This window comes from Ruegeria sp. CH11 (genome assembly GCF_056537105.1).
In genome coordinates, this window is record NZ_JBQFQX010000008.1 from 1 (window position 1) to 56,583 (window position 56,583).

Here is a 56,583-nt window from a genome sequence, read left to right on the forward strand (position 1 = left end):
ACACGAAAATGAAAAATCCAGCGAAACAACCGCAACAAAACTCACAAGCTCAGAAAAAGACTAGATCCGGTGCGTTTCCACACAGCCTCTCGGCTGAGCAGCCACTGATTTGATGACCGGATGCCAATTCCCGCGTGCCTATTGTTTTGTCTATGTTGATTTCCGAGCAACTTCGGTCCTTTCTCGTTGCTGTCTTTATCAACCGCGTACCGCCAGTTGGGTTTCCAGCCCCCGCCGTTTGAGCCGACGACGCTTCGGTAAGCCTTAGCTTTGTTACGGCGAATGCCCATTTTCGGCATCCCCAAAACGATGCCTGCGATGGGCCCACCACGAAACATTTGAACTTGAGTCGGGTTGGTGTCTGACGGCGACCAAGGCGGGTTGTCCGACGATCGGCCTTTTGCTTCATTGACAAACCGCACGGCTTTCGGGCCAATGGCATGATGTTGGTTTAAGTCTGTGCAGGTGGGTTATGACACCTAATATGCGCGGGGCATTCTTGATGATGGGGAGCATGGCGGCATTTACCGTCAATGATGCGCTTGTCAAAATTGTCGGTCAGAATATGCCCCTGTTTCAATTGGTAGCCATGCGTGGGGCGTTGGCCACTTGCCTGATTTACCTTCTGGCCCGGCATCTGGGTGCGCTTCATCTAAATTTTTCGCGTCATGACAAGTGGTTGATCGCGTGGCGATGTCTGGCTGAACTGTCTGCAACTTTCTTTTTCCTGACCGCGCTGATGCATATGCCTTTGGCGAATGTCACCGCTGTGCTGCAGGTGCTGCCCTTGACGGTGACGCTGGGCGCAGCCTTGTTTTTTGGTGAACACATCGGTTGGCGCCGAATACTGGCGATCGGAATGGGGTTCGCGGGTATGTTGCTGATCGTCAGGCCCGGTCCGGACGGGTTCAGCATATTTGCGATCTACGCCCTGGTTGCGGTTGTTTCAGTCACGGTCCGCGATCTGATCACCCGCCGCATGTCGCCCGAGGTGCCATCCATGGTCGTGACGCTGGCCACATCCTTTTCGATCACCGTGACCGCTGCTGTGGCATCTGTGTCCGAAGGTTGGGTGCCGGTCCCGGCGATGTCTGGCCTGATGTTGGGTTCCGCCGCCGTGTTCGTGCTGATGGGCTATGTGTTCAGTGTCATGGTTATGCGCGTAGGAGAGGTCGGCTTTGTCGCTCCGTTCCGATACTCCAGTCTGATCTGGGCGCTGGCGCTGGGGTGGCTTGTATTCGGCGACTGGCCGGATTCGGTTACGATGACAGGCGCGGCGCTGGTCGTTGGTGCCGGGCTATTCACGCTTTTCCGCGAGCGGGCGGTTCAAACGTCGGAATAGATCTGGCGGATCGCTTCGGCGTCAATCCCAAACTGTTCGGCAAATACGGCCCTCTGGTCGCGGGTCAGTGCCTTGAGCGTCTGCTTTCCTTTGCGGGCTTTGGGCGAGTCGTTGAAACCGTTCAGCGTACGTACCCACAAAGGTGCGTCCGGGTAGGTGACAACCGGCATGAACCGCCCCATCCGCTGGTGCGCGAAGTTCATGATCGTCAGGTCACATCCGGCATTCACATACATGCCCAACCCAGCGGTGATCAGAGGTCGGAATAGAGGTGCCGCGCTGACATCACCGGCCTTGATCTCGGCCAGATAGCCGTGGTTGAAGTCAATCGCGACCGTCTCGTTTGCGTTGGTCAGCCCTGCGCAATCGTCCACAGCCGTTCGCAGCCTTTCAACAAAATCCACCGCAACGCCGTCGTCATCGTCCAGTCGAAATTGCAGGCAGGGGCGGGCGTGATCGTGGCGGGCCTTGTTCAGAACGGACTTCATCACCGCGCGGTGTTCACCCGGCGCTTGGGTCGTGATCCGAACCTGAGGCATTCCTGCGATCAGATCGTTCAACCGGTCCTTCGCGTCTTTCGGCAGGCAATCCCCGATTACGATGACGAAATCGAAAGCACCGTCCGTTTGCGCGCGCAAACCGGGCAGCGTGATGGTTTCAAAAAGCCGGAAACGTTCCTCCAGCCGTTCGGTCTCATAGAGGTAGCGGCGGCGATCCTCGATCGTGTCGTGCTCGACCTGAAAGCCTCCGATGGCTGGGTAGGAAAAGCGGCACAGGCCGATGACTTGCATGGTGCATCCGTTGCGTTTCGTGTTCCGCAGACTATGCCCGCGTGAGGGATGGGCCGCAACGCGCGCAAACCCTGGAAATGACGTGCGAGGGCTGATAACACAGCGTAATTCGGCCGGCAGAGCACATATGGGGCTGTGCTGTTGACACTTGGGCCGACTCCCCCTATACGCGCGTCATCTCGGTGCCGGGGGCCGCCCCAAAACCGATTCCAGTAATGAACTGGTCAAGGCCCGGACAATTTTGCAGTTCGCGCCCTCTGATAACCAACCGCGACGTTCACCTCGGAATGGGAACGCTCGTGGGTTTTGCGCTTGTGGACGCATGAGCGCAGCGAAGTTTAACCGCACGCAACCGCGTGCATGTCATGTGTGTTGCAAAACGGGGAAGAAACCGGAATGCCAACTATTCAACAGCTGATCCGCAAGCCGCGGCAGCCCAAAGTAAAACGCTCGAAGTCCATGCACCTGGAGCAGTGCCCGCAGAAACGCGGCGTCTGCACTCGTGTGTATACCACCACACCGAAAAAGCCGAACTCGGCTATGCGTAAGGTTGCCAAAGTGCGCCTGACCAACGGGTTCGAGGTCATCTCGTACATCCCCGGTGAAAGCCACAACCTGCAGGAACACTCGGTTGTTCTGATCCGTGGCGGCCGTGTGAAAGACCTTCCCGGTGTGCGTTACCACATCCTGCGCGGTGTTCTGGATACTCAGGGCGTCAAAGACCGTAAGCAACGCCGTTCGAAATACGGCGCGAAGCGTCCCAAGTAAGAAGGAGAGGCTGATATGTCACGTCGTCACGCCGCCGAAAAACGCGAAGTCCTGCCTGACGCCAAATTTGGCGACAAGGTACTGACCAAATTCATGAACAACCTGATGATCGACGGCAAGAAGTCGGTCGCAGAGCGCATCGTTTACAACGCGTTTGACCGCGTTGAGACCAAGATCAAGCGCGCCCCTGTCGAAGTGTTCCACGAAGCGCTCGACAACATCAAACCGTCGGTCGAGGTTCGCTCGCGCCGGGTTGGTGGTGCAACCTATCAGGTTCCGGTCGAAGTCCGCCCCGAGCGCCGCGAAGCTTTGGCCATCCGCTGGCTGATCACCGCCGCCCGTGGCCGCAACGAAAACACCATGGAAGAGCGCCTTGCAGGCGAGCTGCTGGACGCCGTTCAGTCCCGCGGTACTGCCGTCAAGAAACGCGAAGACACCCACAAGATGGCCGAGGCGAACAAAGCCTTCAGCCATTATCGTTGGTAATCCCAGAGGCTTAGACACATGTCACGCGAATATCCTCTCGAACTATACCGTAACTTCGGTATCATGGCGCACATCGATGCAGGTAAGACCACCTGCTCGGAGCGTATCCTGTATTACACTGGTAAATCCCACAACATCGGTGAGGTGCACGATGGTGCAGCCACCATGGACTGGATGGAGCAGGAGCAGGAACGCGGCATCACCATCACTTCGGCTGCGACCACCACCTTCTGGGAACGCACCGAAGACGGTCAGACCGCCGATACACCCAAGCACCGCCTGAACATCATCGACACCCCAGGCCACGTTGACTTCACCATCGAAGTTGAACGCTCGCTGGCGGTTCTCGACGGTGCCGTCTGCGTTCTGGACGCAAACGCCGGTGTTGAGCCTCAGACCGAAACCGTGTGGCGTCAGGCTGACCGCTACAAGGTTCCGCGTATGGTTTTCGTCAACAAGATGGACAAGATCGGCGCTGACTTCTTCAACTGCGTCAACATGATCGAAGACCGCACCGGCGCACGCGCTGTTCCGGTTGGCATTCCGATCGGCGCCGAGTCCGAGCTGGAAGGTCTGATCGACCTGGTCACCATGGAAGAGTGGCTTTGGCAGGGCGAAGATCTGGGCGCAAGCTGGATCAAAGCTCCGATCCGCGACAGCCTGAAAGACATGGCTGACGAATGGCGCGGCAAGATGATCGAAGCGGCCGTCGAAATGGACGACGACGCGATGATGGAATACCTGGAAGGCAATGAGCCCGACGTTCCGACCCTGCGCGCCCTGCTGCGCAAAGGTACTCTGGAAATCGCGTTTGTTCCGGTTCTGGGTGGTTCGGCGTTCAAGAACAAAGGCGTTCAGCCGCTGCTCAACGCTGTGATCGACTATCTGCCCAGCCCGCTGGACGTTGTTGATTACATGGGCTTCAAACCCGGCGACGAGGAAGAAGTTCGTGATATCGCCCGTCGTGCAGACGACGACATGGCCTTCTCGGGTCTGGCGTTCAAAATCATGAACGACCCCTTTGTTGGCTCGCTGACCTTCACCCGGATCTACTCGGGCACCATGAACAAGGGTGACTCGATCCTGAACTCGACCAAAGGTAAGAAAGAGCGCATCGGTCGTATGATGATGATGCACTCGAACAACCGGGAAGAGATCGAAGAAGCGTTTGCAGGCGACATCATCGCGCTGGCGGGTCTGAAAGACACCACCACCGGTGACACCCTGTGTGACGCGAAGGATCCGGTGGTTCTGGAAACCATGACCTTCCCTGATCCGGTGATCGAGATCGCGGTTGAGCCCAAAACCAAGGGCGACCAAGAGAAAATGTCCCAGGGTCTGGCCCGTCTGGCCGCCGAAGACCCGTCCTTCCGCGTGGAAACCGACCTGGAATCGGGTCAGACCATCATGAAGGGCATGGGCGAACTTCACCTGGACATCCTGGTTGACCGTCTGAAGCGCGAGTTCAAGGTTGAAGCGAACATCGGTGCACCGCAGGTGGCTTATCGTGAAACCATCTCGATGCCGGTCGAGCACACCTACACCCACAAGAAACAGTCGGGTGGTTCGGGTCAGTTCGGTGAAGTTAAGCTGGAAATCCAGCCGACCGAGCCGGGCGAGGGTTATTCGTTCGAAAGCCGCATCGTTGGTGGTGCCGTTCCGAAGGAATACATCCCGGGTGTTGAAAAAGGCATCAACTCGGTCATGGATAGTGGCCCGCTGGCTGGCTTCCCTGTGATCGACTTCAAGGTTGCCCTGCTGGACGGTAAGTTCCACGACGTTGACTCGAGCGTTCTTGCGTTCGAAATCGCGGCCCGTATGTGTATGCGTGAAGGCATGCGCAAAGCTGGCGCGAAGCTGCTGGAACCGATCATGAAGGTCGAAGTGATCACCCCGGAAGAATACACCGGCGGTATCATCGGCGACCTGACCTCGCGTCGTGGCCAGGTGTCTGGTCAGGAACCGCGCGGCAACGCGATCGCAATCGACGCGTTCGTTCCGCTGGCGAACATGTTCGGCTACATCAACACCCTGCGTTCGATGTCGTCGGGCCGTGCCCAGTTCACCATGCAGTTCGACCACTACGATCCGGTTCCGCAGAACATCTCCGACGAGATCCAGGCGAAATACGCATAAGCGAAGATTTGAGGGAGCTCGATTAGCGGGCTCCCTTCATTACCGACAAAGGAGGCCATCATGGCAAAGGAAAAGTTTGAGCGTACAAAACCGCACGTCAACATCGGCACGATTGGCCACGTTGACCACGGCAAGACGACGCTGACCGCAGCAATCACCAAGTATTTTGGTGACTTCAAAGCGTATGACCAGATTGACGGTGCGCCGGAAGAGAAAGCGCGCGGCATCACCATCTCGACCGCCCACGTGGAATACGAGACCGATAACCGCCACTACGCGCACGTTGACTGCCCCGGCCACGCCGACTACGTCAAGAACATGATCACCGGTGCCGCTCAGATGGACGGCGCGATCCTGGTTGTGAACGCCGCTGACGGCCCGATGCCGCAGACGCGTGAGCACATCCTGCTGGGCCGCCAGGTTGGCATCCCGAAGATGGTCGTGTTCCTGAACAAAGTGGATCAGGTTGACGACGAAGAGCTGCTGGAACTGGTTGAGATGGAAGTTCGCGAACTGCTGTCCAGCTACGAATACCCCGGCGACGATATTCCGATCATCGCAGGATCGGCTCTGGCCGCGATGGAAGGCAACAACCCGGAAATCGGCGAAGAGAAGATCAAGGAACTGATGGCGGCTGTTGATGACTACATCGACACCCCTGAGCGCGCTGTTGACCAGCCGTTCCTGATGCCGATCGAAGACGTGTTCTCGATCTCGGGCCGTGGTACCGTTGTGACCGGCCGTGTCGAGCGTGGCGTGATCAACGTTGGCGACGAGATCGAAATCGTCGGCATCCGCGACACCAGCAAAACCACCTGTACCGGTGTTGAGATGTTCCGCAAGCTGCTGGACCGCGGTGAAGCAGGCGACAACATCGGCGCCCTGCTGCGTGGTGTGGATCGTGACGGCGTTGAGCGTGGCCAGGTTCTGTGTAAGCCGGGTTCGGTGACCCCGCACACCAAGTTCGAAGCCGAAGCCTATATCCTGACCAAGGAAGAAGGCGGTCGTCACACCCCGTTCTTCGCCAATTATCGCCCGCAGTTCTACTTCCGTACGACGGACGTGACCGGCACCGTGACCCTGGCCGAAGGTACCGAGATGGTCATGCCCGGCGACAACGTGTCGTTCGGCGTTGAGCTGATCGCACCGATCGCGATGGAAAACGGCCTGCGCTTCGCGATCCGCGAAGGCGGCCGCACCGTCGGCGCCGGCGTTGTGTCGAAAATCATCGAATAATTCGCACCCGCGAATGATCGAATGGAATGGGCACCCCAACGGGTGCCCTTTTTTGTTGCATGGCGTCTTGGCTGTTGCGGATCAGAGAAGATCGACACTGGCCGAACCAACAGGCCCCACGAAAGCTTCTATGCGATTGTACAGGGTGCCTTTGGCCAGACGGGCCACGCTTTTGGGCAGGCCCTGCAACTCACCCTCGCGCGCCACAACGGTCAGGGTTCTGGAAAGCCCGGCAATCGGCAATTGCGTCAATTCGAGGTGCATGTTCTCGACCAAGCCGTCGATCAGCAGGGTTGGCGTTAACAGGCTGAACCCTTGCCCCGCCGCCACGCAAGATGTCACCATGCTGGACCGATCAGCCTGAATGACCTTTTCCGGTTCGAACCTGAGGCGGCGCAGATGCTGGGCAATCTGGCGCCCTGCATTTGTCGTATCGCCAAATCGGACAAGCGGCAGCCGCTCCTGAATTGCGTCGAAGCTGGTGGTGGGGCCATCGAAACCCAGCGGCAGGACCAGCAGGTATTTTTCGGTCAGGATGTGGTGACGTTCTAGACCATCCATGTCGAGAAACGGGTTCGACGTGATGGCGAGATCCGCCTGTTTGGTGCGCAGCAGGTGTTCGTGATTTCCGCTTTGCCCGGCATGCAAGGTGATGTCTTCGACCCCAAATTTGGTCTGCGCCAGTTCGATCAAGGGTGGCGTCAGTGTCGTCGCGACCGAGGCCTGAATGCCGACCCGCAGCAGCGACAGGGATTTCTGTCCCACATGGCGAAGTTCGGTCTCCATATCCGACAGGGCATCAAGAATCTTTTGCGCTTTTCCATGCAATCGCGCGCCAGCATAGGTCAGCTTTGCCGGACGCGACCCGCGATCGAGAAGCACAGCGCCAAAGGCTTTTTCAAGTGACGCGATATGCTGGGACGCTGCGGGTTGCGAGATGTTTAGCATTTTTGCACCGGACCGCATTTGACCGGTCTCTGCGACCGCGACAAAGACCTCTAACGAGCGAATGAGACCGGGGGACAGGGTTCGGCTGTCGAGCACGGGATGATCCATAGTATAATTTTCAATTATACTAATCGAATTTTCTTGGTGTGCGTCAAGTCCCGTTGCAAGACTTTGCCCATGACACGGACCCGTACCCAGAGGCGACGCAAAGGCGTTGCGGATCGCATCGCCAGCGAGCCTCGGGCGCCGTTCATCCTGCGCAAACTGTCCACCTTCAACGTACTCAGCCAGGCCGGGCTCGAGCAGATCGAGGCAAATGCAGACACCATCCTAGCCGAGACGGGGATGGAGTTTCCTGACGACCCGGAGATACTCGACATCTTTGCGCGCGCGGGATGCAATGTGGACGGCACCCGTATCCGCTTTGCTCCCGGGTTCTGCCGAAAGACGATTACAGCGACCGCCCCGGCGCAGTTCACCCAGCACGCGCGTAATCCGGCGAATAACGTGCAGCTTGGCGGAGATGCTTCAGTCTTGTGTCCGGCCTGGGGACCGCCGTTTGTTCATGATCTGGATCGTGGGCGGCGGTACGCGTCCTACGCCGATTTCACGGATCTGGTAAAGCTGCACCATACGTTGCCGTGGTTGCACCATTCGGGCGGAGTGGTGTGCGAACCGGTCGACCTGCCCGCGAACAAACGGCATCTGGACATGTTGTATGCCCATATCCGCCATTCGGACCGCGCTTTTATGGGGGCCTTCATCGGTGCCGAACGCGCGGGGCATGCCATCGATATGGCGCGTATCCTATTTGGTGCCGAGTTCGTGGCCAGCAATCCGGTGCTGTATTGCGTGTCCAACACCAACGCGCCCTTAGTGATGGACAGCCACATGTCCGGCGCGCTCAAGACCTATGCGCGGGCAGGTCAACCGGTTGCCTGCACGCCCTGGGTTCTGACCGGAGCCATGTCACCGGCCACGGTCGCAGGCACCTTGGCGCAGGTTCTGGCCGAAACCATGGCGGCGATGACCTTGACGCAATTGGTCAACCCCGGGGCACCCTGTCTGATGGGCAGTTTCGCCTCGACCATGTCGATGAAATCCGGCGCGCCGACCTTCGGCACACCCGAGGCCGGTTTGATGGTTCTGGCGGCGGGACAACTGGCCCGCAGATTGGGGGTGCCGCTGCATACGGTCGGTACGCTCAGCGCGTCGAAACTGCCGGATGCGCAAAGCCAGCAAGAGGCGGCATGGGGTTTGCTGATGTCCATGTTCGCGGGGGCCAATCTGATCAACCACGCCACCGGATGGCTTGAGGGCGGTCTGGTGACCTCGTTCGAAAAAACCATCATCGACCACGATCTGTGCGGCAAGGTGGGCCGGTTCTTCGATGGCATCGACATGAGCGAGAATGCGCAGGCCATGGAGGCGATTGCAAGCACCGGTCCGGGGCAACACTTTCTTGGGTCAGAGCATACACAGGCCAACTTCATGTCTGCGCTGTTCCGGCCCTGGACCCCAGATGACAACTCGTTCGAGCAATGGCACGCGGGCGGAGCGCAGGACGCGGCCCAAAGGGCGCAGGCGATCTGGAAACAGCAACTGGCGGATTATCAGGACCCCGGCCTTGACCCCGACATTGATGCAGCCCTTCAGGACTACATCGCGCAACGCAAATCCGAAAAGCCGGATCAGGACTATTTCTGATGGCGCGAATTCTGATCATCGGCGGCGGTGCCATCGGGCTGAGCGTAGCCTACCACCTTGCCAAGCGCGGCGCAGACGATGTGACTTTGCTGGAGCGCAATCAGCTGACTTCGGGCACCTCGTGGCATGCGGCTGGCATCGTCGGGCCACTCAGGGCGACGCCGAATATGACCCGCCTTGCCTCAGCCGCGCTAGAGGTCTTTCCGCAGCTTGAGACGGAAACGGGCATGTCCACCGGGTACAGGCGCACCGGCGGATATTGGCTGGCACGAGAGGTCGCGCGCCTGGACGAGTTGCATCGCATTGCGGATCTGGGCGCAACGCAGGGCCTGACGCCCAAGGTCATCGCCGCCGGGGATGTTCCTGTATCCATGCTGGATCTAAGCTCGCATGTCGGTGCGTTGCATGTGCCCGAAGATGCCAACGTCAATCCTGTTGATCTGTGCATGGCTTACGCGCGCGCGGCGCGGGATCGTGGCGTGACCCTAAGGGAAGGCGTTCAGGTCGAGCGCATCCTGACCCGGGGCAACCATGTTAACGGCGTGTCGCTTGCCGATGGCACGGTGATCGAGGCCGATCAGGTTGTCATCGCAACCGGTGCGTGGTCGCGCGAACTGGCGGCGACCGCAGGTGTCGCGCTGCCCTTGCAGGCCGTCGGGCATATGTATGTGGTCACTGAACCAATTCCCGACTTGCCTGACCCGTTTCCCGTCATCCGTGACCTGGATCGGGGTATCTATATCAAGGGGGATGCAGGCAAGCTGGTCATTGGCGGGTTCGAGCCCAACGCAAAATGCTGGGACCCCTATGGCCCCGAAGGCAATCGCGCCTTTCTTGAGATGGCAGAGGATTGGGACCAGTTCGCCCCCTTTATGGAGGCGGCGCTGGCGCTTTGCCCCGCGCTCGAGACAGTTGGCATCCAGCATTTTATGAATGGCCCCGAAAGCTTTACTGCAGACACACGCCCGCTGGTCGGAGAGACGGTTGTCGACGGGCTTTTTGTAGCGGCAGGGATGAATTCCGTTGGCATTATGTCGTCGGCCGGGATCGGCCGTGCGCTGGCGGATTGGATGCTGGACGGCACGCCGCCGATGGACATGTGGGAGGTCGATGTGGCCCGTGTTGATCCTGCAACCGCCGCACCCCGCCACATGGCTGCGCGCATGAACGAGGCCGTAGCCGACCTCTTTGCATTGCATTGGCCGTATAAACAGCCCGGCGCAGGGCGGGGTTTGCGAACCTCGGCGCTGCATGGACAGTGGGCAAAGCTGGGCGCGCAATTCGGCCAGACCGCCGGGTGGGAGAGGGGCCTTTGGTACGGCGACGTACATGCCTATTCGGTGGCTGCTCAGGGGTGGTGGCCGAATGCGCAGGCCGAGGCAGCGGTTATGGCCGATGGCACGGCCCTGATTGACCTGAGCCCATTTACCAAGATCGATATTCGCGGGGAGGGGGCCTGCGCCGCGTTGAACCGGATTTGCACGGCACAGCTGGATATCCCTGTCGGGCGCGCCATCTACACGCAAGTACTGAACCCTGACGCCGGGATCGAGATGGACGTTACCATTTCCCGGCTTGGTCCGCAGCACTTTCACCTCACGTCCGGGGCGGCCACGCGGGCCCGTGATCTGGCGTATTTGCGCCGCCATTTGCCCGGAACCTTGCACCTTGAGGATGTGACCGGAGACTATTGTACCGTAGGCGTTATGGGGGCTGATGCAGCAAGCACGCTGTCCAGGGCGTTCCCGGCGACGTCTTGGTCCGCTGTTCCTTTAGGGCGTGTTCAAACTCTGACACAGGGCCAAAACGACATTCGCGCCACGCGCATCAGCTTTGTTGGCGAATATGGTTGGGAACTGACAATCCCCAACGCGGTCGCACCCGAGGTTTTCGCAAAGCTCTGTGCAACCGGAGCGCGCGCGCTGGGTCACTTTGCACTGGATGGGTGCCGCATCGAAAAGGGGTTCCGGCACTGGGGGCACGATATCGGCCCAATGACTACCCCGATCGAGGCCGGGCTTGGCTTTACCATCGACTGGAGCAAGGAATTTGTCGGCAAAGACGCCCTTGCCAGACAACGGGACCACGGCGTCAAACAACGCCTGATCCTGTTGCAAGTCGAAGGCGACCCGCTGCTGTTGCATGATGAGCCGGTTTTCGAGGGCGAGACGCACATCGGTTACACTACCTCGGGCGCGCGCGGCCCGCGCACCGGGCTGAACTTGTGTTTTGCACTTGTCTCGACCCGGTTGGGTGAGACCCTGGACGAAACCTGCGAACGAAAATTCACAATCCGCGTTGCCGGGCAGGATTTTGCGGCACATCCGCTGCGCCGTGCGCCCTATGACCCCAAGAACGAAAGGATGCGCGAATGACGCAAGTGCAGGTCGTCATCATCGGCGGCGGCGCCATGGGCGTGTCGCTGATGTATCACCTGATCAAGGCGGGATGGTCCGACGTTCTTTTGGTGGAAAAGAACGACCTGACCCATGGCTCGACCTGGCACGCCGCCGGATTGTGCACGCATTTCGCCCATAACCCGACCATTCAGGAACTCCGCGCAACGTCGGTGCGCCTCTATCGGGACATTCTGCCGGAAGAGACCGGTCGGGATTGTGGCTTTCATCGTTCAGGCGCCATGCGGATCACGCGCAACCCGGACCGGATGGACGAATTCCGTCATGTGGCCGGGCTGTCTGAATTCACCGGCTACCCGCTGGAGATCCTGACACCCCAACGCATTGCCGAGTTGCATCCGCTGGCCCGGCTCGACGGGTTGATTGGCGGCATCTACGAGCCTGACGACGGCCATGTGGATCCCACACTTGCAACTCAGGCGATGGCCGAAGTCGCCCGCCGGTACGGCGCGCAGGTCTGGCGCAACTGCCCGGTCGTGGGCCTCCGCCGCGATGGCGCGCACTGGGTGGTCCAGACGCCGAAAGGTGAAGTGACGACCACGCACATCGTGAACGCAGCCGGGACATGGGGATGGGAGATTGGGAAGATGATGGGGCTGAACATCCCTTCGGTCCCGGTGCTGCACCAATATCTGGTGACGGACACGGTTGGCGCGGTGAATGAGCGCATAGCCCAAGGTCTGCCGGAACTGCCCATCATCCGCGACCCGGAAGAGAGCTGGTACGTACGGCAGGAACGCGATGGGTTGATCCTGGGTCCCTACGAAAAGGAAGCACAGGTCTGGTCTGTCGATGGTGTGCCGCCCGAGTTTGGGGCCGATCTAATGCCGCCCGATCTGGACCGGGTCGAACATATCATCATGGCCGCCATGGAGCGTATCCCAGCGCTGGAAACCGGTGGAGTAAAATCCGTGATCAACGGTCCGATCACCTTCACTCCTGATGCGAACCCGCTGATTGGTCCGGCGCATGGGTTGGAAAACGCCTGGCTTTTGACCGGGTCCTCGATGGGCGTGATGGAAGGCGGGGGCGCGGGCTGGTTTCTGGCCCATTGGATGACCCATGGCGCGCCACCGATGGACGCGCTGGCAGTCGATAGCCGACGCTTTGGTGCTTGGGCGGATCGTGACTATCGCGTCGAAAAAGCTATCGAATGTTTCGGTCTGCAATTCGGTGTGCATTACCCGCACGAAGAACGCCCCGCCGGGCGCGGCCTGCGCTTGTCCCCGCTGCATGATCTGATGATCGAACGGGGCGCGGTCATGGGTGCCGCGCACGGCTGGGAACGGCCCAACTGGTTTGCGGACGGCCCGGACACAACGGCGGATGAAACCTTTCGCCGTGCCAACTGGTTCGACCGTGTCGCAGCCGAAGTCGATGCGGCGACAAACCGTGTCGCTCTGGCCGATCTGTCGGTGTTTTCAAAATTCGAGGTGACCGGCCCGGATGTCACCGCGTTTCTCGAAAACCTTGGCGCGAACCGCGCACCGGGGCCGGGCCGGGTTGGTTTGACCCACGCTTTGACGCCAGCGGGTGGGGTTTTGTCGGAATTCACTGTTACCCGTCTGTCGCCCGAGCGGGCCTACATGAATTCCGCCGCTGCGGCCGAGGAGATTGACCTCGACCTGCTACGTCGATGTGCGGCGGGTTTTGACGTTGAGATTGCGAATGTCACCGAGGACTATGCGGTCATTGGTGTGATGGGCCCGAAAGCACCCGAGGTATTGCCCAGCCTGTCTGACATGGGTTGGCTAACGACCCGCGACGCGGAAATTGCCGGTACTGCCGTCCGTGCGCTGCGCGTCTCATATATCGGTGAGGCTGGGTGGGAGTTGCATGTACCGGCACGCGACGCTGCCCAACTGTTCAGGTTTTTGGAAGATTGCGCGCGCCCGTTTGGGCTCGGCTACTATGGGGCCTATGCTGCCAATTCGATGCGGCTGGAAAAAGCCTATCGTGGATGGGGCAGCGACCTGACCACCGAACGCAGCCCGTTAGAGGCTGGGTTGACCGCCTTTGTCCGTCCCGAACTGCGATCAGGCCTTGCCCGTGAAAATGCGTGGGACATGGTTCTTCTCGAGATCGATGCCGGCGAGGTCGACCCGTTCTATGCCCATACGGTGTGGAAATCGCACAAAGCTGTCGGGATCGTCACCTCTGGGGCTTATGGTCATCGGACCGGCAAGGTGTTGGCTTGGGCCTATCTGCGCGACCCTAAGGCGCGCGACCCGCTGGCCGTATCAATACTGGGCGAGATGCGCCGCGCGACCATCCTGCCAGAGCCACCATTCGACCCCGCCAACACGCGTATGAAACCCGGAGACTCCACATGACCGAGCATCCTCTGCACACCGATTGGAACTTTGACAGCACCGCTGCGCGTCGAGACCAGTTTTATGCCGCCTCGCTGACCCGGTTTACCCCGTTCAAAGAGCCGATCGTGTTCCAAAAGGGCCGGGGGCAATATCTGTGGGACAGCGACGGGCAGCAATACACGGATTTGTTGGGTATGAATGTCTGCATCTCGGTCGGGCATTCGCACCCGCGTGTGGTCGAAGCCGCGATGGCGCAGGCGCAGGAGCTGACCCATTGCACGACGATGTTCTACCATCCGACGCCCGCCCATCTGGCTGAAGAGTTGGCGGCGACGATGCCAAAAGGTCATGACTGGGTGGTGCACCTGACCAATTCGGGGTCCGAAGCGGTTGACCTCGCCATGACCATGGCGCGCACCTATACCGGTAATCAGGATTTGCTGGCTCTGCGCACGGCCTATCACGGTCCAACAGCTGCGGCGCAGTCGATCACCGGCATATCGGGCTGGCGTCATCCGGGTATGCCCGGGAATGTCGCCTTCGTCGCCGAACCGAACCAGTATCGCGGGATATTTGGCACCGGCACCCAGCCCTATCTCGACGAAATTGACCGCACGATTGCCTCGGCAACGTCCGGCAAGGTCGCCGGAATGTTCGTCGAAAGCGTTCAGGGCTATGGCGGCATCATCGAAATGCCGCCCGGCTATATGTCCGGTGCTGCGGACCGTGTTCGCGCAGCAGGTGGTCTCTATATCGCGGACGAAGTGCAATCTGGGTTTGGCCGCACCGGTGCCCATTTCTGGGGGTTCGAGGCAGACGGCGTTGTGCCCGACATCGTGGTCATGGCCAAAGGGTTGGGGAATGGCTTTCCAATCGGCGCCGTGGTCGCCAGAAAACATATTGCCGAGCCCATGGCCGAAAAGTTCATGTTCCATACCTATGGCGCAAACCCGACCTCAGCCGCAGCAGCCCGCGTCGTTTTGGCCGTGATGCGGGACGAGGGGCTGCAACAGAATGCGAGCACCGTCGGCGCCGCGCTGTTGGAGCGTTTGCATGATCTGAAAGACAAATACGAAGCCATCGGCGATGTGCGCGGCAAGGGTCTGATGCTGGCCATCGAGTTCGTCAGCGACCGCGACGCCAAGACACCGGACAAGGATACAACCACCGAGGTGTTCGAATCCTGCCGAGCGCAAGGGATCATCCTGTCGAAATCCGGACCGTTCCAGTCCTGTCTGCGCATGGTGCCACCCTTGTGTCTGACGCTTGAAGATGTCGATCAGGTCGCAACGGGTCTGGATCGGGCGCTTCAGGACGCTTCGGGTACATAGCGGACGAATCGCCTCGGCTCGGGCCTGGTGGCGTTAGGGCAGTAAGGAATCTGGCGCGGATCCGGATCAGCCCCCCTGTCAGAGTTATCCATGGGCTGAGGGGAGCGCCACACCACGGGATACAATTCTTCCGTGATCGTTTCACCATTTCATGCGCTTACCCCCCATTTTTAGCGGGGAGATTTTGGGGGGTTTTTGTGCTACACTATTGGCGGCTGCCGAGCGCTGGCAGCAGGGGAGAAATCCACTGTCTCACAAATGATCGAGAGTGAAAGGTGGTGCGAGGGGCTGGACGAGGGGGTCTTAGCCAGCCCCTCTCTCTCAAGGGGGTACACGGACCTGAGAAAATGTTCCGTTAGAGCCAAGATAGCGAATCTCATCACATCACGTAATTGGGGCTTTCCCGTAGCGCCTGAAAAAAATCGTGTCGACAGGCGTCGACCAATTTGCCGTACTTAGCGGCGTAGGTAGGATTGACCCCATAATACAACTGACTTTGGGTGCAATGAGTTGCGTGCGCGGCAGACTTTGGTCCTGCGTGCGCGTTTAGCGGTTTGCAATAGAAGCGGCTTGGTTATGCAAGGCCAAATTCGGCAAGCACGTGCTGCGCCTCGCGCTCGGGTAACGAGAATTCGTCTATGTATCTGATTTTGTGAGGCATACGCCCTTTTGTTTCCTGAATATTCTCACCATGACCAACCACGTAGACCATGGCGTTGAAAGGTACGGGGCTCAGGCACATCAATTCTTCCTGATTGGCGGAAAGGATAAGAGTGTGATTGACCTCGGGCATGGCGATGTTCACGCTGTTCTCGCCGCAATGGTATCGCCACGCGACACAGGAGCCGCAGGTCGACCCGAAGTCGCGCATTTTGGACAGGCGGGGCGGGAATTTGGCCAGATTCCGGCCCGTAATCCGGCGAAACAGGTCGTTTACGCGTCTGGGAATCAGCGCCATCCCCAACGGGCCTTCCTGCGCACGTATCGCTTCTTTTGATGCGCGGTTCAGCGGCGCGATCCTGTGCGAGGTGGTGTCGAACATATAACCACGATCAAGCAGATATCCTTCGGGCGCACGTGTATCGATCATGTGCCCTACAAGCGCTGGATGGACAAAATCATCCGCATCCAGTTTGAAAAGATAGATGTCACCTGATTGCGTTTCATTGCAGTGCTGCGTGATCGCCCTGCGTTTTTGGTGGTTGTCGTTGCCTTCGACATGTTCGTGGAATGGCAAGAATAGAACCCGATCGTCGAAGTCGATCCCGTCGGGTTGGGATTGGCAGCAGATGATGGCTTTCCAGTTTGGATTGGTCTGTCTGCGCAGGGTGTCGATCGTGCGGTCGAGATTGGCACAGACCTGCGCCCAGTTTCGCGCCCTGTCGCGCGAGATCAGGGGGATTGAAAAGATCACAGTCGGATTTCCCGAGACTGGTTCTTTCGTCATGGTGGTACGCCACGGTTCAATTTTTGATTTACAACGGACCCGTTGTTCGGCGGTCAGGGGCATTGAGCGGTCTTTTCTGCACAGTGGGTCGGGAAAACATATCCGTGTCGCGCCATGCCTTGGCAGCGCGGCTCGACTGGACCCTATTGGGCTGCGATTGACTTTTCAAGCCGGTGCGCCGGGCGGCTGACCCTAGGCGCGTCCCGAGGCTCCCAAACCCTGAATCACGGTGCGGGCAGCGGCTTCGACCGGGTCATGGGTGTCCTTCAGGATCGTCACGCGATCAAAACGATCTGGATCGGCCAAGACTGCTTGTCTGAGCGCCGCCCCAAAGGCCATGCGCAGTTCGGTACCGATATTCAACTTGCAGATCTTCGAATGAGCCGACAATTCGCCGCGCTGGGTCAGCGGCACGCCTGACCCACCATGGATGACCAGCGGGATGTCCGTCTTTGCCTCGATGGCGCGGATGCGGTCTACGTCCAGACCACCTTCCTTGTTTTGTTGCAGGTGCACGTTGCCGACCGATATGGCCATCGCATCGACTCCGCTTTCGCGGGCAAATTTGGCGGCCTCGTCCGGATCGGTGCCAGCGGACGCTTTACCTCCGGAATAGCCAACAAAGCCGATCTCACCTTCGCAGGAGATACCTGCCTCGGCCGCGATCTGCGCGACGGTGGCGGTTTCCTCGATATTCTGCTGTAGGGGCTTTTGCGACCCGTCATACATGAGTGAGGTAAAGCCCGCATCCCGCGCCTCGCGGCATTCGTCCAGCGTGTAGCCGTGATCCAGATGCGCGACTACCGGCACGTCGACCGCTGCGGCCAAGTTGCGGAACATCGCCCCCAGAACTGGCAGCGGCGTATGCGCCCGGCAGGACGGACCGGCCTGTAGGATAACCGGTGCGCGTTCAGCCTGTGCAGCCATCGCAAAGGCGCGCATGTCCTCCCAACCCAGACAAACCAATCCTGGAACGGCATAGCCTCCGGCCAACGCGGGCCGAAGAACCTCAGAAAGTGTCGCCAATGTCATTTGAACTTGGCCACCATGTCCATGATGCCGGGGATGGTGTGCAATTGCTCGGCATGAGTGGGCTGGAAATACTGTTTCAGACTGCGCTGGCTTTGCCCGCCTAGGATCGTGAAATAGTACATTTCATATCCCGGCAGAACGCAGCAGGGGTGATAGCCCTTGTCGATCAGGATCGTTGAACCATCGACGATGTGATAGGCATCCCCCGGCTCGTTATCGACCCGTTGAAGCATCTGCAGCCCCGAGCCGTAGTTCGGCTTGAACCGGAAGTTGTAGCATTCGTCGTGACGGCTTTCTTCGGGTAAACGGTCCGTGTCGTGTTTGTGACTGGGAAAGCCGGACCATCCGCCAGCACCGACAGTGAAAAGCTCGCTAACCAACAGACGTCCAACGCGATCATGATGCGCCGCGCCAAGGATGTGCTTGATCTTGCGATGGGTTTTGGTGTCGTCAGAGCCGTATTGGACAAGGTCCAACTCGGCCTGTCGCACAGCGAAGGGTTTGAGCGTTTCGGCGAACTTTGCCCCGGCGATGAACACCTCGGTATCAGTTCGCGCGGTGATCCGCGCGCCGGTGTCGGTGGGAACATAAACCCCTTCGGGTTCGCCATCCCAGACATCGGCACCCCGGTTGCCAATATCGGCAAAGGTTTCACCCGCCGTCTCCACGGTGACCGTGCCCGTCGCGGGAACAACGCAGGTTTCATACCCCGCGACACGATAGTCGAAATGCTCGCCGGCGTTCAGTTTGACGATGTTGAAATAGACCAGCGGAACATGTGCGTCATCGACGTCAACGATAGGGGCCTGCTGGTTGTCGAAGGGGGCTATATGCATGGGGTATCCTTTCAGGCCGCGTTCGGGCCAGCATGTTGAGCGAGGAATTGGTCAAGCTCGTCGCGTGTGGGCATCGCCGGGGCACAGCCGACGCGGGCAACAACCATTGCGGCATTGGCCGAGCCTTGCAAAACGGCGTCGCGCACCGAAAGACCATCGGACAGACCCGAGACAAACCCGCCCATGAAGCTGTCGCCTGCACCGGTAGGTTTCAGGGCTTCGGTTCTGTAAATCCCGGTTTCGATCTCGCCTTCAGCCGTGATCGTGATCGCGCCCTTCTCGCCCATTTTGTAGACCGCGATGGCGGCACCATCGGCGACAAGTTCGCGCGCCTTGTCGAGTCCGCGATCATAGTCACCGGCCATGAAGCCGAACTCGACATCGTTGCCGACGATCACATCGCACATGGCCCCGGCGCGGGAATAGACATCCGCCGCGACCTGTGCCGAGGGCCATGAATAGGGTCGGTAATCGACGTCGAAGATCAGTGGCAGATCGGCCTGTTTTGCGAGGTCAAAGGCGTGAAATGCAGCGCTGCGAGAGGGCTCGGCAGCCAGCACGGTGCCCGTGGTGATCAGCGCCGAATAGGCGCTGTAGTCCACTGTGGCCACATCCGCTTCGGTCATCTCAAAGTCAGCCGCGCCGTTGCGATAGATCACCGACTGGTGGTCTTCGATCCGGGTTTCCACAACCGCCAGTGAATTCCGGGCCTCGCCCCCGACCGACCGCACATGGGCGCGCCCTATCCCGTATTTGTCCAACTCGTTCAGGGCAAACCGTCCGATGGCGTCATCCGCAACGCAGGTGACCAGATCGGCCTTTGCACCCAATTTGGTCAGGGCGACCCCGATATTGGCCGACGAACCGCCAAGACACGAAAAGAACTGCGTCGCCTCTTCGGTTTTGGTACCCGGCGGATCGGGATAGAGGTCCATGCCTGCCCGCCCGATGATGACAAAATTCTTGCCCGACAATCGCGAAAGATCAGCCATCACACACCCTGCCTTTGCTTGGCGCGCTCGGCTTCGATCTCGGCGTGCTTTTCGCGGACATTTGGGTTTTCCGATACTTCAGGCGTGCCGACCTCCCACCAGGTATGGCCTTGCGTTGTCCACCCGTCATACGGGTCAACTTTCATGACGATGACGCTGGTCTTGTCCGAGGCTTTGGCGCGCTTAAACGCCTCACCCAGTTCCGCCGGATTGGCGACTGTTTCAGTATTCGCGCCCATCGAGGCCGCGTGCTGGGCAAAATCAACGGCAAAAGCCTCGGGGATAGTCGGGCAATCCTTGATCAGGTTGTTGAAGCTTTCGTTCCCGGTGTTGTTCTGCAGCTTGTTGATCACCGCAAAGCCGCCATTGTCGAGCACCAGAATGATCAGTTTCTTCTGCGAAAGCACCGAGGAATAGATATCCGAGTTCATCAGCAGATAGCTGCCATCGCCGGTAAAGACGATGGTGTCCTGATCCGCTTCGCCCTCGGCTTGCGCGATGCGCGCGCCCCAGCCGCCTGCGATTTCGTATCCCATGCAGGAAAAGCCGAACTCGACATCCACAGTTCCGATATCCAGCGTGCGCCAGTTGGCGGTGACCTCGGCGGGCAATCCGCCCGCCGCGGCAACGACCCGGTCGCGCGGGTCGCACAGGGCGTTCACGACACCGATGGCCTGCGCATAGGAATTGGGCCAGTTCCCGTAGGAGGTGTTTTCTTCGACATAGGCGTCCCATGCCTTACGCTCGGCCTGCGCTTGCGCGGTCCAGCTTTCCGGGGCGCGATAGCTGCCCATGTTGGATTGCAGAGCGCTGAGCGCCAGTTTCGCGTCACCAACAACCGGATGCGACAGGTGCTTGATCGCATCATGCCGTCCCACGTTCATGCCGATGAATTTCGCGTCTTTGGCAAAGGCGGTCCACGATCCGGTGGTGAAATCCTGCAACCTTGTGCCAACTGCCAGAACGACGTCGGCGCGTTCTGCAATCGCGTTTGCGCTGTCCGAACCGGTGACGCCGATCGGGCCGATGTTCAGGGCGTGGTCCGACAGCATGTTGGCGCGCCCGGCGATGGTTTCGACAACCGGGATGCCGTGTGTTTCGGCAAATGTGGTCAGTTCCGCGACCGCGCCGGAATATTGCACCCCGCCGCCCGCAATGATCATTGGGCGTTCGGCGTTGCGCAGCAGCGCGGCCGCATCGGCGATTTCGGCAACATCCGGTGCCTGACGCCGAATACGGTGAACGCGGCGGGCAAAGAATTCTTCCGGATAATCATAAGTCCAGCCCTGTACGTCCTGCGGCAGGCCCAGAAAGGCGGGGCCACAATCGGCGGGGTCCAGCATTGTGGCCAGCGCCGCAGGCAGGGACTGAATGACCTGCGCCGGATGGGTGATGCGGTCCCAGAACCGGGTCACGGGTTTGAACGCGTCGTTCACGCCCAGCGTCGGGTTCCCGAAATGCTCCAGCTGTTGCAGGACCGGATCAGGCAGGCGGGTCAGAAAGGTGTCGCCGCAGAGCATAAGCATCGGCAGACGGTTGGCATGGGCCAACGCCGAGGCGGTCAGCAGATTCGCGGTACCGGGTCCGGCGCTGGCAGTGCAGAACATGATTCGGCGGCGCAGGTGGTACTTGGCATAGGCCGCGGCGGCGAATCCCATGCTCTGTTCGTTCTGCCCGCGATAAAGCGGCAGGATGTCCTGAACCGGAAACAGCGCCTCGCCCAAACAGGGGACGTTGCCGTGACCGAAAATGCCGAAACCACCGCCGAATATACGGGTTTCTACGCCATCTATCTCAATGAACTGATTGACCAGATACCGCACGATCGCCTGAGCTGTCGTCAGCCGGACTGTTTTACCTGACGTGGTCATGCCACCTCCTTGATGCGCCGAATTTGAGACGTGGTGCTGTCGATTGGCAGTTGCGAAGCGCCCGCGCACAGGATACGACTTTTGCAACCGGTTGCAACAGGGTGATGAAGGGAGGGCGCGTCATGACTGAAATCGGGATCGGATTGATCGGTGGTGGCTATATGGGCAAGGCCCATGCCGTCGCCATGGCCGCCGTTGGTGCGGTGTTCAACACAGAGCTGCGACCGCGGCTCGAGATGATCGCTGCATCCAGCCCCCAATCGGCAGAGCGTTACCGCAAAGCCTATGGATTCGCCCGCGCCGCCGATGACTGGCAGCAGGTTGTGGCCGATCCGGCTGTTGAGGCCATCGTTATTGCGTCGCCGCAGAACACCCACCGCGCCATTGCAGAGGCTGCCTTTGCCAAGGGCAAGCCGGTCTTTTGCGAAAAACCTCTGGGCGCTTCTCTGGAAGATGGCGAGGCAATGGTTGACGCTGCCGAGGCTGCGGGTCTGACCAACATGATCGGGTTCAACTATGTCCGCACCCCTGCGACGCAGCTTGTTCGAAAGCTTTTGACGGATGGTGTTATCGGGGATGTCACCTGGTTTCGCGGCGAACATACCGAGGATTTTCTGGCCGATCCCCAGTTGGCCGCGAACTGGCGCACCTCGGGCCGTGCGAATGGCACGATGGGAGATCTCGCGCCGCATATGGTCAATTGCGCAATGGCGCTGATGGGTCCGATCGAGGCGCTTTCGGCCCAGATCGAAACGATACACGCAACCCGACCGGGCAGCGATGGGCCGGTATCTGTCGATAATGACGATCAGGGGCAGATGATGGTGCGCTTTGAAAGCGGTGCATCCGGGCATCTGCATTTCAGCCGGACGGCCACCGGGCGTAAGATGGGTTATGCCTACGAAATTCACGGCACCAAAGGTGCGATCCGGTTTGATCAGGAAGATCAGAATGCCGTCTGGCTCTACAAGGCCGAAGGACCGGATGCGACGCGGGGATTCACCAAGATTCTGACAGGCCCCGAACACCCGGACTACCTGCCATTCTGCCAGGGTCCCGGGCACGGGACCGGGTATCAGGATCAGATCATCATCGAGGCGCGCGATTTTCTGCACGCCATCGCAACGAATACGCCGGTATGGCCGACTTTCCGTGATGGATTGGCTGTTTCGCGCGTCATTGACACCGCTTTTGCCTCGGCTGAAACGGGCCGCTGGCTGTCTGTACCACAAGGTTGAAAGGACCCGGATATGACGATCCGAATCGGCAATGCGCCGTGTTCTTGGGGCGTTGAATTTGCCAATGACCCCCGCAATCCGCAATGGCGTACCGTTCTGAAAGAATGCGCGGACGCTGGCTATAAGGGCATCGAACTGGGGCCGGTCGGCTTCATGCCCGAAGATCCCGCGATTCTGTCAGACGCCTTGGCGGAACATGATCTGGAACTGATCGGCGGCGTGGTGTTCCGCGCCTTTCACGATGCGGATCAGTGGGATGACGTGCTTGATGGTTCAGTCCGAACCTGCAAGGCCCTGACCGCGCATGGCGCGCAGCACCTGGTTCTGATCGACTCGATTTCGCCCCGTCGCGCGCCAACCGCGGGTCGGGCGGATGCGGCAGAGCAGATGGACAAGCAGGAATGGGAGACTTACCGGGACCGGATTGCCCATGTCGCCAAAATGGGGGCCGAGGAATACGGTTTGACCGTTGGCATCCACGCACATGCCGCCGGGTTCATGGACTTCGAGCCGGAACTGGACCGCTTGTTGAATGAGGTCGATGACGGCATTCTGAAGATCTGTTTCGATACCGGGCATCATTCCTATGCCGGCTTCGATCCGGTCGGCTTCATGAAACGCAACATTGATCGAATCTCGTATATGCACTTCAAGGATATCGACCCGGCAGTAAAGGCCGATGTGATCGAGAAGGGCACCGGGTTCTACGATGCCTGCGGGCAGGGGATCTTCTGCAATCTCGGGCAGGGGGACGTAGAGTTTCCCGATGTGCGTCAGGTCCTTCTGGATGCAGGTTTCAAAGGGTGGTGCACGGTCGAGCAGGATTGTGATCCGACATTGGATGTCAGGCCAATGGACGACGCGCGTGCGAACCGTGAATACCTTGAATCCATCGGTTTCAACTAAGGATTACTGCGATGGCAAAGCTGAAATGGGGCCTCATCGGAGGCGGCGAAGGAAGCCAGATCGGACCGGCGCACCGCCTTGGGGCCGGGTTGGATGGTGCGTTCGACTTTGTGGCCGGAGCGCTGGACCACCGGCCGGATGCCGGGCGCGCCTATGGTCAGAGCCTGGGCCTTGCGGCGGATCGCTCATATGGTGACTGGCGCGAAATGCTGGAGGGCGAACGCGACAGGCCCGACCGCGTTGATCTTGTGACGATCGCAACGCCGAACGCAACGCATTTCGAAATCACAAAGGCCTATCTTGAGGCCGGGTTCCATGTGCTGTGCGAAAAGCCCATGACCATGACGGTGGAGGAAGGCGAAGAGATCGTGCGGATCGCGCAGGCAACCGGACGTATCTGCGCTGTGAACTATGGCTATTCGGGCTATTCGCTGGTGCGCCATATGCGAGCCATGGTGGCACGCGGCGATCTGGGGGCGATCCGTCTGGTCGTGGCCGAGTTCGCACATGGCCATCACGCGGACGCGGCGGACGCAGACAATCCCCGCGTGCGCTGGCGGTATGATCCGGCACAGGCAGGCGTTTCGGCGCAATTTGCCGATTGTGGTATTCACGCGCTGCACATGGCGTCATTCGTGATCAACCAGCAGGTTACGCGGCTGTCCTCGGACATCGCCTCGTGTATCCCAAGCCGCGTGCTCGAGGATGATGCGCAGGTCAATCTGCGCTTTGACGGCGGTGCGGTCGGGCGGTTGTGGACCTCTTCGGTTGCCATTGGCAGGCAGCATGGTCTGACGCTGCAAGTGTTCGGCGAAAAGGGCGGGCTACGTTGGTCGCAGGAACATCCGAACCAGCTGTACTGGATGCCGCTGGGCGAGCGGTTGCAGGTGCTGGAGCGGGGCGAGTCCAACCTGAGCCCCGAGGCCGACCGGACCACACGCGTCACCATCGGTCATGCCGAGGGTATGCCGCTGGCCTTTGCCAATATCTACAAGGATCTGGCGGACGTCATAGGCGCCGTGAATGCCCGGGTCGATCCTGACCCCGCAGCGGACCTGTATCCGCGCGCCGAAGATGGATTGCGGTCGATGGCTGCTGTTTATGCCGTGGCCGAAAGCGGAAAGCAGGATGGCGCCTGGCTCGATGCGCGCCCGCCGATGTTTCAGACCTGATTGGTTTCGGGCGGCGGGCGCAGTGTCCGCCGCTCGATCACGCGGCAGGGAAACAACCGTGTCTCGGCAAGGCGGTCTGGCTGCTTGATCGTGTCGATCACAAGCTCGATCGAGGCGCGGATGATCTCGGACACGGGCTGACGAATGGTGGTCAGGTCAATGTTCTGCCAGCTTGCCATTTCCATGTCATTCAACCCGATCAGCCCAATATCGTCCGGTACGGACAGGCCCGCATCGCGCACGGCGCTTAACGCGCCTATGGCAATCACATCGTCACCGCAGAAATACGCATCGGCCCGGTCCGACATCAGTTGCTTGGTCATCTCGACGCGCCCTGCCTCGAAGGAATAGGCCGAGGCGCAGCTGACGCTGACTTCGACATCTGGCCGATTGCTGAGTGATTCTACGAATCCCCGCGCGCGATCCTGAGTTGACGTTGCCGAATCCGGCCCGCCCAGGAACGCGACCTTGCGGTAGCCGCGCTCCAATAGAACCTCGGCGGCCATGCGCCCGCAGGCGACATTGTCGATGCCGACCACGTGGACGTAGGGCGAAGGCGTGAAGCGCCCAAAGGAATGGACGACCGGCATTCCGGCGTTCCGGAATGCCTCGGCAAAGCTGGGCGGCAGGGTCGAGGACGCGACGATCACACCATCGACTGAATACTGACGCAGCATGCGAATCGAGTTCAGCGGGTCCGTTTCGTCTGTAAGATTGACCAACAACGGGCGCAGGCCGCGATCCTGTAAGCCGCGGGTAAACAGATCGAAAACCTCCAGCAACAAAGGGTTGTGGAAGTTGTTCGACACCAATCCGATCAGTTTCGTACGCCCGGTGGTCAGGCTAGAGGCAAGCGCATTCGGGCTATAGCCAAGTTCGGCCGCCGCGCGTTCCACTTTGCTGCGAGTCTTCTCGGAAACCGAGGCCCCTTCGGTGAATGTTCGCGAAACTGCCGAACGCGATACGCCCGCCCGCTTTGCGACATCCTTCAGGGTGACTGCCATGGTTTTCCTACGTTTTAGCCTGTTGACGGAATGATCTAACACACGCCGCGTCCAGCTTACAGACTGCGTTCAAACATTGAAAATTGCAACCGGTTGCAAAATGAATGGATCGGCGCTACCGTTTTGCACGAGGCACTGGGCCTGTCCCAAAAAAGCCTGTCTGAGAATTGGGAGGATATCATGAAGTCACTTATTGCATCTGTCGCGATCGGCGTGGGCGCGCTGGCGGCACCGGTCACCGCAGTCGCCCAGGATCAGTCGCTGAGCTATGTTCTGGTTAGCCACGCGCCAGACAGCGACACCTGGTGGAACACGATCAAGAACGGCATCGCGCTTGCTGGCGATCAGATGGGCGTCGAGGTTGAATACCGCAACCCGCCAACCGGCGATATCGCCGACATGGCGCGAATCATCGAGCAGGCCGCCGCGTCCAGCCCCGACGGCATCATCACCACGCTGGCGGATTATGACGTGCTGAAAGGCCCGATCCAGAACGCGGTCGATCAGGGGATTGATGTGATCATCATGAACACGGGTACTCCGGATCAGGCACGCGAAGTCGGAGCCCTGATGTATGTGGGGCAGCCGGAATATGATGCAGGCTTTGCCGCCGGCCAGCGTGCCAAGGGCGAAGGCGTGACCAAGTTCTTGTGCGTGAACCACGCAATTCAGCAGCCCACCGTGGGCGAACGCTGCCGTGGTTACGCAGATGGCCTGGGCATCGAACTGGGCGATGCAATGATGGACTCGGGCACAGACCCGGCGGAAATCAAGAACAAGGTCATGGCCTACCTGTCCGCCAACGAGGATGTGGACGGTATCCTGACCCTCGGTCCGGTTTCTGCTGATCCGACAATCGCAGCGCTGGATGAGATGGGCCTAGCCGGTGACATTCACTTTGGCACCTTCGATCTGGGTGAAGAAATCGTCAAAGGCATCAAGGGCGGAACGATCAATTGGGGCATCGACCAGCAGCCGTTCCTGCAGGCCTATATGCCGGTGATCATTCTGACCAACTGGGACCGCTATGGCGTGCTGCCGGGCAACAACATCAACTCGGGTCCCGGCTTTGTCACCGCGTCCGGACTTGAAAAAGTAGAAGCGTTCGCGGGCGAATACCGCTGACCTCTCGACCGGGGCGGCGCTGAAGCTGCGACCGCCCCGGCGCAACCCACCTGACACAACACGATACCGGAGAACCAGAGATGGCCGAGACCGCCGCATCCGGGGACGAGCGGGTCAAAGAACTTCCTGCCTGGCGCCGCGCCTTGATCCGACCCGAACTGGGTGGAATCTGTGGCACCGCACTTGTCTTCACTTTCTTTTTGCTGACCGCCTTCGACAGCGGCATGTTCGAGCCGCAAGGCATCATGAACTGGACCGTGGTGTCGGCACAATTCATGATCATCGCCGTTGGGGCGTGCCTGCTGATGATCTCGGGAGAATTTGACCTGAGCGTCGGCTCGATGATCGGATTTGCGGGCATGATGATCGCGGTCTTTGGTGTCGTTCTGGCGTGGCCCATGTGGCTGGCCATCATTGTGACCTTTGTCATGTGCACGATCATTGGCGCGATAAACGGGTTCATCGTGATCCGTACCGGTTTGCCCAGCTTTATCGTGACGCTGGCCTCGCTGTTCATCCTGCGCGGGTTTACAATCTACATCCCGCAAAAGGTGGAAAGCAAAACGATCATCGGCGGCATCCGTGACGCGGCCGAGGGCGATTGGCTTGCCCCGATTTTTGGCGGCAAGATCGGGCAAGGCTTTTTCCAATGGCTGGGCGATATGGGCGTGATCGAGGTCTTCTCGCGCGGCAGTCGCCAAGGTCAACCGGTTGTCGATGGATTGCCGATGCTGGTGGTCTGGGCTATTGCACTGATCATCTTTGGCCATATCCTGTTGACCCGTACGCGGTTCGGGAACTGGATCTTTGCCGCGGGCGGCGATGCCGAGGCCGCGCGCAACTCGGGTGTTCCGGTAAACCGGGTCAAGGTTTCGATGTTCATGTTCACCGCTTTCTGCGCCTGCGTCTTTGCAACCTGTCAGGTGATGGAGTTCGGATCGGCCGGTGCGGACCGTGGTCTGCTGAAGGAATTCGAGGCGATCATTGCCGTGGTTATCGGCGGCGCGCTGCTAACCGGCGGTTATGGTTCGGTTATCGGGGCCGCTCTGGGTGCGCTGATTTTCGGCGTCGTCCAGCAGGGCCTGTTCTTTGCAGGCGTCGAGTCCAGCCTGTTCCGCGTGTTCCTTGGGGTCATCCTATTGGGCGCGGTGGTTCTGAACACCTATATTCGCCGCATGATTACGGGAGAGCGCTGAGATGAACACACGCAGCGACCACGCCCCGATCATTCAGATGAAGAACATCGAAAAGCACTTTGGCAGCGTTATCGCGCTGGCCGGGGTGTCGGTCGATGTCTATCCCGGTGAATGCCATTGCCTGCTGGGCGATAACGGCGCCGGAAAGTCGACCTTCATCAAGACGATGTCCGGCGTTCACAAACCGACCAAGGGCGAAATCATCTTTGAAGGCGCACCGATGCACTTTGAAGACCCGCGTGATGCGATCGCGGCGGGGATTGCCACGGTGCACCAGCATCTGGCGATGATCCCGCTGATGTCGGTCAGCCGCAATTTCTTCATGGGCAACGAGCCGACCAAAAAGCAGTTCGGCATGTCGTTCTTTGACCATGACTTCGCAGACCGCGTCACCATGGAAGAAATGAAGAAGATGGGCATCAACCTGCGCGGCCCGGACCAGGCAGTGGGGACGCTTTCGGGCGGTGAGCGGCAGACCGTCGCTATCTCGCGCGCAGTCTATTTCGGCGCCAAGGTGCTTATTCTGGACGAGCCGACCTCGGCCCTGGGCGTGCGTCAGACCTCGAATGTTCTGGCGACCATTGACCGTGTGCGGAAACAGGACATCGCTGTTGTCTTCATCACTCACAACGTGCGGCACGCCATGGCCGTTGGCGACAGGTTCACGGTGCTGAACCGAGGTCAGACGCTGGGCACTGCGCAACGCGGTCAGATCACACCGGATGAGTTGCAGGACATGATGGCAGGCGGTCAAGAACTGGCCACGCTCGAAGGATCGTTGGGCGGGACCGTGTGACATTGCCACCAGATACGGTCGGCTCGGAACGCGTGTTCTGAGGGATCGCCGGTTCGAAACGAGGAAAGCCGCCCCCCGGGAATGTGGGGCGGCTTTTTTAGGTACCTGAGCGCAAAAACCTTTGGTTTTGAGCTTACCGCGTTTCTTGGTCAGTGTCAGGAAAGGCGACCGTTCGAAAGGCGCGCTCTAACCAGTCAAAACGCGATGTCATCGGCTCGACAAAGTGAAGCTCCATCAACTCCTGCATCGTGTTGTGGATCAGGCGCGAAGTCGCAACCGGGTGAACGTTACTGGTGTACAGAGACACGGTGCGTACAAAGCTTTTGCCCGGAAATGGCAAAACGCGGGTGGCGTCATGGTACCTTTGAGCGCGATAGTAGCTTGCCGCCGTGGTAACGGTCCAGCCGCTGCCGTCAGCGACCAGGCCGATGATCGATTGGTTGCATTCCAGTTCGAACTTGTTGGGTAGGCTGATCTTGCTGCGGTTCAACTGCATCTCGATCAGCTTGCCGATCGTGTGATCGCGCGAGTACCGGAGGAAGGGCAGCGGATATGCCGAACGGATCAGGTCCTGAAGCTTACCTTTGAAATCGGGCGGCAGGACCACGATGAACGGATCGCGCATAAGGGGGTATTCCAACAGCCCTTCGACATTTTCTGCCGGTCGCGTCGCGATACCGGCATCCAGTTTCTGCGCCTGCAATTTCTCGATGATCTCATGGCTGGGGCGCGCAAAATGGCGAAAACTGCATCGGGGCAGGGCCGTCGACAAGGCGCTGAACATTTCGGGCGCGATCTGATTGTCGAAATCGTCGATCAGGGCCAACCGCAGATCCGTAGCGTGCTGCCAACTGCCGGACCTGATTTCTGCTTCGCCGCGCTTGAGCGCAGTCATTCCGTCGTAGACATGACGGGCATAAACGGTGCCAGCAGGGGTCAGCCCCATCGGCCGGTGGCTGTGATCGACCAGATCAACGCCCAGCGCCTTTTCCAGACTGCGCAGATGGTTCGAGACAGTGCTGATCGACAATCCGGTTTCGGTCGCCACTTTCTGAATCGATCCGAGTTTTGAAATCAGTTGGAAAATTTCCAGCCATCTGAGGCTGAGTGACTTTTCTGGCATGCGGTACCTCTGGCCGTGCTATGGCTTCGATGAAACCGAAACAGAGTTTAGGTTTTTTCGCAAATTATTTTTACGTTTCACCCTTTACTCGCCCGCAGATTATGGTTTGCTCACTAAGGCCGAGTTCGAAACCTCACAAAAAACGGACCGGTTAGACCAGCACGGAGAGAGAGTTCATAATGATCAAGAAAAAACTGTTGTCATCGGCATTTGCCGGTATTGCCGCCCTGACTGCATCGCAGGCTGCGGCGCTGGATGAGATCACGGTTGCCTATTTCCTGGAATGGCCAATGCCGTTCCAATATGCCAAGGCAAACGGAACCTATGAAGAAGAGCTTGGCGTCAAGATCAACTGGGTTTCGTTCGACACTGGTACCGCCATGTCGGCAGCCATGGCCTCGGGCGATGTGCAGATTGCCGTCAGCCAGGGTGTGCCGCCTTTCGTCGTGACCACATCGGCAGGGCAGGATATCCAGATCGTCGACGTGGCAGTCAGCTATTCCGACAATGACAACTGTGTCGTTGCCGAGGCGCTTGAGATCGACAAGGACAGCGCAGGCGAGTTGAACGGCAAAAAGGTTGGTGTGCCGATCGGAACCGCCGCGCATTACGGGTTCCTGTCGCAAATGGCGCATTTCGGGGTTGATATCGGCTCGATGGAGATCGTCGATATGGCACCGGCCGACGGTGCGGCCGCGTTTGCCCAAGGCAACCTGGACATGGTCTGCGGTTGGGGCGGCGCGCTGCGCCGCATGGTCGAGCACGGCAATATCCTGCTGACCGGCGCCGAAAAGGAAGAGCTTGGAATTCTGGTGTTTGACGTCACGAGCGCCCCGTCCGGCTTTATCGAAGAAGAGCCCGAGTTGCTGTCTAAATTCCTCAAGGTGACCGCAGATGCGAACGCCAAGTGGAACGCGGGCGACAGCAAGGACGAAATGCTTCCGGTGATTGCCAAGGATGCCGGTATGGACCCGGCAGATGCCGAGGCCACGATCGCAACCTTCACCTTCCCGTCGGTCGAAGAACAGCTTTCGGACAAGTGGCTGGGCGGTGGCGCTCAGAACTTTATGAAAGGGGTGGCGACGGTGTTCGTTGATGCAGGCAGCATCGAATCTGCGCTGGATTCCTATGATGGTGCGGTAAACGCGGCGCCATTGACGGCTGCTCAGTCGGCTGCGACCAACTGATCCGCTGAAAACACAGCGAGATAGACCGGCTCGGGCTCTGGGCCGGTCCATTTATGATAAGAACAGGAAGGAAGCAGGATGCCCGAATTGGACATTGTTGATTTGTCCATGCGCTTTGATTTGCCGAACGGGTCTTCGGTGCAGGCGCTCAAGGACGTGTCGCTGAGTTTGAAAGAAGGCGAGCTGATGTCAGTGCTTGGCCCGTCAGGATGCGGGAAAACAACCTTGCTGAACATCCTCGCGGGGTTTCTGGCGCCGACGTCGGGCAAGGTCGAACTGAACGGCCATGTGGTCGAAGGTCCGGACGCCGAGCGCGGCATGGTATTCCAGAAAGGCGCGCTGTTTGAATGGATGAACGTGCGCGACAATGTCGAGTTTGGCCCCCGCATGAAGGGAATGGCCAAGGCGGAACGCGAAAAGATCTCGGACCATTTGTTGGAAGTTGTGGGCCTGCAGGACTTCAAGGAAAAGGCCGTCTACGAACTGTCCGGCGGTATGCAGCAACGCGTGGCGCTGGCGCGCTGTCTGGCAAACGAACCCGACGTGATCCTGATGGACGAACCCTTGGGCGCGCTGGACGCGCTGACACGGGAAAAAATGCAGGGTCTGGTGCTGAAGCTTTGGAAAGAGACCGGCAAGACCATTATCCTGATTACCCACTCGGTTGAAGAGGCGCTGCTGCTGGGCGAACGCCTGATCGTGATGGCACCGCGCCCGGGTCGCATTCATAAGGAATACAATCTTCCTTTCGCTGAACGCGGTGTGAACGCCGATCTGCGGGACGTCAAAAAATCCGAAGGCTTTGCCGAAAAGCGTGACGAAATCCTGTCGATGATCTGGGAGATGGAAGAGGAAATCATGGGTCGGACGGAGCAGGTCGCATGATTGTACTTATCTTCTATATCGGGCTCTTTGCCGGGGCCTTTTTCATCGTCTACGCCCTGCGTCGTGGCCTGAACGCGCGTCAGGACTTTACCAGCCTCAAGACCGTGACATTCGGGGACGAAAGCGCGGTTCGGGCTGACCGGGCGGCGTCGATCATCTCGGTCGTGGTGATCTTTCTGATCTGGGGCGCATTCACCGGGTCTAAGATCATGCCGATCCATGTGCCCGGCCCGTTTGTGGGTGAAACTCAGTTCACCTACACGCTCGAGCATCCCGACGGCAACACTGACGACGCGACCGTGTTCGTCCGCGTTCCGGCCTTTGGTGAAGAAGCAGAAAGCTTCGAGGTCGATCCCGGAGCCGGGTTTGCCAAGGACGTCGCCTTTGCCGCGCCTGCTGGCCGGTCTTCGACCATTCTGTTTGACAAGAATGACGAGGTGACCCGCAAGGAAGGCGCCAAGATCATTGCAATCAACGGCACCGCGATTGGACCCGAAGATACCGTGGACACGGGCGATGGTACGGTATCGCTGACTGGCAAAGGCGCGATCAGCTTTACACCCAAGCAGGGTCTGCAGATGAACCCCATCTGGCTACCCGCGCCCGAGACGGTTGTTGCCCGGTTCTTTGAAATCGCAAGCGAGGGCTATCAGAACTTCTCGCTCTGGCAACATTTGGGGTGGTCGCTGCTGCGGGTGATCGCAGGCTTTGTCGCCGGCGCGATTGTCGGCATTCCGCTGGGCTATGCCATGGGCCTGTCCGGCTGGTTCCGCGGCTGGTTCGACCCGATTGTCGAGTTCATGCGGCCAGTGCCACCGCTGGCGCTGATCCCGCTGGTCATCATCTGGTTCGGCATCTGGGAGACCGGCAAGATCGTTCTGCTGTTCCTGGCGGCGCTTTGGATCATGACAATTGCGGCGCGGGCCGGGGTTTCGGGCGTGAATATCTCGAAGATCCACGCGGCCTATTCGCTTGGCGCGTCGAAATGGCAGATCATGCGTCACGTGATCGTTCCAAACTCGCTACCGGAAATCTTCACCGGTGCGCGCGTGGCCATGGGCGTGTGCTGGGGCACCGTTGTTGCGGCGGAACTGGTCGCGGCGCAAAAGGGTGCCGGGATGATGATCATCGCGGCGTCCAAGTTCCAGCTGACTGATATCGTGATCATGGGGATCGTGATGATCGGCATCATCGGCTATGGCATCGATATCCTGATGCGCAAGGCCGAGAACTGGCTGGTCCCCTGGAAAGGCCGCAGCTGATTGCGGAAACGGAAAACCCCGGGCAGTGCCCGGGGTTTTTTGTTCAGAAAGACTAAGGTTTCAGCTTAACCGAAAACACGCCCCAGCGCGCCGTCAACCGCGTCGGTGATCTGGTCGATGTCGTCCGCAGAGGCAATCAGCGCAGGCGAGAAGCACAGCGTGTTGTTGCGGCTTGGGATCGAGCGGTTGGTGGCACCAATGATGACGCCCTGCGCCATGCAGTCGGCAACAACCGCCTGAACCTTTTTCTCGTCCATCGGCTCTTTGGTGGCGCGGTCAGAGACCAGTTCCGCGCCCAGGAACAGGCCCTTGCCGCGTACGTCGCCGATCACATTGTGCTTCTCCATCAGCGCATGCAGGTTACCCATCATGCGATCACCCATGTCGGTGCAGTTCTGCAGCAGGTTCTCATCTTCGATGATCCGCATGTTCTCGATCGCGGCAGCCGGACCAGCGGTGCAGCCACCAAAGGTCGAGATGTCACGGAAGTAGTTCAGCGGGTCCGAGGCGTCGTCCTTGAACATGTCAAAGACTTCCTCGGTGGTGACCATAACGGCAATCGCCGCATAGCCCGAGGCCACGCCTTTGGCCATGGTCACGAAGTCCGGTTTGATGCCGTATTGCTGATAGCCGAACCAGGTGCCGGTACGACCCACGCCGCAGACGACCTCGTCGATATGCAGCAGGACGTCGTACTTTTTGCAAATCTCCTGCACGCGTTCCCAATATCCTTCGGGTGCTTCGATTACGCCGCCACCTGCGGTCACAGGCTCAAGGCACAGGGCACCGACAGTCTCGGGACCTTCGCGCAGGATCACCTCTTCGATCTGATCAGCGGCCCAGACGCCAAAATTCTCGACAGGTGCACCGTCCAATTCGTGCTTGCGATATTCCATGCAGTGCGGAACGCGGATGAAATCGGGCGCGAAAGGGCCATATTGCGCGGTGCGTTCGTCCTGACCGCCTGCCGACATCGTCGCCAGAGTCGAGCCGTGATAGTCGCGGTCGCGGTAAAGGATCTTGGTCTTCTTGCCGCCATAGCGCTTATGCGCGATCTGGCGAACCATCTTGAACACCTTCTCGTTCGCTTCCGAACCAGAGTTTGTGTAATAGACCCGGCTCATGCCCGGCATCTTGTCGATCAGCTTTTCCGCAAAGATCGCGCCGGGGATCGAGCCAGCGGAGTTTGCGAAATAGCACAACTTCATCAACTGGTCATAAACCGCCTTGCAGATCGATTCGCGACCATAGCCGACATTGACCGTCCAGACACCGCCGGACACAGCATCCAGATGCTCTTTGCCGTTCTGGTCCCAGACGCGCATGCCCTTGCCCTCGACAATGATGCGCGGATCATTGGTTTCAAAGGGTTTGTGCTGGATCAGGTGGTGCCAGATATGGGCGCGATCGGCCTCGACCACACGCGATAGATCGTTTTCGTTGAACGTGCCGTCCATGACATGTCCTTTCAGTCAGATGCGATGTTCCAAACGTGAGGTCTGCCTCACGCCAGCATGAATGTCTAAGACCTCAGATCACCGCGAATGACAGTGCGACAATAGGGCCAGATTCCATGATAGGGTATCGCCAGACTCGCAACGTGGCGTATTTCTACGGATTTGTCAGATCGCAAACTTTGTGATCAAGTCGCGCCTGTCGGGATCGGGGAGGATCGGCAGATGACAGCATCCAATATCTACGAACGCCATTTGGAAAAAAACGCTGCAAATTATGCGGCGTTGTCACCGCTGAGCTTCATCGAACGTACGGCGCAGGTTTATCCTGACTATCCGGCTGTGGTCTATGGCGCGCGCCGCTACAGCTGGGCTGAAACTTACACCCGCTGCCGTCAACTGGCCGGAGCCTTGTCGGCGCGCGGCGTGGGCGCAGGTGATACCGTGTCGATCATCGCTGCCAACATCCCCGAAATGTACGAGGCTCATTTTGGAGTGCCCATGGCCGGGGCGGTTCTGAACGCCATCAACACGCGGCTCGATGCGCCGATCATCGCATTCATTCTGAACCATGCAGAAGCCAAGGTGTTGCTGGTCGACCCCGAGTTTTCCGAAGTGGTGAAAGAGGCCCTGCCGCATGTGGATCACGACCTGCTGATCATCGATATCGAAGATCCCAGCTTTGAAGGTAGTGAAAGGCTGGGGGCGCTGACCTATGACGCGCTTTTGGCCGAAGGAGACCCGGATTTTGCCTGGTCGTTGCCCGCCGACGAATGGGATGCGATTACGCTGAACTACACCTCCGGCACAACCGGCAACCCGAAAGGGGTTGTGTATCACCATCGCGGGGCTGCGCTGAATGCGCAATCGGACCTTCTGGACTGGAACATGCCAAAACACGCGGTCTACCTCTGGACCCTGCCGATGTTTCATTGCAACGGCTGGTGTTTTCCCTGGGCGATGGCGGCAAATGCCGGGGTCTCGGTCTGTCTAAGGGCCGTACGCGCGGAACCGATCTATGCCGCTTTCCGGGACGAAAAGGTGACCCATTTCTGCGGTGCTCCCATTGTTCTGAACATGCTGGCCAACGCGCCCGATGCACTCAAGGATTTCGATCACGAGATCAAGGTGATGACCGCCGGCGCACCGCCACCGGCTGCAGTGATTGAAAAGATGGAAGGGATGGGGATCGAGGTCACACATGTCTATGGACTGACCGAAACCTACGGTCCATCGGTGGTCTGCGCCTGGAAAGACGAATGGAACAACAAGGCGGCCGAGGATCGCGCGGCGCTGAAGGTGCGGCAAGGGGTGCGCTATTCCGCGCTGTCAGGGCTGATGGTGGCAGATCCCGAAACGCTGGAGCCGGTTCCTGCGGATGGCGAGACAATGGGCGAAATTTTCATGCAGGGTAACGTGGTGATGAAGGGTTACCTCAAGAACGCCGAGGCGACGGACAAGGCGTTCAACGGAGGTTGGTTTGCCTCGGGTGATCTGGGTGTGATGCACCCGGATGGCTATATCGCGCTGAAAGACCGGTCAAAGGACATCATCATCTCGGGGGGTGAGAATATCTCATCCGTAGAGGTTGAGGATATTCTTTACAAACACCCCGCCGTGATGGAGGCCGCCGTAGTCGCCCGCCCCGACGAAAAATGGGGTGAAACGCCCTGCGCCTTTGTCGAGTTGAAGCCGGACGGAACCGCAACCGAGGCCGATATCATCGCCTTCTGCCGCGATAACATGGCCCATTTCAAGGCGCCCAAAACCGTTGTGTTCGGGGCTTTGCCAAAGACCTCGACCGGGAAAATACAGAAATTCAAACTGCGGGATCAGGCAAGGGCGCTTTAGGCGTCCGCTTTGTCAAATATCGACAGGTCAAGCTCCAGCAAATCACCCATCCAGAAGGCATGGTCCCGGTGGTCCGCCAGGTGGTCTCCGGTTTCGGGGTGGGTAAACACGGTCAGCCCCTGCCGGTTCAGCATCAGCCAGGGGATGACTGTTTCAAACGCATCTGGCCCAAACCCTAGCTGACAACTCCAGCGCGGGTGCGGCCCGACATTGCGTGCGTGCATCCGACCCATCTGGACGGGAAACAAACGCGCTGCGTTTTCGCAGATTCGCTGTGCGATGTCCTGCGTATCTGCGTCGAAATAGACATGGGCGTGATAGCCGGTGATCTCGGGCATGTGGGCCTCCGTTGGTCTTTGAGTGACCTTAATGCGCCTTGTGGCTTTGTCACACCCACGCAGGTGAACACCATCTGTGCGCCGGGTGCTTTGGCTGCTCGTGAGATACCTTGCCAGGATCGAAAATCAGCGCGCAAGCGGGAAACGCCCGGCGTTTAGGGATAGCCCGCGTGCCGGGACTTTGTCGCCTTACCCTTTGGTTCGCGCTGCGGCTTTCAGCGCCTGTTTCAGAACGCCTTTGTCGCCGATATGGTTGGCCAACACCAAGATCAACCGCGCGTTCAGAGCGTCGCTTTCGGATTTGTCCAAACCTTCATGCGCCTCAAGAAGATCGGCGTAGAAGTCGTCGGCGTGATCAAAGTTGGGCGAAAGGATCAGATCGTCCATTTGCTTACTCCTTACCTGTGGCGCGGCGAACGGCTTGCCGAAAGGCGTTCTCTTCGTATGTGTCACGCCGGGCAGCAACGTGCTGATCGGGGCGGATCAGATACACGGCGCTTGTGGCATCCCCCAGATATCGGCGTTTCAACGTCAGTGAAGGGTCGTCCTTGACCGACAACGCCAGCCGCTTGACCGGAACGCCATCCACTTCGATTTGGTCCGGGGCGTCGGTGTCGATAGTCAACAAAGTGAACTGGTTTGCCAGCTTTGGCAGCAAATAGGCGTCCCCAAGCGGAGCATCTGGACATGCCGAACCCGGCCGCGTGATGGACGGACCATTCAGCCCATCGGCCGAGTTCAGGGGCGAGCCGTCGTAGGTACAGGGCGTGCTGAGCCGACCTGAATTGACCATCGGACGGGCAAAGTCGTAGTGTTCGCTCAGGTCCAGAACCGCATCGCGCATGACGCGCGACATTTGCGATTTCGGCGTGATGAAATCGGTGGATCTGGTGGAATTCATGATGTTCTCGTCGGCACCGTGAATCCGTTCGATATCGTAGCTATCCAACAGGCTGTCCGGTGCTTTTCCATCCAGCACCATCTTCAGCTTCCAGCACAGATTGTCGGTGTCCTGCAGGCCCGAGTTCGCCCCGCGCGCGCCAAAAGGACTGACCTGATGGGCGCTGTCGCCGGCAAAAATCACGCGGCCATGGCGGAACTGTTCCATCCGGCGGCATTGGAATGTGTAGATGCTGACCCATTCCAGTTCGAACGACACATCATCGCCCAGCATTGCCTTGAGGCGCGGGATCACGTTCTCGGGGCGCTTTTCGCGTTCCTTGTTGATATCCCAACCCAGTTGCAGATCGATCCGCCAGACCCCGTCAGGCTGCTTGTGCAACAGGGCGGACTGACCCTTGTTGAACGGCGGATCGAACCAGAACCAGCGCTCGGACGGGAAATCGGCCTCCATGCGGACATCAGCGATCAGAAAGTTGTCCTCGAACACGCGCCCGACGAAATCCTTGCCCATCATTGTGCGCATCGGGGAATTGGCGCCGTCGCAGGCAATGACCCAGTCAGCCTCGACAATGTACGAACCTTCGGGCGTTTCCACTTCCAGCCTGACATGATCGGGGTGGGTGCCAACGGCTTCGACCTTGTTGCGTCCTCGTATCTCGATGGGCGCGCCTTCGTCTTGCAGGGCACGGATCCGCTCGACCAGATATTGTTCCAGATAGTATTGCTGCAGGTTGATAAAGGCCGGGCGTTGATCACCTGTCTCGGGCTGAAGATCGAAGTCATAGACCTTGCGGTCGTCAAAAAACACCTGGCCCTTGTTCCAGAGAACGCCTTTGTCGACCATTGCCTGGCCACATCCCAATCGATCGAGAATTTCCAAAGGGCGTTTGGCGAAGCAGATGGCGCGGCTGCCAAAACTGACCTTGTCATTGTCATCCAGCACGACCACCTCGATCCCTTGCTGGGCCAAGTCGATGGCCGCCGCAAGCCCGACGGGACCTGCACCGACAACGATCACCTTATGGCGTGCGGGTGTCGAGGCCGTTTGATCCGGACTGGACTGATAGGCATAGAGAGGAACTTCGAAAATCTTGTTCACAGGCTTTCTCCTCTTCACAGGTGCATGGGCGCACCGCAACGGGTCTTCGGCGCGTATCGCCAGAAGTTCTTGCCCATCGTCTCATTGTCTTGTCAGGTGGAACACGATCTGGATCAAGTTAGGGCGGGAAATCCATTGTTACACTGACCCATGCAGGCATTCCGAGCCTTCGGGCATCTACGCCAGAGGCTTTGTTGCACTTCGACAGGAGAAAAATTCTGCGCCCGCTGGCACCCCGAGAGGCGGGTGCCTTGGCTGGTTCAGTTCCTTTGCAGGAACTCCAGCCGGTTTCCGAACGGGTCTTCGGTGAAGAACCTGCGGCGGTCCTTCAGTGTTATATCCCAGCGCAAGGATTGGCCGTAGTTTTCGATCTGTGCCGCGACCGCATCCAGATCGTCGACAGCGAAACCCGGATGCGCTTTGCGCGCTGGGACGAACTCTTTTTCAACGCCCAGATGCAATTCGCACTGACCCAGCGACAACCACAGACCGCCGCGTGCGCGCAAGGGTGCAGGCTTTGGCAACTCGGCAAGCCTCAGTGCATCGACCCAGAAGGCCCGCGCGGCGGCCTCACCGCCTTGCGGGATTGCGATCTGGATATGGTCGATGCCGAACAACGACTAGCGGGCGTAGGGATCGCTTAGTGCAGGCAGCACAGCGCCCGCGCAATCGCCGAAGCCGATCGTGTAACCGTCGCCCTTGGCAGTCCCGGATAGGGTCAGCGTGTCACCATCTTCGATGAAGCTGCGGGTTTCACCGGTATCCAGCGTCAGCGGCTCTTTCCCGCCCCAGCTGAGTTCCAGCAATGATCCGCGTTCCGGTTTGGTCGGGCCGGATATGGTTCCGGATCCCAGCAGGTCGCCCGCATTCATCGCACAGCCCGATGTGGTATGGTGTGCAAGTTGCTGAGCTGCTGAATAGTACATCCGGTTGTAGTTGGTTTCGGTAATGGTCGTTGCTGCTTTGCCTTCGGGCGCCATGGTGACCGAAAGGTCGATATCATACAGCATCGGTCCGCAATCCTTGAGGTGATCCAGCAACTCATGCTCGCGCGCGGGCGCATCGCAGCGGAACGGCTCCAGCGCGGCTTTGGTCACGATCCACGGGCTGATCGAGGTGGCGGTCGCCTTGGCCTGGAATGGCCCCAGCGGCTGGTACTCCCACGCCTGAATATCGCGGGCCGACCAATCGTTCAGCAGGACATAGCCAAAGATGTTGTCGTCCGCCTCCTGTACCGTGATCGGGCCGTCCGACGGCATCCCGACGATGGCACCCATTTCAAGTTCGATATCGAAACGACGGCTGGGCAGAAATGCGGGCTTGTCCTGATCCGGAGATTTCAGCTGGCCCCAGGGGCGGCGAATATCCGTGCCCGAGACCACGACCGAGGATGCGCGCCCATTATAGCCGATCGGGATGTGCAGCCAGTTCGGCGGCAGCGCGTTTTCGGGACCGCGAAACATTGTGCCCACGTTGAAGGCGTGGTTTCGGCCCGCGTAAAAATCGGTGTATTCGCTGACCGCAAACGGCATGTGCATGTCTACGTCGCTTTGTACCAACAGAAGCGGCTCGACCGCTGCCTGCTCGTCTGACCCTTCGGACAGAAGCGAGGTCAGCCGGTCGCGCAGCGCAGCCCAGACCGCGGGACCTTCCTCCATCAGCGGGTTCCAGAATGGCAGGTCGAACAGCGGCTCGTCGGCCAGCGCGATCAGCCCTTCGGCTTCGGCTGCCGATACGTCCAGGATCATGTCGCCGATCGCAACACCGCAGCGGGGGTCGCTGTCTTCGGTCGAAAACACACCGTAGGGCAGGTTGTTCAGCGGGAACGGGTGGTTGGCGTCATTGGCCGAGGTCACCCAGGATGTTTTCAAAGGCATTACTTGTCCTTCATGTGTCTCAGAGATTTCCGGTCACGATACCGGTCGAATGGATTTTAGCCCCAGCAGGATCGCGGCCAGGATCATGAAACTGCCACCGATCCGGTCCAGCCAAAGCCGCGCCGGGCCTTTCAGCCGCGTGGCCAGCCAACTGGCGCAGCCGCCATAGGCGGTCAGGAACAGGTCATCCATGATCAGATAGGTGGCCGAAAGGATGGCGAATTGCGGCCAGAACGGCAACGCGCCGTCAATAAACAGCGGGAACAGGGCCGCAAAGAACACAACGGCCTTCGGGTTGGCGGCCGATGTGATGAATCCTTGCAGCCAAAGCGCCTTGCGGCTGGCGGTCGTGGCGACATCTGTTGTTTTGCGCTCGGCCCGAATGAGGGTCCGAGCGCCAAGAAACACCAGATAAGCAACGCCAAGCCACTTGATGACCGAAAGCGCGATGCCCGAGGTCGCAATCAATGCGGCCAGCCCGAGACCTGCAGCCAACATCTGCAAGAGGTTTGCAGTCAGGTCTCCGGCGGCGGTAAACAGGCCACGCCCGAGACCATTTGCAGCCGAGTTCGACAGCATCAGCAACTGGCTTGGCCCGGGCGTGCTCATCAGTACCAGGACCGTCACAACATAGGTGATCCAGGTATCCGCGCTCATGTCATTTCTTTCCGGGCGTGCCGTCGAACTTCTTTTCGATATCCGACCAGCAGTCGATGTAGTCATCCTGCAATGGCGCTTCGTCTGCGGCGAACGCGGTCAGATGCTGCGGAAAGCGGGTTTCGAACATGAAGGACATGGTGTTTTCAAGCTTGTCCGGGCCAAGGTTTGAATTCGAGGCTTTCTCGAACGCATCCTTGTCAGGCCCATGGGGCAGCATCATGTTGTGCAGGCTCATTCCGCCCGGCACAAAGCCCTGCGGCTTGGCGTCATACTGGCCGTAGATGTTACCCATCAGTTCGGACATGATGTTCTTGTGATACCACGGCGGGCGGAAAGTGTCCTCCATCACCATCCAGCGTTCGCGGAACAGGACGAAGTCGATATTCGCAGTCCCCGGCTGCCCGGATGGTGCGGTGAGGACAGTGAAAATGGACGGATCGGGGTGATCGAACAGAATGGCGCCGACCGGACAGTAGGTACGCAGGTCGTATTTGTAGGGCGCGTAGTTGCCGTGCCATGCCACCACGTCCAGCGGGCTGTGCCCGATCTTTGTCGTATGGAACTGGCCGCACCATTTGATCGTGACGGTCGAGGGGGCCTCGCGGTCTTCGAACGCCGCCACGGGTGCCTTGAAGTCGCGGGGGTTGGCCATGCAGTTCGCGCCAATCGGTCCGCGACCGGGAAGCTCGAATTTCTGGCCGTAATTCTCGCAGACAAACCCGCGTGCAGGTCCTTCCAGAACCTCGACACGGTACAGCAGCCCGCGCGGCAGAATCGCGATTTCTTTCGGCTCGAGATCAATGATCCCAAGCTCGGTTGCAAAGCGCAGCCGCCCTTCTTGCGGGACAACCAGCAATTCGGAATCGGCCGAGAAGAAATAGTCATCCGTCATTGACTCGGTGACCAGATAGACATGGCTGGCCATGCCGACCTGCGTGTTGACGTCACCGGCCGTGGTCATTGTGCGCATGCCGGTCAGCCATGTCAGGCCACTGTCGGAATAAGGCACAGGGTCCCAGCGATACTGGCCCAGGCTGATGACATCCGGATCGACGCAGGGCGCTGATTTCCAATAGGGCAGGTCGATCTTTTCATACCGGTGCGAGTGCTTCACCGAAGGGCGGATGCGATAGCACCACGTCCGCTCGGGGTGCTGGGCGGTGAACGCCGTGCCGCTGAGCTGTTCGCCGTAAAGGCCGTAGTTGCACTTTTGCGGGCTGTTCATGCCTTGCGGCAGGGCGTCCGGCAGCGCTTCGGTTTCGAAATCGTTGCCAAAGCCGGGCATGTAGCCGGCTTGCGTACCAACAGGCGTTGCTGCCTGCGTCAATTGATGCGGAGTAGTGGGGCGGTTCATGACACTTTCCTCTCTTTGCTACTTGTCGAATAATAGTTGATTTTGTAACTAACAAGGATGACAAAGCCCGGTAACGACAAAAAAGATGACTTTGATCTGCAGGATTTCCTGCCTTTCCTGTTAAATCAGGCGGCAGAGGCCAGTTCGCTGGAGTTTCAGCAGCTTTACAAGAATCGCTATGGGATGCTGCGCACAGAATGGCGTGTGCTGTTTCACTTGGGAAATTATGGCGAGATGACAGCCAAGGAAATTGGCCTGCGGGCCAAGGTCCACAAGACCAAGATAAGCCGCGCAGTTGCCAAACTGGAACAGCGCCGGTTCCTCAGGCGAAATCGGGACGAAAGCGACAGGCGGGTCGAACACCTGTCCCTGACGCCTGCGGGCCAGACCGCCTATCGCCAGCTTCGACCGATCGCCGAGAAATACGATGCCCGACTTGCGGCACAGTTCACAACGGGTGAGGCGGCCTTGTTGCGCATGATGCTGAGACGGTTGGCTGGATTTGAATGACCACTGGTATTTGCCGGTGCGAACCCCCAGATGGGTCATGGAACGACACAGGAAAGTGACATGATGGCCTCGGACCCCAACGCGGCAAAATCATACGAGCTTATCGACTGGCTGGTGACACGTGGCCTTGAAGGCGCGGGCGAGCAGGATCTGCTGGACGGCTATTGCAACAAACTGCTGGAGCTTGAGGTGCCGCTGATGCGGTTCCACGCGGCCCAGCCTGCTCTGCACCCGGCCTATGGCGGCACCGGGTACAGCTGGTACACAGGGCGCGGCGGAGAGTTTCAAACCTTTGACTATACCGAGACGCCAAGCGATCAATGGCGGCTCAGCCCGTTATACGCCATCCTGAACGACGGCTTGGATGTGGTGCATGAACGGATCGTGGATCAGAATACGCCCAGCCGTTACCCCATGATCAACGAATTACGGGAAATCGGTGCCACCGAGTATTACGCGACCGGTGTTCATTTCAACGCCCCGTCACGGCCTGACCATACGGGCGCCAACAAGCGCATAGATGGCGTGCTGATGTCCTGGACCAGCAATGCACCCGCGGGGTTTCGGGACGCGGACCTTGACCTGATCAACAGCGCGCTGCCGCATCTGGGTCTGGCGCTGAAATCAGCAACCGGCGAAACCATCGCCCGCGACCTGATGCGCGTCTATCTGGGCCGCGATGCCGGTCAGCGCGTCCTGTCCGGGGAAATCCGGCGCGGCTCTCTGCAGCAGATCGACGCGGTCATCTGGAACTTTGACCTCGAAGGCTTCACCGGCCTTTCAGAAGAGCTTCCCGGGGCCGAGATCATCGACATGCTGAACGATTATCTGGCGGTTGCCGTGGAAGTTGTTCACCAATTCGACGGAAGCATCCTGAAATTCATGGGCGATGGTCTGATGGCGATCTTCGACGTGGGCGAGATCGACGCCGACGCCCGCGCAGCGTTGGATGCTGTTGCAGCGTTACAGGACAGTATGTCCGAGCTGAACGCACGGCGCACGGCCGAGGGGCAGCGGGTGACAAACTATACTCTTGCCCTGCACGCCGGAGAGATCCTTTATGGCAATATCGGTGCTGAAAGCCGTCTGGACTTTACGGTCATCGGCCCGGCCGTAAACCAGGCCGCGCGGATCGCCGGGATGCACCGATCGCTGGGACAGCGCATCCTGTTGTCGGATGACGTGGCCCGCGCGGCGCGGCCCTGCGCGCATGATCTGGTATCGGTTGGCCGATATATGCTGCGTGGTGTGGCTGAACCGAAAGAGTTGTTCACGGTCTACACCTGAAACGGGATAACCGATGCGGGGCAATAGCGGCATCAGGGCGATTGCCGCACCTTCATCTCATCCAGATGGGCAGCCAGGTCTGTCGGGCTCATGTTTTCGGCCAATGAACGATGCATGAACGCCGCCTGTGTCTCGGGCGCCAATCCGTCCTTTGGGGGATCGCGGTCCAGATTCGTCGGAAACGAATACCCTTCGGCGGTGGCAGCAATCGCGGCGCTGGTTTCGGCGGGGCTGAGAGTACCGTCGCTCTGCGCCTGGAACAGTTGCGGGTAGATCAGCCTGCACATTGCATCCCGATCAATGGATTCCATGGCGCGCCCAAAGGCCGAGGATACTTGCAACAAGTTCGCCATTCGGTGCACGTCCGTCGTCGTGTTGGCGCCGGCAGCGTGAAACAGCGCCGGGTTAAAGAAAACAGCATCGCCTTTCTGTAACGGGATCTGAACGCAGTTCTCCTCGAAAATCGCGCGAAAATCATCGCGCCGCCACGCTGCGTATCCCGGTTTGTAGGCTTGTGAAAAAGGCAGCAGTTTTGTCGGCCCGCTTTCGACCGGCATATCGCAATGCGCAATCGCGCCCTGTAACGTCAAAGCAGGTGACAGGTCATGGACATGCGTCGGATAGCTGGCGCTGATCGCGGCGGTCTGAAATCCCAGATGATAGTCGCGATGCGCCTGCTGCGCTGCACCACCGGGATGAACTAGATTGACCTGCGCCGTCATCTGGTAGTTGGGGCCAAGCCATGCCTCGCAAACCGCTGCGATCGAAGTGTTGGCGAAGTAGCGCATATAGACGCCCGGTGCGAACTCGCACAATTTTTGGAGTGAGTTCCAGATCCGGTCATTAGCTCCGGACGCTGCAAAATGATCACCGCCGCCCAGCGCGGCCGATTTCTCTTTGGCGATGACGTCCTCGAAAATTGAGGTCGCCTCATCGATCACGCTCGTATCTGCATAGGCACCCTTGAGGGCAATTACCCCGGCACCTGTTTGAAAAACCTGCGCCCATTCACCCAGAATGGTTCGGCGTTTAGAAGGGTCATTCAACAAGGGTTGAATGTCTTCCACATGATAGATCGGCACGTTCTTTTCGATCGCAGCAGCATGGGGAACGGATTCAGGCGCAACGCGCTGGTCTATAAGTGCTGCGAATTCGCTGAGATCGCAGGCTTCTGGGTCATAGTAGCGAATATTGTCGCAGTTGGTGCTAACCATGGCGGCTTCTCCCTCGGTTACGATCAGAATAGCGGTACAGCGATTGATTTGAGCGCAAAAACACATCAGAAACACATCAAATGACACATCGTTTTCCAATTAAAGAAATCGCCAGACAGGCCGGGTTGGGGACCGCAACGGTTGACCGGGTCCTCAATGACCGGGCGCATGTAAGTCCGCAGACAAAGCTGCGGGTGACGGCGGCGGTCAATGAGTTGATTGCGCAAGAAGCTCAACTTGCCGCCCGAGGGAGACGCCTGTTTTTTGATTTTGTCGTGGAAGCACCGCGCCGATTTAGCAGCGAAGTGAAAGCCGCAGCAGAAGCAATTCTTCCTCAGATCGGAAGCGCGGTTTGCCGCCCTCGGTTTCTGCAGCAGGAAATTATGGAAGAAGACGAAGTTGTTGGTGCCTTGCAGCGGATCTTGAAACGCGGCAGCCAAGGCGTGTGCCTGAAGGCGCGGGACACCCCGAAGATCAGAGCAATGGTGAACCGATTGTCGGCGGCCAGCATTCCCGTAGTCACATTGGTGACGGATATCTGCGAAACTGACCGGATTACATATACCGGACTGGACAACGCAGGCGCGGGACGCACGGCTGCCTACCTTGTTGCCAAGTCGGTCGGTGATGCGTCCGGAGCTGTCTTGGCCACGCGCAGCCATGAACGCTTTCTTGGAGAAGAAGAGCGAGAGACAGCTTTTGTCGACGCCTTGTCAGTCCGGTGTCCGCGTTTGCGAATTGTTTCAGTACAAGGCGGCAGTGGCGTCGATTTTGAAACCTCCAGAGTTTTGTCGACCGCGTTAAACAGCGCGCTTGATCTGCGCGCCGTTTATTCGATGGGCGGTGGCAACCGATCGATCTTGAAAGCGCTTGATGACAACGGGCTGAGGCCGGATGTCTACGTGGCCCACGATCTTGATCAGGAAAATCGGGAACTGATCCGAAGGCAGCAATTGGACTTTGTTCTGCACCACGATCTGAAGCTGGACATAAGAAACGCCTTTGACGCTTTCCTAGAGTTTCATCAACTTTCATCCAGCCAAATAGAAACACCGATCTCGACGGTTCAGGTGCTGACACCAGAAAATGTCCCGCCTCAAAGGTGATGTGCCTGAAGGTGTTTGTTCGGATCAAAAGTCGATCTCGACGCCCGGCAGGCTCAACTCTTTCATCATATCACGCAGTTCCTGACGCGCAGCGATGTTCGAGATGTTAAGCTGCTTGACCCCGATATCTTTGAGGTCCAACAGGGTCAGGCCCCGGGGGAACAGTTCGCGGAAGATCACCCGCTCGGAAAAGCCCGAGGCCACGCGGAAGCCGATGCGTTGCGACAGCATCTCGATCGCACGCTGCATCTTTTCCTTGTTAACCATGCGCTGGGTACCGACCCGGTTGCGCACAACGACCCAATCGATGGGTTTCAGCCCGGCCTGAGCGCGCAACTGCCGCGCGTTCCAGACCATCTCGGAATAAACCGACGGGCCCAGAATTTTCTCACCCTTCGTGTCGATCCGTGCCAGCAGGTCGAAATCGATGAAACTGTCGTTCAGCGGGGTGATCAATGTGTCGGCCAGGGAATGCGCCACCTGGCTCAGGCGCGTGTGTGATCCCGGGCAGTCGATCAAGATAAAGTCGCTGTCGCTTTCCAGCTCGGCCACGGCGGCAGACAGGCGGTGATCATAGATGTTTTCACCCGGTCCCAGCTTGCTGGCGTCGATCTCGGGCAGGTCATGGTGGCGGGGGCTGGGAAGCGCAACCTCGGAGCCATTCAGAAAGTTCCCGCGATTCTCGAAATACCGGCCCAGGCTGCGCTGGCGCAGGTCCAGATCCAGCGTACTGACCTTGTGGCCCAGACGCGCCAGTGCGGTTGCGACATGCATTGAAACGGTCGATTTTCCCGCGCCGCCCTTTTCGTTCCCCACTACGATGATATGTGCCATGCCTGTATTCCCAAGTCCCGCCGTGCTTCCCCACACGTTGTTGCGACCCACTATATGTTGTGTCGGGTGGGAAGGGAAGAACTCTGAGCCTACGATTGTGGCAATATCCACCTTTGCGGTTCGGGGTTTTGCTGTGCAGGTAGTGCCGAAAACAGGCGGTTGTCAAATTCAAGACGACCGCTCAGTCTGAGCGCAGGCAACGGGAAGGCGTAACGTGGATCACTTGTTTCTCAATGTTCTGAACGTGGTACTGCCGGTTTTGATCTGTGCAGGCGTCGGATACTGCCTGGCCGTGACCAAGGCCCCCTTCGACAACAAGGTGATTGGCGGCATCGTGTCGAAGGTCGGTTACCCGACCTTGATCATCTCGCATTTATCCACAACCAATCTGGCGGTCGGGAACTTTTTGGACATGATGAGCGCTGCTGCGCTGGCCGTTGCAGGATTCGGGGTGCTCGGATTCGCGGCCCTTAAAGCGCTGCGCTTACCGGTTCGCGCATTCCTGACGCCGTTGATGCATGGCAATGTGGGCAATATCGGACTGCCAATCACATTGCTGGCGTTGGGCGACGCTGGAATGGCCTATACGATGGCATTCGTGGTGGTTGTTCTGATCAGCATTTTCACGTTGGGGATGTGGATCCCGGCAGGTTCATTCTCGGCCAGAAAGCTGGCGACGTCGCCGATCATTTATGCGGTAATCCTGTCTCTGTTGCTGATGGCCACGGGGCAGAGCCTGCCGCAGCCGATTGCCAAGTCCTTTGATATCCTCGGTGGCCTGTCGATCCCGCTGATGTTGCTGACGCTCGGCCACACCTTGGCAAGCTTGCGTATAAGCAGCCTCGGGCGGGCCGTGCTGTTGACTGCTTTGCACCTTGTCATGGCGCTTGTCATCGCCAGCGTTCTTGTGTGGCTGTTCGGGTTCACCGGTGCAGAGCGCGGTGCATTGATCCTGTGCTGCCTGATGCCGTCATCAGTGGCGACCTATCTGTTCATCGACCAGCACGTGCCGGAATACGGACCGGATGTGGCGGGGTTCATTCTGGTCTCGACCTTGGCGACGATTGTGGTGTTGCCGTTGGCTTTGACCTTCTGGATTTGAGGTGCTGCGCGTGATTTTTGATCGCTCTGCGCCAGTTGACGGCGACAAAATTTGCTGCGCCGTCTATAAGTTACGCGAAAGGGACACTCGGCGACGACAGGCAGTGCCGGGGTCCATTCAGATCAAGGAACGCAAAACGGTCCCGAAGGTGAGGTGATGTCAACAGCAAGCGCCAAAGATACATCCGACATGAAAGGGGCCAGAGTTGTCCTGGCAATGACTGCGATCTGCATGATGGTGGTCGGGTTCAACACAACTGCGGTCGCGACCATTCTGCCAAACCTCAAGGCCGAGTTCGACCTGACCCCTTCAGGGCTGCAATGGGTGATGGCGATCTACACCGTGGTCAGTGCGGCGCTGGTCACCATTGTCAGTCGGTTGGGCGACATAACCGGCAAGATGGGTGTCTTTTTCTTTGGCATGATCGTCTTTGCCATCGGCTCGACTTCGGTCCTATTGTCTCAGGACACGGCGATGCTTTTGATCGGTCGCGGTGCGCAGGGTGCGGGGGCGGCTGCGTTGTTCGGAACCTCGCTGTCCTTGTTGACCGCCGCGACGCCCGAGGAAAAGCGGGCGGGCGTCACCGGGGCGTGGGGTGCGATTGTCGGGCTTGCCATCGGAGTAGGGCCCATCGTCGGTGGTTCCTTCGCGCATTACCTCAGTTGGCGCGGCGTGTTTGCGACTGACCTTGCGCTGCTGGTGGTCGCCTTTGTGATCGGGTTGCGCGTGCATAAACGTGGCTATGTGCCGGACACGCGCCAGAGCGGTGCTGAATTCGACCTACCGGGGGCAATCGCGCTGGTTCTGCTACTGGGGCCGCTGTCTTTTGCGCTGAGCAATGGAGAAAGCAAGGGATGGGGCAGTGCGCTGACGCTTGTGCCCTTGGGAATATCGGCTATCGCAGCCGTCGCGTTGGTGATCACCGCGCGCCGCAGCGATGATCCGTTGATCGAATTGCGATATTTCCGCCACCCACGGTACTTTATGGCGGCGGCCGGAATGTTCTTTACCGGCTTCACGCTGTTTTGCTTTTTTGTCTATTTCAACACCTTCGTGCAGTCGCCCGATGCGTTCGGCTATTCGTCTGTGACCGCCGGTGCCGCGATCATGCCATTGAGCCTCAGCATGTTTGTGGTGTCGGTCACCGCACCGCGCTTTCTGGCGCCGTACAGCTTCAGATGGCCTGTGCTGTTGGGTATGGGGTTCATGGGTTGCGGTCTACTGCTGCTGACAACGACAACGTCGACCACGGGCTATGCGGAATTCTGGTGGAAACTGGTGATCGTCGGGATCGGGCTGGGCATCGGGTTTTCTTTGCTGCCGAGGCTGGGTCTGCGCCTGTTGCCGGAAGAGCATATGGGGCAGGGCTCGGGCGTCATCAACGCCTTCCTGTACTTTGGGGCAACCATTGGCGCGGTTGTTGGAGGTGTCGCTGAATCCCGGACCATCCGCGCTGGCTTGTCCGAAGTGATTGCTGCATTGCCAGACGGATCAACGCAGCGCGAGGATTTGGCCCACGCGCTGACACATGGAACGCCCAGCCAGATTCAGGGTTTGATCGCCGAACTTGATCCGCAATCCGGGGCCGCCTTGGCACAGGCTTTGCGCGATTTGCAAGACAACGCCTTTGACAGCGCCATGCTGGTCGGGGCGTTGGCCGCGCTGACCGCGATGGTGTTGTCGCTATTCCTGCTGCGTGGACCTGTTCCGCCGCTGCATGAGGCCGCAAAACTGACACGGAAATAAGGCTTGAGGTGCGGTTGGTTTGGCCTCAAGGGCAGGGTCTGGGCCAATGCAATTTGATCCGGGGAAATAAGGCGAAGCTGCTTTAATGGACCACTGAGCAAAAGCCCGAGTTTCAAACCGCCTGCCAAGTTCGTGTGGCGCGGTTTACACAATAGCCCCCAGCCAAGAAAAAAGCCGCCCCGGTGGGCGGCTTCTCCAATTCGAAGGGTTCAGGTTCAGAAACCCAGACCTTCGTATTTCTTTTTGAACTTCGACACGCGGCCGCCAGTGTCCATCAGACGCGACGAACCACCGGTCCATGCAGGGTGCACGGAGGGGTCGATTTCCAGAGCCAGCTGGTCGCCTTCGGCACCCCAGGTGGATTTCATCTGCACAACGGTGCCATCGGTCATTTTGACGTCGATGACGTGATAATCGGGATGGATGTCTTTTTTCATCTTTCCGTTCCTTACGCTTCGGCGCCAGCTTTGGGCTTGTAGTTGGTAACCTCTGCGATACGTGCGGATTTACCGCGACGCGAGCGCAGATAGTACAGTTTGGCGCGACGGACGCGGCCACGGCGGACAACGGTGATGCTGTCGATGTTGGTCGAATGCAGGGGGAACACACGCTCCACGCCTTCGCCAAACGAAATTTTACGGACGGTGAACGAACCGGCGATGCCGCTGCCACCTTTGCGCGCGATGCAGACGCCTTCGTAGTTCTGCACGCGGGTACGTGACCCTTCGGTCACTTTAAAGCCGACACGGATGGTGTCTCCGGCTTTGAAATCGGGGATGTCTTTCCCCAGGGCGGCAATCTGTTCCGCCTCAAGCTGTGCGATCAGGTCCATCGCAGTTACTCCTATCTGCTCGTGGTTGGTCCACGAAGTTTGGGCACGGCCTGAGAGCTCTTGGTCTTCACCGGGTCCTGCGTGCAGCCCGCCAGAGGTCAGATCGAATGTTCCTTTGGTCCGGTCTGACATGCCGCGCCCCTGCAGAAGAAAGCCGGGCGTCTCGCCATGATGCAAACCAAAACACCGGAGTCGCACTGTGCGGCACCGGATTGCGCTCGTTTAAGGAATTTGCGGACAGGGATCAAGCCCAATTTGCCAATAACATCGGTGCCTGATGGTGGGTTTTTGCCGTCTGAAAATTGCACCGTTGCCTTGCGCCGCCAATCAGGCATTCTGAGAGCAATTACAAGAGCAGATTTCAGATACAGGAACAGATGATGCATAAAGCTATGTTGCTGGCCCTTTTGGCCATTGCGCTGGTCTCCTGCGGGCGGCGCGGGCCGCAGCCGCAGGCCGTTGATCCGCTGGCGTTCGCCGATGCAACCGCGCCATCGGTGATCTATCCCGATTTTGGAGACGCGGACCCGCATGAGTGGGAGGGGCGGCATCCCGGGCTCTACCCTGTGCATGGGTTGGACGTGTCGCGCTGGCAGGGTCCGATCGACTGGCGTACGGCCAAGGCGTCGGGGGTCAGCTTTGCCTTCATCAAAGCCACCGAAGGCGGCGACTTTTCCGACCCGCTGTTCGAAGATCATCGCCGGGGCGCGCAGGCGGCTGGGGTGCCCTGGGCAGCATACCACTATTACTATTTCTGCCGACCGGCCGCGGAACAGGCGCGGTGGTTCATCCAGAACGTGCCCAGGGGGGCCGATCTGCCACATGTTCTGGACATGGAATGGACGCCGCATTCCAAAACCTGCACTTTACGCCCGGATGGCCGAACAATCCGGGCCGAGGCGCAGCGGTTCCTGGACATTCTTGAGCGCCATTACGGTCGTCGACCGATTGTCTACACGACAGTTGATTTCTTCGAGGATACCGATATCGGCCGTCTGCCGAAAACCGAATTCTGGCTGCGCTCGGTCGCGGGTCATCCGCGCGAGGTCTATCCCCGGACCGTCTGGCGCTTCTGGCAATATACCGGCACCGGTTTGGTGCCGGGCGTGCAAGGGAAAGTTGACATCAACACCTTTAACGGCTCGCCCGAGATTTGGGCGCGATGGAAGGCCGGGGCCTCTTAGGCCCTTGGCGCACCATAGGTTTCAATCGTGCCGCCACCAACAAGGTGATCCAGCCGTCTGACACGCTCTTCTCCATGGGCATCGTTCAGCCAGAACTGCTCGCCATCCGTCAGATTGCGGCGTTCAAAGCCCTGCCGGGTCATACAGCGGTCGACCTGGTCGATCTCACCCTGCGCGCGCACCGAGTCCTGTGTGTTGTAACCGACGATGGCACCGATCAGTGGCGTCGTCAGAAGGATGCCGGTTGCGTAGGCGCCGATCACAGCGCTGTCGCCGCCGATATCCGCCTCGGTCGAGCAAGACTGAACCGCAACGCGGGCCGAGTGCAGATTGTGGCCAGCCTGGGTAGGCACCGACATTCCAAGGGGTTTGGTGGTGCACGCCGAAACGGCAAGCACGGCCAAGCACAAGATTTTTTTCATTTTACAGCCTGTTATGCGTTGATACTCAAATTGCCCACGGCAACATCTAATAGACGAGTATTTTCGGAAACGATCAGCTTCAAGCGGTGCGGTCAGAAAGCCTCAACATGCGACTTGTCGGCCACACGAAGCTGGGTCAGTCCGCCGCTTTGTCGCATGCGTTCACGTAGGATTCCCACAGATCCGGCCGCCGTTCACGGGTGATCTGTTCGGACATTTCGTGTCGCCATTCCGCGATACGTCCATGATGGCCCGACATCAGGACTTCTGGTATCGCGCGCCCTTTCCAGTCAGCGGGCCGCGTATATTGCGGATGCTCCAAAAGTCCGGAAGAAAAGCTCTCGTCTTCCGCTGATGCCTGATTGCCCAAGACACCGGGGATCAGTCGCACCGTGGCGTCGATTAGCGCCTGCGCCGCAATCTCGCCGCCGGTCATGACGAAATCGCCCAGCGAGACTTCCTGAACGCCGTAATGGTCCAGCACGCGCTCATCAACACCTTCGAACCGACCGCACAGCAGGGTCATACCATCGCAACGCGCCAGGTTTTGCATCATTTGCTGGTTCATGGGCCGCCCGCGCGGGCTGAGATAGATCAAGGGCCAATTGCCGCGAACACCTGCCATCGTATGCTCGATCGCCTCGCCGAGAACATCCGCGCGCAAAACCATTCCTGCGCCGCCACCTGCGGGCGTGTCATCAACATTGCGGTGCTTGCCGATACCGAACGGCCGCAGGTCGACGGTTTCCAACTGCCACAACCCGTCCTGAAGCGCCTTACCGGTCAGGCTCTCGCCAAGCACGCCGGGAAAGGCCGAAGGAAACAGTGTGATGACCTTGGCCTTCCAGACACCATGCAGATCGGGTGTCGGGGTCATCAACTCGCGCGGTTTCAGCGTAGGGCGGATCGCCTTGCGGCCGTGTGATTTTCCGGGTTGGTCTGTCATGTGATGCCGATCGGGTCTTTCCGGGCAGATTGAACAAGGGCACGCTTTTGCCGGATCAATTCGGGTTCGTCCAGGTTGGATCGGTTCAACGCCAATATCTCGGCCAACGCCTCAACGGGCAGGGCCGAATTCCTGCGTTTGGGCCTGACCAATTCCTGCGCTTCAGGGTCCGGCAGGTCCAGAAACGCGGCAAAGGGAGCGCCCGGTCCAAGCGGATGTTGTTGCAGGTCGTGCAGCCATTCAGACCGGACCTGCGCGTTTGGCAGGCGATCGCGGATCGCCTCGACGGCGTCTTCGGGCGATGGGACGGAGCGCATCCGGGTCTGAAACGCGTCGAAATCCTGCAACAGCCGGCTGCGTTGCAGGTCATGAGCCCAAAGGCTGCGCAACCATTCGGTCCGCTGCCGCAGAGAATAATACAGCGTGATGTCGAGCTCTTCGTCCACAAACCGGTTGCGGATCAGGCTGACCAGACAGGCCGCCAACTCGGGCGCAGCCTCGTAACCCACGGCCACATTGCGGCTGGGTCGAAGGCCCGAGAAGTTCTCTTCGCTCAGGATCAGTCCGCGCTTTTCACCGAAATCGAGATCGGCCAGCAGGTTGCGTGTAGGGTTGGAGAATTCGGTCAGCGTACTGTGCGTGCCATAGACCGAGTACCGGGTTGCCGCATCCGACAGGCCCAGTTTTCGGGTTCGAAAGGGCAGGACAAGCGCATGATGCCGCCAGATCAGCTGGCGGTTTTCGTACAGAAAGGACTGCGCTGCCGTCGTGCCGGTCTTGTGAAGACCCAGATGCAGCAACACCTTTCGCATTACATCAGGCCCTCAGGCGGGTCGGCGACGATGCGACGCTGTTCCAGATCGACCGTTGGCACAACTTCAAGCGTGAAGGGCAGCAGAACGGTTGATTTCAGCCCCGGCCCATGAAGTTCCAGCAAATCCGCCGCGCCATGATTTTGTACCGCTTTCACCCGGCCCAGCAGCGTGCCGCCGGTGTCGTAAACCTCAAGCCCGATCAGATCGGTGTGATAAAACTCGTCATCGGGCAAAGACGGCAGTTGATCGCGCCGCGCAAAGAGGCGCAGGCCATTGATGGCGTCAGCCTGTTCTTTGGTCTCAATACCCCCCAGCCGCGCCGCGAAGCCGTTCTTGATCGGGCGGGTCAGGACCACAGGGTAGCGTTCGCTGCCCTTCTCGTCAGTCAGGGGCGAGTAGGATTCGATATCTTCGGGCACGGCGCAAAAGCTTTTCAGACGAACTTCGCCACGCACGCCGTAAGAGCCTGCAATGCTGCCGACGCAGATCAGATCACTCATTTGGCTCATCCGTCACACATAGCCCATCTTGCCATTGCCCGCGCGCCTCGCACGCTTCGCGTTGATTTGAACGTTCAAAGAACACGCCGACAATAAAGGCGATCAGCAACAGGATGGGAAGTCGAATTAGCCCGAACATCCGCCTATCGCACCTCGATTGTCAGAGTGTCGTTGCGGTTTTCCCAACCTGCCTGTTCCAGTTCTGGCGTGTCTGACAGGTCTTCGGGCCAACCGACACAGAAATAGCCGATCATGTGCCAGTCGTCCGGTGCGCTCAGATCCCGCACCAATTGAGCGGGGTCCAGAATGGACACCCAGCCCAGCCCCAACCCTTCGGCCCGGAGCGCCAGCCAGAATAGGGTGATGGCCGAGACGACCGAATAGCGCCGCATCTCGGGCATGGTGCCCGCACCCAGACCCTGTCCCTTGTCGGTGGCATCGTCGCAGAACACGGCAAGCTGAACCGGGGCCTCTTGCATGCCCGACAATTTCAACTGGCTGTACAGCTGCGCCCTGTTGCCGGAATATCCGGCCAGCGCCTGCTCGTTTGCGGTTTGGAAATTTTTCAGTGCCGCGTTGCGCGCGGCCTCACTTTCGACGCGGATCACGCGCCAGGGTTCGCTCAGCCCCACCGATGGGGCCAGTCGAAATGCGTCGAGGCAGCGCGTCAGCACTGCCTCGTCCACCGGATCGGTGCGAAACCGGCGCACATCGCGCCGGAGCCGCATCAACAGATCGAACTGCGTGCGAAAATCGTCGGAAAAAGTCTGATCCCGCACGCGCCCGCCTGCTTATTCTTCTGCCGCAGCTTCTTCAGCCGTTGCAGCCGCCGCCTCAGTAGCTTCAGCAGCCTTGGCTGCTTTCTCTTCCGCGCGTTCCTGAGCTTTCTTGCCCGGGGTACCCTTGTTGGGGTTGTTGCGCTCGGCCTTGTCACGGGCGCCGGCAGCTTCCAGCATGCGCGCGATACGGTCGGTGGGCTGTGCGCCCTGATCCAGCCAGT

General features: G+C 59.1%; 52 protein-coding genes (1 of these 52 only partly in view). 25 read left to right on the top strand and 27 right to left on the bottom strand.

Annotation, left to right across the window (positions count from 1 at the left end):
- The first annotated feature begins 472 nt into the window (after positions 1-472).
- The gene (locus ACR0LX_RS13490) at positions 473-1,342 is read left to right on the top strand and encodes a DMT family transporter (protein WP_480784162.1); all 870 of its coding nucleotides are present in this window, start codon (positions 473-475) and stop codon (positions 1,340-1,342) included.
- Here ACR0LX_RS13490 and ACR0LX_RS13495 read toward each other — a convergent pair.
- On the bottom strand, positions 1,327-2,133 hold the full coding sequence (locus ACR0LX_RS13495) for a putative rhamnosyl transferase (RefSeq protein ID WP_480784163.1): 807 nt from the start codon (positions 2,131-2,133) through the stop codon (positions 1,327-1,329). The genes ACR0LX_RS13490 and ACR0LX_RS13495 overlap by 16 nt on opposite strands.
- 396 nt (positions 2,134-2,529) lie before the next feature.
- On the opposite strand from ACR0LX_RS13495, the gene rpsL reads away from it, so the two are divergent.
- From rpsL to tuf, 4 genes are read left to right on the top strand one after another with little or no spacing between them, the layout of a single operon-like run.
- Positions 2,530-2,901, top strand: coding sequence for a 30S ribosomal protein S12 (gene rpsL, locus ACR0LX_RS13500; RefSeq protein WP_005621086.1), 372 nt, complete (start codon positions 2,530-2,532; stop codon positions 2,899-2,901).
- A 15-nt stretch (positions 2,902-2,916) separates the two neighbouring features.
- Positions 2,917-3,387, top strand: a complete 471-nt coding sequence (gene rpsG / locus ACR0LX_RS13505) for a 30S ribosomal protein S7 (RefSeq protein ID WP_170446863.1) — start codon at positions 2,917-2,919, stop codon at positions 3,385-3,387.
- Between the two features lie 18 nt (positions 3,388-3,405).
- Positions 3,406-5,523 (top strand): elongation factor G, encoded by a 2,118-nt coding sequence (gene fusA / locus ACR0LX_RS13510; RefSeq protein WP_480784164.1) that lies wholly within the window; start codon positions 3,406-3,408, stop codon positions 5,521-5,523.
- Between the two features lie 60 nt (positions 5,524-5,583).
- Positions 5,584-6,759, top strand: coding sequence for an elongation factor Tu (gene tuf / locus ACR0LX_RS13515; protein ID WP_480575288.1), 1,176 nt, complete (start codon positions 5,584-5,586; stop codon positions 6,757-6,759).
- An 81-nt stretch (positions 6,760-6,840) separates the two neighbouring features.
- Here tuf and ACR0LX_RS13520 read toward each other — a convergent pair whose 3' ends face one another.
- Positions 6,841-7,815 (bottom strand): LysR family transcriptional regulator, encoded by a 975-nt coding sequence (locus ACR0LX_RS13520; RefSeq protein ID WP_480784165.1) that lies wholly within the window; start codon positions 7,813-7,815, stop codon positions 6,841-6,843.
- A gap of 69 nt (positions 7,816-7,884) precedes the next feature.
- On the opposite strand from ACR0LX_RS13520, the gene ACR0LX_RS13525 reads away from it, so the two are divergent.
- The 4 genes from ACR0LX_RS13525 to ACR0LX_RS13540 are packed head-to-tail and all read left to right on the top strand — an operon-like array spanning position 7,885 to position 15,477.
- The gene (locus tag ACR0LX_RS13525) at positions 7,885-9,414 is read left to right on the top strand and encodes a trimethylamine methyltransferase family protein (RefSeq protein ID WP_480784166.1); all 1,530 of its coding nucleotides are present in this window, start codon (positions 7,885-7,887) and stop codon (positions 9,412-9,414) included.
- The gene (locus tag ACR0LX_RS13530; protein WP_480784167.1) at positions 9,414-11,789 is read left to right on the top strand and encodes a GcvT family protein; all 2,376 of its coding nucleotides are present in this window, start codon (positions 9,414-9,416) and stop codon (positions 11,787-11,789) included. The genes ACR0LX_RS13525 and ACR0LX_RS13530 overlap by 1 nt, the downstream gene beginning before the upstream one ends.
- Positions 11,786-14,164 (top strand): GcvT family protein, encoded by a 2,379-nt coding sequence (locus tag ACR0LX_RS13535; protein WP_480784168.1) that lies wholly within the window; start codon positions 11,786-11,788, stop codon positions 14,162-14,164. The genes ACR0LX_RS13530 and ACR0LX_RS13535 overlap by 4 nt, the downstream gene beginning before the upstream one ends.
- On the top strand, positions 14,161-15,477 hold the full coding sequence (locus tag ACR0LX_RS13540) for an aspartate aminotransferase family protein (RefSeq protein ID WP_480784169.1): 1,317 nt from the start codon (positions 14,161-14,163) through the stop codon (positions 15,475-15,477). The genes ACR0LX_RS13535 and ACR0LX_RS13540 overlap by 4 nt, the downstream gene beginning before the upstream one ends.
- A gap of 574 nt (positions 15,478-16,051) precedes the next feature.
- Here the strand turns inward: ACR0LX_RS13540 and ACR0LX_RS13545 are convergent.
- The 5 genes from ACR0LX_RS13545 to iolD form a co-directional block, all read right to left on the bottom strand.
- Positions 16,052-16,924 carry a glycosyltransferase family 2 protein gene (locus ACR0LX_RS13545; protein WP_480784170.1) on the bottom strand — a complete coding sequence of 291 codons (873 nt, stop codon included), beginning with the start codon at positions 16,922-16,924 and terminating at the stop codon, positions 16,052-16,054.
- 192 nt (positions 16,925-17,116) lie between these two features.
- Complete coding sequence (locus ACR0LX_RS13550; protein WP_480784171.1) at positions 17,117-17,956, bottom strand: class II fructose-bisphosphate aldolase; 840 nt, start codon at positions 17,954-17,956, stop codon at positions 17,117-17,119.
- Positions 17,953-18,792: a 5-deoxy-glucuronate isomerase gene (locus ACR0LX_RS13555; RefSeq protein ID WP_480784172.1), complete on the bottom strand. Its 840-nt coding sequence runs from the start codon at positions 18,790-18,792 to the stop codon at positions 17,953-17,955. The genes ACR0LX_RS13550 and ACR0LX_RS13555 overlap by 4 nt, the downstream gene beginning before the upstream one ends.
- An 11-nt stretch (positions 18,793-18,803) precedes the next feature.
- A complete protein-coding gene (gene iolC / locus ACR0LX_RS13560) occupies positions 18,804-19,784 on the bottom strand; it encodes a 5-dehydro-2-deoxygluconokinase (protein WP_480784173.1) in 981 nt (326 codons plus the stop codon).
- Positions 19,784-21,655 carry a 3D-(3,5/4)-trihydroxycyclohexane-1,2-dione acylhydrolase (decyclizing) gene (iolD, locus tag ACR0LX_RS13565; protein WP_480784174.1) on the bottom strand — a complete coding sequence of 624 codons (1,872 nt, stop codon included), beginning with the start codon at positions 21,653-21,655 and terminating at the stop codon, positions 19,784-19,786. Before iolD ends, iolC begins: the two co-directional genes overlap by 1 nt.
- Before the next feature lie 122 nt (positions 21,656-21,777).
- Between iolD and ACR0LX_RS13570 the strand changes: the two genes are divergently transcribed.
- The 3 genes from ACR0LX_RS13570 to ACR0LX_RS13580 are packed head-to-tail and all read left to right on the top strand — an operon-like array spanning position 21,778 to position 24,971.
- Positions 21,778-22,893, top strand: a complete 1,116-nt coding sequence (locus ACR0LX_RS13570) for a Gfo/Idh/MocA family protein (protein WP_480784175.1) — start codon at positions 21,778-21,780, stop codon at positions 22,891-22,893.
- A gap of 12 nt (positions 22,894-22,905) precedes the next feature.
- A complete protein-coding gene (locus tag ACR0LX_RS13575) occupies positions 22,906-23,799 on the top strand; it encodes a sugar phosphate isomerase/epimerase family protein (RefSeq protein WP_480784176.1) in 894 nt (297 codons plus the stop codon).
- Between the two features lie 11 nt (positions 23,800-23,810).
- Positions 23,811-24,971: a Gfo/Idh/MocA family protein gene (locus ACR0LX_RS13580; protein WP_480784177.1), complete on the top strand. Its 1,161-nt coding sequence runs from the start codon at positions 23,811-23,813 to the stop codon at positions 24,969-24,971.
- Here the strand turns inward: ACR0LX_RS13580 and ACR0LX_RS13585 are convergent.
- Positions 24,962-25,975 carry a LacI family DNA-binding transcriptional regulator gene (locus ACR0LX_RS13585; RefSeq protein ID WP_480784178.1) on the bottom strand — a complete coding sequence of 338 codons (1,014 nt, stop codon included), beginning with the start codon at positions 25,973-25,975 and terminating at the stop codon, positions 24,962-24,964. The two genes, ACR0LX_RS13580 and ACR0LX_RS13585, sit on opposite strands and share 10 nt — an antisense overlap.
- A 180-nt stretch (positions 25,976-26,155) precedes the next feature.
- Here ACR0LX_RS13585 and ACR0LX_RS13590 point away from each other — a divergent pair, with 180 nt between their 5' ends.
- The 3 genes from ACR0LX_RS13590 to ACR0LX_RS13600 all read left to right on the top strand — a co-directional run bounded on the left by ACR0LX_RS13590 (position 26,156) and on the right by ACR0LX_RS13600 (position 29,092).
- Entirely contained in the window at positions 26,156-27,100 is a 945-nt protein-coding gene (locus ACR0LX_RS13590) for a sugar ABC transporter substrate-binding protein (protein ID WP_480575636.1), read from the top strand.
- 80 nt (positions 27,101-27,180) lie between these two features.
- Complete coding sequence (locus ACR0LX_RS13595) at positions 27,181-28,296, top strand: ABC transporter permease (RefSeq protein ID WP_480575633.1); 1,116 nt, start codon at positions 27,181-27,183, stop codon at positions 28,294-28,296.
- A 1-nt stretch (position 28,297) separates the two neighbouring features.
- Entirely contained in the window at positions 28,298-29,092 is a 795-nt protein-coding gene (locus ACR0LX_RS13600) for an ATP-binding cassette domain-containing protein (protein WP_480575630.1), read from the top strand.
- A 133-nt stretch (positions 29,093-29,225) separates the two neighbouring features.
- Here the strand turns inward: ACR0LX_RS13600 and ACR0LX_RS13605 are convergent, their stop codons facing one another.
- Positions 29,226-30,215: a LysR family transcriptional regulator gene (locus tag ACR0LX_RS13605; protein WP_480784179.1), complete on the bottom strand. Its 990-nt coding sequence runs from the start codon at positions 30,213-30,215 to the stop codon at positions 29,226-29,228.
- A gap of 179 nt (positions 30,216-30,394) precedes the next feature.
- Between ACR0LX_RS13605 and ACR0LX_RS13610 the strand changes: the two genes are divergently transcribed.
- The 3 genes from ACR0LX_RS13610 (at position 30,395) to ACR0LX_RS13620 (ending at position 33,549) form a co-directional block, all read left to right on the top strand.
- The gene (locus tag ACR0LX_RS13610) at positions 30,395-31,402 is read left to right on the top strand and encodes a taurine ABC transporter substrate-binding protein (protein WP_480784180.1); all 1,008 of its coding nucleotides are present in this window, start codon (positions 30,395-30,397) and stop codon (positions 31,400-31,402) included.
- Between the two features lie 78 nt (positions 31,403-31,480).
- Complete coding sequence (locus ACR0LX_RS13615) at positions 31,481-32,287, top strand: taurine ABC transporter ATP-binding protein (protein WP_480575610.1); 807 nt, start codon at positions 31,481-31,483, stop codon at positions 32,285-32,287.
- Complete coding sequence (locus ACR0LX_RS13620; RefSeq protein WP_480784181.1) at positions 32,284-33,549, top strand: ABC transporter permease; 1,266 nt, start codon at positions 32,284-32,286, stop codon at positions 33,547-33,549. Before ACR0LX_RS13615 ends, ACR0LX_RS13620 begins: the two co-directional genes overlap by 4 nt.
- A 65-nt stretch (positions 33,550-33,614) precedes the next feature.
- Here ACR0LX_RS13620 and ACR0LX_RS13625 read toward each other — a convergent pair whose 3' ends face one another.
- Positions 33,615-35,006: an aminotransferase family protein gene (locus ACR0LX_RS13625; RefSeq protein ID WP_480784182.1), complete on the bottom strand. Its 1,392-nt coding sequence runs from the start codon at positions 35,004-35,006 to the stop codon at positions 33,615-33,617.
- Between the two features lie 222 nt (positions 35,007-35,228).
- On the opposite strand from ACR0LX_RS13625, the gene ACR0LX_RS13630 reads away from it, so the two are divergent.
- Entirely contained in the window at positions 35,229-36,854 is a 1,626-nt protein-coding gene (locus ACR0LX_RS13630) for an acyl-CoA synthetase (protein ID WP_480784183.1), read from the top strand.
- Here ACR0LX_RS13630 and ACR0LX_RS13635 read toward each other — a convergent pair.
- From ACR0LX_RS13635 to hmgA, 7 genes are all read right to left on the bottom strand, one after another.
- Complete coding sequence (locus ACR0LX_RS13635) at positions 36,851-37,192, bottom strand: DOPA 4,5-dioxygenase family protein (protein WP_480784184.1); 342 nt, start codon at positions 37,190-37,192, stop codon at positions 36,851-36,853. The genes ACR0LX_RS13630 and ACR0LX_RS13635 overlap by 4 nt on opposite strands.
- 189 nt (positions 37,193-37,381) lie before the next feature.
- On the bottom strand, positions 37,382-37,579 hold the full coding sequence (locus tag ACR0LX_RS13640; protein WP_480784185.1) for a DUF2783 domain-containing protein: 198 nt from the start codon (positions 37,577-37,579) through the stop codon (positions 37,382-37,384).
- A gap of 4 nt (positions 37,580-37,583) precedes the next feature.
- Positions 37,584-39,194, bottom strand: a complete 1,611-nt coding sequence (locus ACR0LX_RS13645; RefSeq protein WP_480784186.1) for an FAD-dependent oxidoreductase — start codon at positions 39,192-39,194, stop codon at positions 37,584-37,586.
- A gap of 260 nt (positions 39,195-39,454) precedes the next feature.
- Complete coding sequence (locus ACR0LX_RS13650) at positions 39,455-39,811, bottom strand: VOC family protein (protein WP_480784187.1); 357 nt, start codon at positions 39,809-39,811, stop codon at positions 39,455-39,457.
- A gap of 3 nt (positions 39,812-39,814) precedes the next feature.
- Positions 39,815-41,071 (bottom strand): fumarylacetoacetase, encoded by a 1,257-nt coding sequence (gene fahA / locus ACR0LX_RS13655; RefSeq protein ID WP_480784188.1) that lies wholly within the window; start codon positions 41,069-41,071, stop codon positions 39,815-39,817.
- 33 nt (positions 41,072-41,104) lie between these two features.
- Positions 41,105-41,728, bottom strand: a complete 624-nt coding sequence (locus tag ACR0LX_RS13660; protein ID WP_480784189.1) for a LysE family translocator — start codon at positions 41,726-41,728, stop codon at positions 41,105-41,107.
- A 1-nt stretch (position 41,729) separates the two neighbouring features.
- Positions 41,730-43,085, bottom strand: a complete 1,356-nt coding sequence (gene hmgA, locus ACR0LX_RS13665) for a homogentisate 1,2-dioxygenase (protein WP_480784190.1) — start codon at positions 43,083-43,085, stop codon at positions 41,730-41,732.
- A 57-nt stretch (positions 43,086-43,142) separates the two neighbouring features.
- Here hmgA and ACR0LX_RS13670 point away from each other — a divergent pair, with 57 nt between their 5' ends.
- Both ACR0LX_RS13670 and ACR0LX_RS13675 read left to right on the top strand, forming a co-directional pair.
- Complete coding sequence (locus ACR0LX_RS13670; protein ID WP_480575578.1) at positions 43,143-43,595, top strand: MarR family winged helix-turn-helix transcriptional regulator; 453 nt, start codon at positions 43,143-43,145, stop codon at positions 43,593-43,595.
- Between the two features lie 60 nt (positions 43,596-43,655).
- Entirely contained in the window at positions 43,656-44,882 is a 1,227-nt protein-coding gene (locus ACR0LX_RS13675) for an adenylate/guanylate cyclase domain-containing protein (protein WP_480784191.1), read from the top strand.
- Between the two features lie 32 nt (positions 44,883-44,914).
- Here ACR0LX_RS13675 and ACR0LX_RS13680 read toward each other — a convergent pair whose 3' ends face one another.
- Positions 44,915-46,096, bottom strand: a complete 1,182-nt coding sequence (locus ACR0LX_RS13680; protein WP_480784192.1) for a phytanoyl-CoA dioxygenase family protein — start codon at positions 46,094-46,096, stop codon at positions 44,915-44,917.
- 80 nt (positions 46,097-46,176) lie between these two features.
- On the opposite strand from ACR0LX_RS13680, the gene ACR0LX_RS13685 reads away from it, so the two are divergent.
- Positions 46,177-47,202 carry a LacI family DNA-binding transcriptional regulator gene (locus ACR0LX_RS13685; protein ID WP_480784193.1) on the top strand — a complete coding sequence of 342 codons (1,026 nt, stop codon included), beginning with the start codon at positions 46,177-46,179 and terminating at the stop codon, positions 47,200-47,202.
- Positions 47,203-47,226: 24 nt separating this feature from the next.
- Here ACR0LX_RS13685 and ACR0LX_RS13690 read toward each other — a convergent pair whose 3' ends face one another.
- Positions 47,227-48,036 (bottom strand): division plane positioning ATPase MipZ, encoded by an 810-nt coding sequence (locus ACR0LX_RS13690; protein WP_480575564.1) that lies wholly within the window; start codon positions 48,034-48,036, stop codon positions 47,227-47,229.
- A 214-nt stretch (positions 48,037-48,250) separates the two neighbouring features.
- On the opposite strand from ACR0LX_RS13690, the gene ACR0LX_RS13695 reads away from it, so the two are divergent.
- On the top strand, positions 48,251-49,138 hold the full coding sequence (locus ACR0LX_RS13695) for an AEC family transporter (protein WP_480784194.1): 888 nt from the start codon (positions 48,251-48,253) through the stop codon (positions 49,136-49,138).
- A gap of 156 nt (positions 49,139-49,294) precedes the next feature.
- Positions 49,295-50,884, top strand: a complete 1,590-nt coding sequence (locus ACR0LX_RS13700; RefSeq protein WP_480784195.1) for an MFS transporter — start codon at positions 49,295-49,297, stop codon at positions 50,882-50,884.
- Positions 50,885-51,099: 215 nt separating this feature from the next.
- Here ACR0LX_RS13700 and rpmE read toward each other — a convergent pair whose 3' ends face one another.
- Together rpmE and rplS are read right to left on the bottom strand one after the other, a co-directional pair.
- Positions 51,100-51,321 (bottom strand): 50S ribosomal protein L31, encoded by a 222-nt coding sequence (gene rpmE, locus ACR0LX_RS13705; protein ID WP_480575555.1) that lies wholly within the window; start codon positions 51,319-51,321, stop codon positions 51,100-51,102.
- An 11-nt stretch (positions 51,322-51,332) separates the two neighbouring features.
- Positions 51,333-51,716 (bottom strand): 50S ribosomal protein L19, encoded by a 384-nt coding sequence (rplS, locus tag ACR0LX_RS13710; RefSeq protein ID WP_170328369.1) that lies wholly within the window; start codon positions 51,714-51,716, stop codon positions 51,333-51,335.
- Between the two features lie 380 nt (positions 51,717-52,096).
- Between rplS and ACR0LX_RS13715 the strand changes: the two genes are divergently transcribed.
- Positions 52,097-52,900: a glycoside hydrolase family 25 protein gene (locus tag ACR0LX_RS13715; RefSeq protein ID WP_480784196.1), complete on the top strand. Its 804-nt coding sequence runs from the start codon at positions 52,097-52,099 to the stop codon at positions 52,898-52,900.
- On the opposite strand, the gene ACR0LX_RS13720 is transcribed toward ACR0LX_RS13715, so the two are convergent.
- From ACR0LX_RS13720 to rpsP, 6 genes are all read right to left on the bottom strand, one after another.
- Positions 52,897-53,322 (bottom strand): hypothetical protein, encoded by a 426-nt coding sequence (locus ACR0LX_RS13720; protein WP_480784197.1) that lies wholly within the window; start codon positions 53,320-53,322, stop codon positions 52,897-52,899. The genes ACR0LX_RS13715 and ACR0LX_RS13720 overlap by 4 nt on opposite strands.
- Before the next feature lie 136 nt (positions 53,323-53,458).
- Positions 53,459-54,268, bottom strand: a complete 810-nt coding sequence (gene trmD / locus ACR0LX_RS13725; protein ID WP_480784198.1) for a tRNA (guanosine(37)-N1)-methyltransferase TrmD — start codon at positions 54,266-54,268, stop codon at positions 53,459-53,461.
- Positions 54,265-55,080, bottom strand: a complete 816-nt coding sequence (locus tag ACR0LX_RS13730; protein WP_480784199.1) for a hypothetical protein — start codon at positions 55,078-55,080, stop codon at positions 54,265-54,267. The genes trmD and ACR0LX_RS13730 overlap by 4 nt, the downstream gene beginning before the upstream one ends.
- Positions 55,080-55,583 carry a ribosome maturation factor RimM gene (gene rimM / locus ACR0LX_RS13735; RefSeq protein WP_480784200.1) on the bottom strand — a complete coding sequence of 168 codons (504 nt, stop codon included), beginning with the start codon at positions 55,581-55,583 and terminating at the stop codon, positions 55,080-55,082. The genes ACR0LX_RS13730 and rimM overlap by 1 nt, the downstream gene beginning before the upstream one ends.
- Before the next feature lie 143 nt (positions 55,584-55,726).
- Positions 55,727-56,362 carry a 5,6-dimethylbenzimidazole synthase gene (bluB, locus tag ACR0LX_RS13740; protein ID WP_480784201.1) on the bottom strand — a complete coding sequence of 212 codons (636 nt, stop codon included), beginning with the start codon at positions 56,360-56,362 and terminating at the stop codon, positions 55,727-55,729.
- Positions 56,363-56,374: 12 nt separating this feature from the next.
- On the bottom strand, positions 56,375-56,583 hold the 3' portion of the coding sequence (rpsP, locus tag ACR0LX_RS13745) for a 30S ribosomal protein S16 (RefSeq protein ID WP_480784202.1). 181 nt of this gene lie beyond the right edge of the window; 209 of the gene's 390 nt are visible here — the last part of the coding sequence; its start codon lies beyond the right edge, outside the window — the gene reads right to left on this strand; it ends in the stop codon at positions 56,375-56,377.

Bases quoted from the DNA above. Each gene is read 5' to 3' on its own strand.
- ACR0LX_RS13490 (WP_480784162.1), top strand. From the start codon at position 473: ATGACACCTAATATGCGCGGGGCATTCTTGATGATGGGGAGCATGGCG.
- ACR0LX_RS13495 (WP_480784163.1), bottom strand. From the start codon at position 2,133: ATGCAAGTCATCGGCCTGTGCCGCTTTTCCTACCCAGCCATCGGAGGC.
- rpsL (WP_005621086.1), top strand. From the start codon at position 2,530: ATGCCAACTATTCAACAGCTGATCCGCAAGCCGCGGCAGCCCAAAGTA.
- rpsG (WP_170446863.1), top strand. From the start codon at position 2,917: ATGTCACGTCGTCACGCCGCCGAAAAACGCGAAGTCCTGCCTGACGCC.
- fusA (WP_480784164.1), top strand. From the start codon at position 3,406: ATGTCACGCGAATATCCTCTCGAACTATACCGTAACTTCGGTATCATG.
- tuf (WP_480575288.1), top strand. From the start codon at position 5,584: ATGGCAAAGGAAAAGTTTGAGCGTACAAAACCGCACGTCAACATCGGC.
- ACR0LX_RS13520 (WP_480784165.1), bottom strand. From the start codon at position 7,815: ATGGATCATCCCGTGCTCGACAGCCGAACCCTGTCCCCCGGTCTCATT.
- ACR0LX_RS13525 (WP_480784166.1), top strand. From the start codon at position 7,885: ATGACACGGACCCGTACCCAGAGGCGACGCAAAGGCGTTGCGGATCGC.
- ACR0LX_RS13530 (WP_480784167.1), top strand. From the start codon at position 9,414: ATGGCGCGAATTCTGATCATCGGCGGCGGTGCCATCGGGCTGAGCGTA.
- ACR0LX_RS13535 (WP_480784168.1), top strand. From the start codon at position 11,786: ATGACGCAAGTGCAGGTCGTCATCATCGGCGGCGGCGCCATGGGCGTG.
- ACR0LX_RS13540 (WP_480784169.1), top strand. From the start codon at position 14,161: ATGACCGAGCATCCTCTGCACACCGATTGGAACTTTGACAGCACCGCT.
- ACR0LX_RS13545 (WP_480784170.1), bottom strand. From the start codon at position 16,924: ATGACGAAAGAACCAGTCTCGGGAAATCCGACTGTGATCTTTTCAATC.
- ACR0LX_RS13550 (WP_480784171.1), bottom strand. From the start codon at position 17,956: ATGACATTGGCGACACTTTCTGAGGTTCTTCGGCCCGCGTTGGCCGGA.
- ACR0LX_RS13555 (WP_480784172.1), bottom strand. From the start codon at position 18,792: ATGCATATAGCCCCCTTCGACAACCAGCAGGCCCCTATCGTTGACGTC.
- iolC (WP_480784173.1), bottom strand. From the start codon at position 19,784: ATGGCTGATCTTTCGCGATTGTCGGGCAAGAATTTTGTCATCATCGGG.
- iolD (WP_480784174.1), bottom strand. From the start codon at position 21,655: ATGACCACGTCAGGTAAAACAGTCCGGCTGACGACAGCTCAGGCGATC.
- ACR0LX_RS13570 (WP_480784175.1), top strand. From the start codon at position 21,778: ATGACTGAAATCGGGATCGGATTGATCGGTGGTGGCTATATGGGCAAG.
- ACR0LX_RS13575 (WP_480784176.1), top strand. From the start codon at position 22,906: ATGACGATCCGAATCGGCAATGCGCCGTGTTCTTGGGGCGTTGAATTT.
- ACR0LX_RS13580 (WP_480784177.1), top strand. From the start codon at position 23,811: ATGGCAAAGCTGAAATGGGGCCTCATCGGAGGCGGCGAAGGAAGCCAG.
- ACR0LX_RS13585 (WP_480784178.1), bottom strand. From the start codon at position 25,975: ATGGCAGTCACCCTGAAGGATGTCGCAAAGCGGGCGGGCGTATCGCGT.
- ACR0LX_RS13590 (WP_480575636.1), top strand. From the start codon at position 26,156: ATGAAGTCACTTATTGCATCTGTCGCGATCGGCGTGGGCGCGCTGGCG.
- ACR0LX_RS13595 (WP_480575633.1), top strand. From the start codon at position 27,181: ATGGCCGAGACCGCCGCATCCGGGGACGAGCGGGTCAAAGAACTTCCT.
- ACR0LX_RS13600 (WP_480575630.1), top strand. From the start codon at position 28,298: ATGAACACACGCAGCGACCACGCCCCGATCATTCAGATGAAGAACATC.
- ACR0LX_RS13605 (WP_480784179.1), bottom strand. From the start codon at position 30,215: ATGCCAGAAAAGTCACTCAGCCTCAGATGGCTGGAAATTTTCCAACTG.
- ACR0LX_RS13610 (WP_480784180.1), top strand. From the start codon at position 30,395: ATGATCAAGAAAAAACTGTTGTCATCGGCATTTGCCGGTATTGCCGCC.
- ACR0LX_RS13615 (WP_480575610.1), top strand. From the start codon at position 31,481: ATGCCCGAATTGGACATTGTTGATTTGTCCATGCGCTTTGATTTGCCG.
- ACR0LX_RS13620 (WP_480784181.1), top strand. From the start codon at position 32,284: ATGATTGTACTTATCTTCTATATCGGGCTCTTTGCCGGGGCCTTTTTC.
- ACR0LX_RS13625 (WP_480784182.1), bottom strand. From the start codon at position 35,006: ATGGACGGCACGTTCAACGAAAACGATCTATCGCGTGTGGTCGAGGCC.
- ACR0LX_RS13630 (WP_480784183.1), top strand. From the start codon at position 35,229: ATGACAGCATCCAATATCTACGAACGCCATTTGGAAAAAAACGCTGCA.
- ACR0LX_RS13635 (WP_480784184.1), bottom strand. From the start codon at position 37,192: ATGCCCGAGATCACCGGCTATCACGCCCATGTCTATTTCGACGCAGAT.
- ACR0LX_RS13640 (WP_480784185.1), bottom strand. From the start codon at position 37,579: ATGGACGATCTGATCCTTTCGCCCAACTTTGATCACGCCGACGACTTC.
- fahA (WP_480784188.1), bottom strand. From the start codon at position 41,071: ATGCCTTTGAAAACATCCTGGGTGACCTCGGCCAATGACGCCAACCAC.
- ACR0LX_RS13660 (WP_480784189.1), bottom strand. From the start codon at position 41,728: ATGAGCGCGGATACCTGGATCACCTATGTTGTGACGGTCCTGGTACTG.
- hmgA (WP_480784190.1), bottom strand. From the start codon at position 43,085: ATGAACCGCCCCACTACTCCGCATCAATTGACGCAGGCAGCAACGCCT.
- ACR0LX_RS13670 (WP_480575578.1), top strand. From the start codon at position 43,143: ATGACAAAGCCCGGTAACGACAAAAAAGATGACTTTGATCTGCAGGAT.
- ACR0LX_RS13675 (WP_480784191.1), top strand. From the start codon at position 43,656: ATGATGGCCTCGGACCCCAACGCGGCAAAATCATACGAGCTTATCGAC.
- ACR0LX_RS13680 (WP_480784192.1), bottom strand. From the start codon at position 46,096: ATGGTTAGCACCAACTGCGACAATATTCGCTACTATGACCCAGAAGCC.
- ACR0LX_RS13685 (WP_480784193.1), top strand. From the start codon at position 46,177: ATGACACATCGTTTTCCAATTAAAGAAATCGCCAGACAGGCCGGGTTG.
- ACR0LX_RS13690 (WP_480575564.1), bottom strand. From the start codon at position 48,036: ATGGCACATATCATCGTAGTGGGGAACGAAAAGGGCGGCGCGGGAAAA.
- ACR0LX_RS13700 (WP_480784195.1), top strand. From the start codon at position 49,295: ATGTCAACAGCAAGCGCCAAAGATACATCCGACATGAAAGGGGCCAGA.
- rpmE (WP_480575555.1), bottom strand. From the start codon at position 51,321: ATGAAAAAAGACATCCATCCCGATTATCACGTCATCGACGTCAAAATG.
- rplS (WP_170328369.1), bottom strand. From the start codon at position 51,716: ATGGACCTGATCGCACAGCTTGAGGCGGAACAGATTGCCGCCCTGGGG.
- ACR0LX_RS13715 (WP_480784196.1), top strand. From the start codon at position 52,097: ATGCATAAAGCTATGTTGCTGGCCCTTTTGGCCATTGCGCTGGTCTCC.
- ACR0LX_RS13720 (WP_480784197.1), bottom strand. From the start codon at position 53,322: ATGAAAAAAATCTTGTGCTTGGCCGTGCTTGCCGTTTCGGCGTGCACC.
- trmD (WP_480784198.1), bottom strand. From the start codon at position 54,268: ATGACAGACCAACCCGGAAAATCACACGGCCGCAAGGCGATCCGCCCT.
- ACR0LX_RS13730 (WP_480784199.1), bottom strand. From the start codon at position 55,080: ATGCGAAAGGTGTTGCTGCATCTGGGTCTTCACAAGACCGGCACGACG.
- rimM (WP_480784200.1), bottom strand. From the start codon at position 55,583: ATGAGTGATCTGATCTGCGTCGGCAGCATTGCAGGCTCTTACGGCGTG.